Source organism: Mycoplasma enhydrae, assembly GCF_017116825.1.
Taxonomy (GTDB): domain Bacteria; phylum Bacillota_I; class Bacilli_A; order Mycoplasmatales; family Metamycoplasmataceae; genus Metamycoplasma; species Metamycoplasma enhydrae.
Genome location: NZ_JAFIRD010000002.1, coordinates 57,672 through 103,475 on the forward strand (window position 1 = coordinate 57,672; position 45,804 = coordinate 103,475).

The 45,804-nt window shown below is 26.9% G+C and carries 33 protein-coding genes and 3 tRNA genes (1 of these 36 cut by a window edge); 30 read left to right on the forward strand and 6 right to left on the reverse strand.

The features are described 5' to 3' along the window. Both JXZ91_RS01320 and JXZ91_RS01325 read right to left on the reverse strand, forming a co-directional pair. Positions 1–2,278 carry the 5' portion of an SGNH/GDSL hydrolase family protein gene (locus JXZ91_RS01320; RefSeq protein WP_205851221.1) on the reverse strand. 3,218 nt of this gene lie to the left of the window's left edge, so 2,278 of the gene's 5,496 nt are visible here — the first part of the coding sequence; it begins with the start codon at positions 2,276–2,278; the stop codon falls past the left edge of the window. Between the two features lie 10 nt (positions 2,279–2,288). Further along, positions 2,289–3,848, reverse strand: coding sequence for a TrkH family potassium uptake protein (locus tag JXZ91_RS01325; RefSeq protein ID WP_205851222.1), 1,560 nt, complete (start codon positions 3,846–3,848; stop codon positions 2,289–2,291). Positions 3,849–4,022: 174 nt separating this feature from the next. On the opposite strand from JXZ91_RS01325, the gene JXZ91_RS03630 reads away from it, so the two are divergent. From JXZ91_RS03630 to JXZ91_RS01395, 14 genes are all read left to right on the forward strand, one after another. Then, positions 4,023–4,736 (forward strand): potassium channel family protein, encoded by a 714-nt coding sequence (locus JXZ91_RS03630; RefSeq protein ID WP_205851223.1) that lies wholly within the window; start codon positions 4,023–4,025, stop codon positions 4,734–4,736. After that, the gene (locus JXZ91_RS01335; RefSeq protein WP_205851224.1) at positions 4,729–6,054 is read left to right on the forward strand and encodes a C1 family peptidase; all 1,326 of its coding nucleotides are present in this window, start codon (positions 4,729–4,731) and stop codon (positions 6,052–6,054) included. The genes JXZ91_RS03630 and JXZ91_RS01335 overlap by 8 nt, the downstream gene beginning before the upstream one ends. 112 nt (positions 6,055–6,166) lie before the next feature. After that, positions 6,167–6,472 carry a 4'-phosphopantetheinyl transferase superfamily protein gene (locus JXZ91_RS01340; protein ID WP_205851225.1) on the forward strand — a complete coding sequence of 102 codons (306 nt, stop codon included), beginning with the start codon at positions 6,167–6,169 and terminating at the stop codon, positions 6,470–6,472. Positions 6,473–6,485: 13 nt separating this feature from the next. Beyond that, positions 6,486–7,286 carry a lysophospholipid acyltransferase family protein gene (locus JXZ91_RS01345; protein WP_205851226.1) on the forward strand — a complete coding sequence of 267 codons (801 nt, stop codon included), beginning with the start codon at positions 6,486–6,488 and terminating at the stop codon, positions 7,284–7,286. Position 7,287: 1 nt separating this feature from the next. After that, complete coding sequence (locus JXZ91_RS01350; protein WP_205851227.1) at positions 7,288–8,100, forward strand: segregation/condensation protein A; 813 nt, start codon at positions 7,288–7,290, stop codon at positions 8,098–8,100. Further along, positions 8,090–8,713 carry an SMC-Scp complex subunit ScpB gene (scpB, locus tag JXZ91_RS01355; protein WP_205851228.1) on the forward strand — a complete coding sequence of 208 codons (624 nt, stop codon included), beginning with the start codon at positions 8,090–8,092 and terminating at the stop codon, positions 8,711–8,713. Before JXZ91_RS01350 ends, scpB begins: the two co-directional genes overlap by 11 nt. Beyond that, positions 8,706–9,539 carry an RluA family pseudouridine synthase gene (locus JXZ91_RS03480; protein ID WP_205851229.1) on the forward strand — a complete coding sequence of 278 codons (834 nt, stop codon included), beginning with the start codon at positions 8,706–8,708 and terminating at the stop codon, positions 9,537–9,539. The genes scpB and JXZ91_RS03480 overlap by 8 nt, the downstream gene beginning before the upstream one ends. 9 nt (positions 9,540–9,548) lie before the next feature. Then, positions 9,549–9,851, forward strand: coding sequence for a glutamyl-tRNA amidotransferase (locus JXZ91_RS01365; protein WP_205851230.1), 303 nt, complete (start codon positions 9,549–9,551; stop codon positions 9,849–9,851). Beyond that, a complete protein-coding gene (locus tag JXZ91_RS01370; RefSeq protein ID WP_205851231.1) occupies positions 9,841–11,166 on the forward strand; it encodes an amidase family protein in 1,326 nt (441 codons plus the stop codon). Before JXZ91_RS01365 ends, JXZ91_RS01370 begins: the two co-directional genes overlap by 11 nt. Then, positions 11,159–12,574 carry an Asp-tRNA(Asn)/Glu-tRNA(Gln) amidotransferase subunit GatB gene (gene gatB, locus JXZ91_RS01375; RefSeq protein ID WP_241006155.1) on the forward strand — a complete coding sequence of 472 codons (1,416 nt, stop codon included), beginning with the start codon at positions 11,159–11,161 and terminating at the stop codon, positions 12,572–12,574. The genes JXZ91_RS01370 and gatB overlap by 8 nt, the downstream gene beginning before the upstream one ends. Then, on the forward strand, positions 12,564–13,670 hold the full coding sequence (locus tag JXZ91_RS01380) for a YihY/virulence factor BrkB family protein (RefSeq protein WP_205851232.1): 1,107 nt from the start codon (positions 12,564–12,566) through the stop codon (positions 13,668–13,670). The genes gatB and JXZ91_RS01380 overlap by 11 nt, the downstream gene beginning before the upstream one ends. Before the next feature lie 65 nt (positions 13,671–13,735). Further along, positions 13,736–14,743: an ECF transporter S component gene (locus JXZ91_RS01385; protein ID WP_205851233.1), complete on the forward strand. Its 1,008-nt coding sequence runs from the start codon at positions 13,736–13,738 to the stop codon at positions 14,741–14,743. Continuing rightward, positions 14,743–19,632 carry a valine--tRNA ligase gene (locus tag JXZ91_RS03635; RefSeq protein WP_308700626.1) on the forward strand — a complete coding sequence of 1,630 codons (4,890 nt, stop codon included), beginning with the start codon at positions 14,743–14,745 and terminating at the stop codon, positions 19,630–19,632. Before JXZ91_RS01385 ends, JXZ91_RS03635 begins: the two co-directional genes overlap by 1 nt. 87 nt (positions 19,633–19,719) lie before the next feature. After that, positions 19,720–20,871, forward strand: coding sequence for a DUF2179 domain-containing protein (locus JXZ91_RS01395; protein WP_205851234.1), 1,152 nt, complete (start codon positions 19,720–19,722; stop codon positions 20,869–20,871). An 88-nt stretch (positions 20,872–20,959) separates the two neighbouring features. Here the strand turns inward: JXZ91_RS01395 and JXZ91_RS03640 are convergent, their stop codons facing one another. Continuing rightward, the gene (locus JXZ91_RS03640) at positions 20,960–21,844 is read right to left on the reverse strand and encodes a 5'-3' exonuclease (RefSeq protein ID WP_205851235.1); all 885 of its coding nucleotides are present in this window, start codon (positions 21,842–21,844) and stop codon (positions 20,960–20,962) included. After that, complete coding sequence (dnaE, locus tag JXZ91_RS01405) at positions 21,844–24,813, reverse strand: DNA polymerase III subunit alpha (protein WP_205851236.1); 2,970 nt, start codon at positions 24,811–24,813, stop codon at positions 21,844–21,846. The genes JXZ91_RS03640 and dnaE overlap by 1 nt, the downstream gene beginning before the upstream one ends. Before the next feature lie 380 nt (positions 24,814–25,193). On the opposite strand from dnaE, the gene JXZ91_RS03645 reads away from it, so the two are divergent. The 4 genes from JXZ91_RS03645 (at position 25,194) to JXZ91_RS01425 (ending at position 27,502) form a co-directional block, all read left to right on the forward strand. Then, positions 25,194–26,069, forward strand: a complete 876-nt coding sequence (locus tag JXZ91_RS03645) for a DnaD domain protein (protein ID WP_205851237.1) — start codon at positions 25,194–25,196, stop codon at positions 26,067–26,069. A gap of 15 nt (positions 26,070–26,084) precedes the next feature. Next, entirely contained in the window at positions 26,085–27,002 is a 918-nt protein-coding gene (locus JXZ91_RS01415; protein WP_205851238.1) for a primosome protein, read from the forward strand. A gap of 340 nt (positions 27,003–27,342) precedes the next feature. Next, positions 27,343–27,417, forward strand: a tRNA-Cys gene (locus JXZ91_RS01420). A gap of 8 nt (positions 27,418–27,425) precedes the next feature. Continuing rightward, positions 27,426–27,502, forward strand: a tRNA-Arg gene (locus JXZ91_RS01425). Positions 27,503–27,621: 119 nt separating this feature from the next. On the opposite strand, the gene gpmI is transcribed toward JXZ91_RS01425, so the two are convergent. Continuing rightward, a complete protein-coding gene (gene gpmI / locus JXZ91_RS01430; RefSeq protein ID WP_205851239.1) occupies positions 27,622–29,133 on the reverse strand; it encodes a 2,3-bisphosphoglycerate-independent phosphoglycerate mutase in 1,512 nt (503 codons plus the stop codon). 234 nt (positions 29,134–29,367) lie between these two features. On the opposite strand from gpmI, the gene JXZ91_RS03650 reads away from it, so the two are divergent. The 12 genes from JXZ91_RS03650 to JXZ91_RS01490 all read left to right on the forward strand — a co-directional run bounded on the left by JXZ91_RS03650 (position 29,368) and on the right by JXZ91_RS01490 (position 44,705). Next, positions 29,368–32,094, forward strand: a complete 2,727-nt coding sequence (locus JXZ91_RS03650; protein ID WP_205851240.1) for a DUF885 family protein — start codon at positions 29,368–29,370, stop codon at positions 32,092–32,094. Positions 32,095–32,316: 222 nt separating this feature from the next. Then, positions 32,317–34,461, forward strand: a complete 2,145-nt coding sequence (locus JXZ91_RS01440; RefSeq protein WP_205851241.1) for an SGNH/GDSL hydrolase family protein — start codon at positions 32,317–32,319, stop codon at positions 34,459–34,461. Between the two features lie 15 nt (positions 34,462–34,476). Next, the gene (gene pip / locus JXZ91_RS01445) at positions 34,477–35,412 is read left to right on the forward strand and encodes a prolyl aminopeptidase (RefSeq protein WP_205851242.1); all 936 of its coding nucleotides are present in this window, start codon (positions 34,477–34,479) and stop codon (positions 35,410–35,412) included. 80 nt (positions 35,413–35,492) lie between these two features. Beyond that, positions 35,493–35,894 (forward strand): hypothetical protein, encoded by a 402-nt coding sequence (locus tag JXZ91_RS01450; protein WP_205851243.1) that lies wholly within the window; start codon positions 35,493–35,495, stop codon positions 35,892–35,894. 132 nt (positions 35,895–36,026) lie between these two features. Next, positions 36,027–38,183 carry a Tex-like N-terminal domain-containing protein gene (locus JXZ91_RS01455; RefSeq protein WP_205851244.1) on the forward strand — a complete coding sequence of 719 codons (2,157 nt, stop codon included), beginning with the start codon at positions 36,027–36,029 and terminating at the stop codon, positions 38,181–38,183. Positions 38,184–38,328: 145 nt separating this feature from the next. Further along, positions 38,329–39,927: a transcription termination factor NusA gene (gene nusA, locus JXZ91_RS01460; RefSeq protein WP_205851245.1), complete on the forward strand. Its 1,599-nt coding sequence runs from the start codon at positions 38,329–38,331 to the stop codon at positions 39,925–39,927. Continuing rightward, complete coding sequence (locus JXZ91_RS01465) at positions 39,914–40,210, forward strand: YlxR family protein (RefSeq protein ID WP_205851246.1); 297 nt, start codon at positions 39,914–39,916, stop codon at positions 40,208–40,210. Before nusA ends, JXZ91_RS01465 begins: the two co-directional genes overlap by 14 nt. Continuing rightward, on the forward strand, positions 40,171–41,976 hold the full coding sequence (infB, locus tag JXZ91_RS01470; protein ID WP_205851247.1) for a translation initiation factor IF-2: 1,806 nt from the start codon (positions 40,171–40,173) through the stop codon (positions 41,974–41,976). Before JXZ91_RS01465 ends, infB begins: the two co-directional genes overlap by 40 nt. Positions 41,977–41,978: 2 nt before the next feature. Next, positions 41,979–42,305, forward strand: coding sequence for a ribosome-binding factor A (locus tag JXZ91_RS01475; RefSeq protein WP_205851248.1), 327 nt, complete (start codon positions 41,979–41,981; stop codon positions 42,303–42,305). 5 nt (positions 42,306–42,310) lie between these two features. Beyond that, entirely contained in the window at positions 42,311–44,137 is a 1,827-nt protein-coding gene (mnmG, locus tag JXZ91_RS01480; protein WP_205851249.1) for a tRNA uridine-5-carboxymethylaminomethyl(34) synthesis enzyme MnmG, read from the forward strand. Between the two features lies 1 nt (position 44,138). Beyond that, positions 44,139–44,570 (forward strand): 23S rRNA (pseudouridine(1915)-N(3))-methyltransferase RlmH, encoded by a 432-nt coding sequence (locus JXZ91_RS01485; RefSeq protein ID WP_205851250.1) that lies wholly within the window; start codon positions 44,139–44,141, stop codon positions 44,568–44,570. 44 nt (positions 44,571–44,614) lie between these two features. Next, a tRNA-Ser gene (locus tag JXZ91_RS01490) sits at positions 44,615–44,705 on the forward strand. Positions 44,706–44,810: 105 nt separating this feature from the next. Here JXZ91_RS01490 and JXZ91_RS01495 read toward each other — a convergent pair. Beyond that, positions 44,811–45,804: leucine-rich repeat protein (locus tag JXZ91_RS01495; protein ID WP_205851251.1), on the reverse strand; the 994-nt coding region annotated here is incomplete at its 5' end.

The window sequence follows — 45,804 nt, forward strand, 5'->3', positions numbered from 1 at the left end:
AACCTAGATATTCAAAACCTTTTTTATATTTGCCATAATCAATAGAAGCATCATTTGGTTTGAAACTAATTAGTGCAAAGAAAATTTTATTACCTTCATCTAATTGAATTTTGTCAAAAATTAATTTTTGAACTACTTCATTTAGAACATTTCCTATTGCTAATTTTTTATTAAATTTTTTGGTTTCTGAAATAGCTTGTATTATTAAATTAAATATTTCAGTGTTGTATTTAAAATCTTTTAGATTTAAAATTAAATGTTTAATGAAGTATCTAATATCGTCTAATTTAGCATCTTCAATTTGATGATGTGACTTTAAATTATTCATAATGTTATCTAAAAGAATATTAAAGTCACTTTCGTTTCTTGACAATCAAGAAATTAAAGATTGTGCAAAATCCATTGTTTCTTTTTTAGTACTATCAATAATTTCAGCAACAAAATTTTCAATAGTTTCGTGGCTAAAGAATTTTTCAATGTCTTCTAGACCAACTTCAATTACTTTATTTGTTAAATTATTCAAATGAGCTAAAACATCACTATCATCCTTAGCTTTAGTTGATATATTTGCTAAACTTTCTGGTAAAAATGACTTAGCCAAGTTGTTTGAAAGTACCACATTAGCTAAAATTGGAAGATTATGTTTTAAAAACTTCTTATTTTCTTCATTTGATACAAATTCTTTTGTAAATACATCTTTAGCAATGTTGTATGAATTTTGTTTATTTCTTAAGTTCTTAATAAAGATTTTTCTTATTTCTTTAATTTCAATTGTTTCATAAGATTTTTTTGTTAGCAGTTCTGAAGCTTCAATATTTGCTTCTTTTAAAACTACATTTAAATGTTTTGAATCTAATACTTGATTGATTAGTCTAATGAAAACAGCCTTATTTTCGTTGGTTACAACTAAGTTTAATAATGTATTTAATCAGTTGTCTGAATTTTGTTCACTTAGACCTAAAAAACCAATAGTATCTTTAATTAGTTTTTTAATAGTTTCAGGATTACTTGTTTTTTGAACATTGAAAATTGATTTAAATTCAAGCAAGATCTTTCTTGAAAAAGAATTATTGTTTTCAGATTCAATAAGTTCTTTATTTTCATCTTCTTTTTCAAAAGGATACTCTTTTTTATGTGTTTCCACATTTAAGCCACCAAAACCAATAATTTCAGTTTTGATATCACTTGCTTTAGCTTTAAAATCTAGAGCAATTGAGTGCTCAGATTTTGGTTCTTTTTTGTCAGTTTTAAATAATTTGTCATATTCTGGTGCAGAAATTGACATTTTGATAAATATATCTTGAGCTAATTTTTTATAAGCTTTATTTGATGGAAAAACACTCAATAAATCAGAAGAAAAATCTTTTGAATTTTGAGCAATGTAATTTTCATTAATAATGCCATAATAATTAATTTTAGCTTCTTTGGCCACATTTTTAATTGTGTCATTAAGCTTAGAAGTTATGTCATAAAACATTTTAGTATTATCTTTTTGAGATCTAATTAAAGAAAAATGAAGCAATGGTGGAATGTAACCTACTAAGTTAATATTTATTTTTGAATTCAGTTTTCTAATTTCTTTAATAATTTCAAAATAGTTATCTTCTAGTTTTTTTATTCTAACCAATGAAACTTTATTAAACTCATTTAAAGCTTGTTTAAATTCATTTTCATCTTTGTATTGCTTGAATAATAAGTTAAGAATTTCATTCTTTTTAAATACATCATTAAAACCAATTGATAGTGTTAGTAGATTAGATTCCTTAATGGCTTTAATAAGTTTTTTATTATCATAATTTTGAGTATCACCAAACAACTGTTTAATTCTTAGTTGGTTTTTGTCACTTAATTCCTTATTAAATTTTATAAGTGAATCAAAACTTGATTTTTTATTTTTTTGACTTAACAAATACAATCAATCTTCTGATGTTGATTGTTGTAGACCATAATTTTCATAACTTTTTAATTTTGTTTGTTCATCATTTAAAATTGAAATTGCATTTGCTAAATATGAAGCATAAGAAATTCCAATAATTTTATTGCTTTTCAGTTCATTATTAGTTTCTGAATTAAAACTATTATTATTACCAATGGCATAATCATCACCAATGGCTACATATTTAACATCACCTTTAACAACTTCTTGTTTTGTGTTAGAAATAATTCTTCTTTTTTTCTTAGTTTTGACACAAGAAATTGCAATAATTGGAGTACTAAATAAAATTGCTAATGGTGCAACAAGACCAGCAATTTTTTTAATTCCTTTTTTTGTTTTCATAAAAACCTCCTTAACCAATTGAAACATCTTCATAAATGTATTGGTAGTATTCAGGCATAGGTTTAGCGCGCCCGAAAATTTTAATGGTTTGTGGTATGCCAAATTGTCCAATGATCATAATGAATATTAAACTCAATTTACCCACGACATGCAAATTACTTACTGAACTAGTTAGTCCTGTAGTTAGTCCTGTATTTCCAAAAGCTGAACAAGCTTCGAAAATTACAAAAATAAGTGGATAATTTGTGTTGTTAGGCATCTTTGTATCACCTGGAAGGGTAGCATATGAAGCAATTGTTACCACTAAAATTAAAAGTATTGCTATGGCAAAAACGTTAACTGCTTTAATTAAGGTTTCCTTGCCTATTTGTCTTTTGAAAGCATTAATTCTTTTTCGTTGTGACATCATAGTTATAACGCTTAAAAATATTACAGCCACAGTGGTATTACGGATACCTCCTGCTGTTGATACTGGTGAAAAACCAATAAACATTAGAACACTATGAATTAGAATTGTCGATTGTGAAAAATTATAATAATTGACTGTTGAAAATCCGGCTGATCTAGTGGATGACACTTGGAAATATAAAGCAAAAATTTTATCACCTGTATTTCCATAGGCACTTTGATTTCAAAAACTATAATTGGATTTTGCAGAATATTCTAGTGCCAAGCTCAAACTAAAACCTAATAATGTAGTAACTAAATAAGTAATAATTGTAAATTTAGTAAACAATTGGAATCTATGACTTAGTTCATTCTTTTTAGTACTTTGAATTTTTTTTCATATGTCATAAATAACTGGAAAACCAATTCCACCAATTAAAAACACAATTATTGTAATAGTTTGAAATGCATAATCTTTGTAAAATGGTTGCAAACTCTTATTTCCGAATAAATCAAAACCTGCATTATTTATTGTACTAATAGCATGAAAAACTCCAAATTTTAGTGCTTGACCAAAGTTTTTATATGGATTTTTGGCAGGGTCCATAATAACTCTTGGATCAAATTCCATTTTATTAGCCTTAGGACTAAATTCTGAAGCACTAACAAAATTAGGATTCTTAGTAAAATATAAAAGCATTGTAAAAATAAATGAAGCAATTACAGTAATTATAATTAAAAAAGAAATGGCAATTTTAATCATTTTCCTAGTTTCAGTAACAGTAATTGAGCCTCTTTCAGTTTGAGAAACCATACTACTAAATAAGCTAGATTTCATTCCTAATATCGATTGAAATATATATACCTTAAAGGTAAATATTCCAATCCCGCCGACGACTATACTTAAAGCAATTAAAAATTGTCCAAAACCATTAAAAGTTTCTGATATTACTAATGGACTTAAACCTGTATCACTAAATGCAGAAGTTGATATAAAAAGCGCATCAATATACTTAACTGGTTTATCTATTAGCTTGTTTTGACTAGCTTGTCAGAAAAGTAATAATGATATTAGTATGGTAAATAAAACATAAATAATGAAAATATATCTCACAGCACCAACTTTGCGCAAGAACCTTAAAATAACATTATTTTTTTTAGGTTGCCCTGTTTTATTTTTCATGTGTTAAATTATAGAACAAAAATAAAAAAATATTATTTATATAATATTGGCTAAAAAAAGCGCTAATTTTTAACCCAAAAATAGACTAAAAATATTAATTTATATTGTTAATTTTATTAAATAGTATAATTTTGAATGTTAAAAATTTAATCCTAATATCTAAGGAGTAAGGCTATGAGATTATTTAAAAAAACTAGGGAAATTTGCATTATTGGTATTGGCCGTTTTGGTCAATCAATAGTGCAAAAATTGCTATCAGATAAGGAAAATAATATTAGATTGGTCTTAATTGATCAAGAAGAAAAACACTTATTACAATTTAAAGATGAAGTAGACAATATTTATGTAGCAGATTGTGCCGATCGTAAAACATTAGAGTCTATAAATGTGAAGGATTTTGATGTTGTTATAGTAGCTTCATCTGACAATATTGAAATTGTTGCAGCATTGTTAGAAATCGGTGTAAAAACTATTATTGCTCGGGCATCAAACTCTAGACACTCAAGAGTTTTAAGGCAAATCGGTGTTAATTGAATTGTTTCTCCTGAAGAAGAAGCTGGCAAGAAAACAGCAATTTTGGTTTCAGATCCTACTTTAACACGTTTTTCAGAAAGCATTGTTCAAATTCAAGATGAGTTTGTAAGTACAACAATTTATATAACTAACCCTGAAGTTTTTAATAAAAAAATTAGTGAATTAGGATTAAGGAATAAATATGAAGTATCAGTATCACTAATTACTCGAAATTCAAAAGTCTTTTTACCTAGCGGTGATTTTGAGATCTTAGAAGGTGATTTATTAACATTTATAGGTAAATTAAATGACATAATTCGTGTAACAGAATTTTGTACTAAAATGTCTAAAAACAAGGAGAAAAAGAATGAATAATGAAATAACAAAAAACTTATTAAACAAATTTGAAAAAGCATATGAATCAAACATTGCAAATAAAGTAATAGAAAATGCAATTTTTAAAAACGGACTATCAAAAAGTTCATTAAATAATGAAATAATCAAAAAACATAACTTTATTTTTTCACATGAAACTAAAGTAGGAAATATAACTAACCAAAAACAAAGTGGTAGATGTTGAATTTTTGCTGGACTTAATTCAATTAGAACAAAATTAATGCAAGATTTAAATATTGAATCAATTGAATTGTCTCAAAACTATTTACACTTCTATGACAAACTAGAAAAAGCAAATTACTACTTAGAATGAATGATTAAAGAAGGTCTAAAACTTGATAATGAAGATAGATTATTTCGTTCATTTAATGATAATCCTGTTTCAGATGGTGGATATTGAGAATGATTTGTTAATTTAGTTAATAAATATGGAATTGTAACAAAAGATGCCATGAATGAATCATTTAGCTCAGAATCAACAAATGAAATGGTTACACAAATTAACTGAAGATTAAAAGCATATACAGCAAGAATGAAACAAACTTTTGCAAAAACCAATGACTTAGAACAAGTTAATTCTCTAAAAGAACAAGCTCTTCAAGATGTTTTTACAATTCTATGTAAATCATTAGGTAAACCTCCTAAATCATTTAGATTCGAATACATGGATAAAGATAAAAAATATCAATCTTTAGAAGAAATGAGCCCATTAGATTTTTATAAAAAATATGTAGGTTCATATGTTGAAGATAAAATCGATTTAGTATCTGATCCAAGACAAAAATATGATTATAATTCTTTCATTATTTCTCCATTAGTAAACAACATGGTTGGAGGACAACCTTTAACTATGTTAAATGTTGATATTGAAACCATGAAAAAAGTAATGATTGACCAAATTAAAGCTGGTGAACCTGTTTGATTTGGATGTGATGTTTCGACATTTTCTAACTCAGATGGAATCATGGATTCAGATTTATATAATTATGATGTTACATTGAGTCAAACACCTGAATTTTCTAAAGCAGAGCAATTTGAATCTCGTGCTTCTGTAATATCACATGCAATGAACATGGTAGGTGTTAATTTAGATTCAAATGGTAAACCCGTGAATTGAAAGGTTGAAAATAGCTGAGGAAGCGATAGAGGAAATAAAGGATTTTGATCAATGAGTGACCAATGATTTAGCGATTTTAATTATATGGCTATCGTTGATAAAAAGTACCTATCAAAAGAACTTTCAGAAGCAAATTCAAAACCAAAAATAGAAATATCAATTTTTGATCCTTTATCATAGTCTAGGACAATAAATTATTTAATTTAAGTGCAAAAAGTAGCACTTATTTTTTATTTTTCATATCTCAATTATAAATAATTTATAATTAATACATTATTTACTAAGGAGAGGCATGATTTCTGTTGATTTAAGCAAAATTAGGCGCTTTAAAAAAATGTCAAAAAGAGCAATCAATAGAATTCTCCACCCAAAGGAAATTTTTGAATTTGAATTATTAGATAAGCAAAAACAAATGCTTTTTTTAGCAACACGTTGAGCAATAAAAGAATGTTTGTTTAAAATTGATAATTCGCTTTTTGAATATAACAAAATTCAAATTACAAAAACCAAAGCAGGTAAATATATATATGATGATTTTCAATTATCAACTACCAATGAAGATGGCTATGTAGTTGCAGTAGCGCTTAAATTAAGTTAGGGAGAATACTATAATGAAACTAAAAACACGAAAATTTTTAAGAATAATACCACTATTACACAACATTAACTTGCTAAGATCAAAAGCAAGCAGAAACAGAAGAATGCCAGAGTATTATAAATTTGCTGAAAAGCAACACTTTATTCACAAATATGGTTCTAATATTTTAAGACACTTGAATATTGAAGTTCAAGTAGAAGGTTTTGAAAATATTCCTAATGGACCTTGTTTATTAACTCCAAATCATTCTACTTATTTAGATCCCTTAATTATCATGTCTTCTTTATGAAATCATGGAGATGGTTCAAAAACATCTAAATTTGGGACTTTTGTTGCTAGGTCGGAAGCAAAAAGCAAAAAAACAATTTATAGAATTAGTGAATTGATTGATACTTTTTATATTGATTTAGCTAAACCTAAAGAAACAATGGCAGTTTTAAAAGAGTTTGGACAATATGTTAAAAGAAATCAAACTTGTGGAATTGTTTTTCCAGAAGGAACAAGAACCAAAGATGGTAAACTAAACAATTTTAATGCAGGAGTGTTTTTATTAGCACAATCATCCTATATTCCAGTTGTGCCTGTAACAATCAATAATGCAGCTAATGCTTTAGATAACAATAGGGATGGCAAACTGGTTGTAAATGTTAAATTTCATTCAGTTATTAAACCACAACAGTTTCAAACATTAGACAAAAAAGATTTTGCAAAATGAGTGCAAGAAATAGTTGCTAAAGATTATGTTGACCAAATTATTAGATCGAATGAAACAGTCAAAAATGCTTATACAAAAAGAAAACAAAAGGTAAATTAATATGGATGAAATAAAAAAACCTGTAGTTAATGAGATTTCTTTTGAAGAACACGAAGAAACAAAACCTACATTAGATGAAAATCAAGATAAGCACATTTTTAGATTAGCTAATTTTGATGGTCCATTGGATTTATTGGTAACTTTAATTAAAGACAAAAATATTAGCATTTTTGAAGTTGATTTATATGACTTGGCAACACAATATTTGGAAATAATTAAGCATATAGAATCATACGAAATTGACATTGCTTCTGAATATTTAGTTATGGCAGCTACATTGTTGCAACTGAAAGCGCGTATGTTATTACAAGACCCTGAAGTAGAAGAAGAAATTAAGCAAGAAAAAAAGCGTCTATTAGAGCAAATTGCTGAATATGAAAAATTCAAAGAGATTTCAATCTTATTGCGTGAACAAGAAGAAAAAAGACAAAAACTATATTCAAAAGAACCTGAGGAAACTGAAGGTTTCGAAAGAGAATTAGACACTTCCATTCTTGATGGACATTCTAATAGTTCTAAATTGGTAGTTACACTAAGAAAAATGTTTGAAAGAACATATTCTGAATTAGTTAGAAATATTACTATTTCCACAATTGCAGTAAGTCCAGAGGAACAAAAACAAAGAATTATAGAAATGTTTAAACATAAAGATACCTTATCGTTTATTGAAGTGTTTCATGTTCCTACTATAGGTCATTTTGTAATCACTCTATTGGCTGTTTTGGATTTAGCTAGACAACAAATATTAGTAATGGAACAACTCGAAGATGAAGGAACAATCACATTTAAAAAAGGAATAGAATATGAAAAATAAAATAATTGAAGCACTATTATTTGTTCAAGGTAGTGAAGGTGTTAGTTCGGAACAAATAAAAGATGTATTTAAACTAAATACAGTTCAAGAAGGAAGAAAACTTCTAAAGGACTTTAGACAATATTTTAATAATTTGGATCGTGGAATTAAAGTATATGAATTCAATGATGTGTATAAGTTTTTAACTGTTGAAATGGCTAAAGAATACATAACAGAGTTGGTGACTATTGTTCGTAAACAAAGATTATCTAATGCAGCTATTGAAGTAGCTGGAATTGTTGCTTATAAGCAACCTGTAACACGTTCGATTATTTCAAATATTAGAGGTGTAGCTAGTGATGGGATTGTAGCTAGTTTATTAGAAAAAGGAATTATTGAAGAAGTAGGTGTTGCTTCTACACCTGGTAATCCTATTCTTTATGGCATTACTAATAAATTTTATGATTATTTTAGAATTAAAACCTTAGCGGAATTACCACCATTTCCCGAATTCAGTCGCTATTCAGATGTTGAAGAAGAAATGGATGACAAAGAATTTAATTTATTTGATTCACAAAGAAGTGATACAAATAATGATGGTGTTCTAATTGGGGAAGAAGATTTCGATGAATAAATTTAAAGCCAAAAAAGATGATGTTGGCAGAATTTTATTTAAATATGTCCTAAAAGTTTGTGATAATGTACCAAAATCAAGAGTTGAAAAACTATTTCGTGAAAAAGACATTAAAGTTAATAATGTGCGAACAAATGATAAGCAATACAAATTACAACTAGGTGATGAAATAACCATTTATGGTATATCAGAAGTTTCTAAACCCCAGAAGCAAAATTCAGCTTCAATTAATTTTAGACTGATTTATGAAGATAAAAATCTACTCATTATAGATAAAGCTAAAAATATTGCAATGCATTCTGAAGAAAATTGCTTAGATGACCAAGTACATAAGTATTTGAATTTCAAAAAAACTTCTTCATTTGTGCCTTCATCAATTGGTAGATTAGACAAAAAAACCAGTGGAATAGTTGCATATGCCAAAAACTATAAAGCACTTGTAGTATTTGATGAATGTCAGAATAATTTTGAAAGAGTCTATCAATTTGTTTCTGATTTTAATCAAAACAAGCTTGATATTACTGTTAGATTAGAAAAAGATATAAAAAATGAAAAAATGCGTGTAAATCCAGATTTTGGAATTAAAGCAAGAACCATTTTTTATAAAGATGGCAATCGAAATTATGCACAAATTATAACTGGTAAAAAACATCAAATCAGAGCAACTCTTGAGTACTTAAAATGTCCCATATTAGGAGACACTAAATATGGCGGTCAAAAAGCCAAGAGATTATATTTACATTCATATTCAATTAAGTTTTTAGGTTTACCAGAAGAATTTAGCGAATATAATGACCAAATTTTTATATCTCATCCAAAATGATAGGAGTTTCATATGACAGATCAAAAACTGAAAGAATTAGCAAGTAATTTAATGTTAGAACCAACTGAAGAAATATTAATTATGGCTAGAAATTTACTAGCATCAATTGATAAAGAATTAAAAGATTTGGACGAATATAATTTAGATGATATAAAACCTCTTTCTCACATTAATGAAAAACCAGTATCTTTTTTAAATTTGAGAGGTGATGAAGTTAATCATGAAACAAAAATATCACGTGAAGAATTGCTAAATAACGCTTCAACAACAGCAAACAATTTAGTTACTATGAAGAAGGTAATTGATGAAAAATAATAAAATTGAAGTAGTTATTAAAAAACTACAGCAAGATAACAACAATGCTGTTTCGCATATCTTTAAAGAAGCAAAATTAAAAACAAATGGTTTATTAGCGAATACTCTTTTTACAACCAAAGACAATTATGCAGACAAAAATATAGTTTGCAAAGCTTCAAGCAAATTTTTAGAAAATTTTAGACCTAATTATAAATCTACAGTAATTAGGTTATTAGAAGAAGCCGGTTCAACCTGTGTTGCTCGTGTTAACCTTGATGAATTAGCTTTAGGTGGTTCAGGTGAATATTCAGCTTATGGTTTAATCAAGAATCCTTTAAATAATTCTTATCTAGTAGGTGGTTCTTCTTCGGGTTCAGCAGCCACTTTATATGATGATTTAGATTTTGCCATTGGTTCAGATACGGGCGATTCTGTCAGAAAACCAGCTTCAAATATTGGAAAAATAGGCTTTAAACCTTCGTATGGAGCCATAAGTAGATATGGCTTATTTGCTTTTGCTACTTCGCTTGACACAGTTGCTTATTTTGGTCACACCATTCAAGATATTATTAAAATTTCATCTATTTTATATAAACCAGATTTCCAAAAAGATATGACTTCTATTGACTTAAGTTTTAATTTATCAGACATCAAAGAAAATAAACCCAAAAAAGTTGCTTATTTAGATTGTTTTGATAAACTAAATCCTTCTATTGCAAAATCATATAAAAATCTTTTGGATAAATTAAAAAAAGAAGGTGTACAGTTAATTAAAATAGATGAAGATTTAAAAATGTTACATGCTATTGATGTTGTTTACAAGGTTATTGCCTTTTCAGAAGCTTCATCAAATTTAGCTAATTTAACAGGAGTTCATTTTGGTAGTCGAATTGAAGGCAAAAACTGAAGTGATTCATATATAAAATCTAGATCTAATAATTTAGGTAAAATGGTGCAATCTAGATTAATACTTGGCTCATATTTTTTAGAACAAGATAATCAAATAAAATATTTTGTTAAAGCTAAAAAAATGCGCCGTGTGCTAAGTGGTTATTTTAGTAATATTCATAACATGGCTGATGTTTTTATATATCCAGCTTCAAATGATATTGCTCCTAGAATTAATGAAAAACCTAAATACAAATCATATTTAGATTATATTCTAACTTATGCTAATCTTGTTGGCAATCCTTCTTTGACAATGAAATTAGGTGTTGATGAAAAAACCCATATGCCTTTTAATATTGCTATAGACACTAAAATTAATACTGATACTAAACTGTTTAGTCATGCTTTATATTTAGAAAAATTATTAGGAGAAAATAATGAATAAGTGACAACTAGTAATTGGTATTGAAATACATCTAGAACTAAACACAAAAACTAAGATGTTTTCAGCTGCACCAAATTTATATACTAATGAAGCAAATATTAATGTCTCGCACATTGATTTAGCTTATCCTGGTAGTTTACCGCTAGTTAATAAAGAAGCCATTATTAAAGCAATCAAATTAGCTAAAGCCCTAAATATGGAAATTGATCAAAAAATAAGATTTGATCGTAAGAATTATTTTTATCCTGATTTAACCAAAGGCTATCAAATAACACAACAATTTAACCCTATTGGCAAAAACGGAATTATTAATATTAAAGTTGATGATACTTGAAAACAAATAGCAATTGAACGTATTCATTTAGAAGAAGATACTGCTAAATCAATGCATGAAGGCAATTTAACTTATTTAAATTACAATCGTGCAGGAGTACCATTAATTGAAATAGTTTCAAAACCAGTAATGCATTCTGCTAAAGAAGCATCTGCTTATGTTGAAGCCATAAGACAAACAGCACTTGCTTTAAATATTTCGGATGCCAAAATGAATGAAGGTAGCTTAAGAGTTGATTTAAATATTTCTTTAAAACAAGCAGCTGATACTAAACTAGGTACAAAAGTGGAAATAAAAAACTTAAATTCTGTATCGAATGTTGAAAAAGCTATCAATTATGAGTTCCAAGAACAAATTAAGATTCTTGAAAATAATCAAAGTGTTCAACAACAAACAAAAAGATTTGATGAAGCTAGTGAAAAAACAGTTGTTATGCGTTCAAAATCTGATTCTATTGATTATAAATACTTTCCTGATCCAAACATCCCTTATATTGATTTGCCTAAAGAAATTATCGATTCAATTGAAATTGAAGAATTACCTTTTGAAAGGGAAAAAAGATACATCTCATTAGGACTTAATCAAGTGCAAATATCGCAACTAATAAATAATGTTGCATATGCCAATTTTGTTGATAGCATAAGTACCAGTGATTTCAAAAAAAACGTTAATATCTTTTTTTCAGAATTTGTTTCTTTTTTAAATTCAGAACAATTAGATTTAAATCAATTGAATTTAAATCAAGAAGATAAAAACAACTTTTTCCAATGAATATTAGATGGAAAAATAAATAAAAAAGATATAAAGTTAGTTCTTAAAAAACACATTGAAAACCCTAAACAGACTTTAAAATCAATAATAGAAATTAATAATTTATTCATTAAAACTACAAATCTATCATTAGATAGTATAATTCAAGAAATTTTTAATGAAAACCCTAACCTAAAGGATGAATTTAAAAATAATCCCAATAGAGCATCTAAATTTACGACAGGACAAGTTATGAAAAAAACGATGGGAAAAGCAAATATAAATGAATTAAATCAAAAAATGAAGGAGTTATATGAGGCGTAAAAAGAAAGACACCTTACAAACAGGTTGAGGTAGTAGCAATGATGATAATGATCAAAATAAGAAAGAAAATTATCATTCATTATCTTCTAAACAGATAGTTAAAAATAAAAATAAACAAAACATTTTTGAAAAGGTACTTAAATGAATAATTTATGGTATTTTGTTTATTGCGATACCTAATTATTTAAAAGGTTCTAAAACAAAAGGTAAGGAAATTGTTAATTCAGCATATTCAAAAATAAATTCAAATGAGTTTGCTTTTGTTCCTGCTGGTTATGCAATGTATTTGTTTTTATCATTTATACCAACTCTTGGTTTAGTTGTCGGAATAGCTGGTGCTATTAATCCTGAACTAGAAGTTATTATAAAAGTTGTAATTCTAGGACAACTAATACCTGGTATTAAAGAAGTTATACCAACTTTTTCTAGTGTTTGAACAAGTGCCGGAGGAGTAACAGCATTTATTTTGTTAACTCTATCTATTTTATGATTAGGCTCAAAAGGATATGCAAAATTCATTTTTTCATTTGATGCTCTATATGAACATAAATCACCTAATTTAATTTGAAAAACAAGAATAAAAGGTTTTGTAACTAGTGTATTTATTACTTGTGTTTTAACAGTTTTATTACTTTCTACTTCTTCATTTTTAAACTTCATTTTAGATAAAGGCTTTGGTCAACAAGCTATTACAGGAGCTAAAGAGATAGAATTAAGTGACTTACGTTGAGAATTTCAATTAATTTTTTGATTACCTACTGTAATTTTCTTACCATTTATTACTTATGTAGCTTTTCTATTATTTTTTAAATTTGAACCAAACTTCAAATTAAAATTTGCTCATGTAAATCCCGGTTCATTAATTGCTGCTATTCCAACTTCATTTTATATTTTAATTTTTGGATCATTAACATCATTAATTGATTATAAAAAGTTTGGAGTTGTAGCTTCATTTATGTACATAATTTTGTTATTAAGTGTTATGGCATATTTTATATATAGTGGAGTAATTGTTAATTCAAGTTTTTATAAAACTTTCATTAACTTACCAACAATTGAAAAAACAAGCATTTTTAGACGTAACAGAAAAATATAGTTTAAGTTTATTTAATAACAATTTTTATAGTTAAACATATAATATATATGTTATAAAGGAGAAAAATGGACTCGAAAATGCCCGGAGGTCTAACACATTATTTACATTGGCTTAGATCTCAAACTAATATATCATATCGAAAATGAAACCCAAAAAGAATAGCTTTTGTGGGTGTTTTGATTGCTATATCAGTTGTCTTCTTTTTAATCTCAGTTAGAATTTTACCCATCAGTGCGCTGCCAGCATTTAAGTTTAGTTTCATTGGTTTACCAATTAAAATAACTGGGTTTATTTTTGGACCAGTTGTAGGTTTTATAACTGGAATTTTGGCTGATTTTATTTCATTTGCTTTAGTGCCAACTTACTATAACTTTCTTTATACATTGGCAGTTGCTGTTGCTGGTTTTATTCCCGGAATAGCAGCATATTATTTCTTTAATATGAACGAGTTATTTTTCTCTAAGAATTATCGTATTTTTAAATACAAACAAAGAGTTGAATTCTTTAAGATTCAATTTGCCGAAGCTTTAGCAAAAGGCAATTCACAAGATTTACAATACTTTTCTGAAAAAATTGCTTTTTATGAAGTAAAAATAATTGTTTTAGAAACGAAGAAAAAACCTACGGCAATGGTTAACTTTTCATTTATTTCCACTGTTGTTTTATTAGCTATACAAATATTCATTATAATTGCCATATTTTCAAAATTAGATAGTTCAATTTTTGAACATAACCGTTTTATAAAAAACCGTAATTTTTATTTAATATTAACAACTTCTGGATTTATTGGAATGGTTGTTTTTGTTGTTGTATATAGATTATTATTACGTAAAAAATATCAAACCTTTATTGAGGTTATGGCAATAATAAGTTTTTGTGCTGTTTTGGAATTAGTTAATACTGTATTATTAGCCTGAGCAGATACGTCTACGCTTAAAACAGATTTTTGAGTTAACTTTACAGCTCAAACATTAACTAGTCCTATTAAAATATTTTTTAACTTAGCTATTATTTTAGCTACTTATAAAGTTGTATCTTCTTTGGTTAGATCAAAAGAAGGCGACAGGTTCTAATGAAAGACAAAAAAATAACTGCACTTAGACTTATTAATTTAAAGAAAATTATTCGCCAAAATGATGGTGGTTTTTTTCATTATAAGCCCCTAATTCATGAAACAAATTTATCATTAAATAAAAGTTCAATTTTAGGAATCTTAGGTGGAAATCAAAGTGAAACCACCGCCATGCTTTTTAAACTCTTAATTGATAATAAAATAAATCCTTATAGATATCAAGGGTATATTGAATATAAACTTGAAGACCAAGAAGAGTTTAGTTCAATTGCTAATGATATTGAATATCGAAAAAATATATCATATGGCTTTAATGATGAAAGTTTATTTAAAGCAAAAACAAAAGAAACAGTATTTTCATATTTAGAAAAATATATAAGAGGCAATGAAGTTATTGCTTCTTTAACTAATATTTTTAACAACAACTGAACGAATATTTATCAAGATTCTAGATTTCATCTAGGACTTAATTATTTCAAAATAAATTTAAATTTACAGCAAGATATTAGACCATTAATTCAAAATTTAAAAAATAAATTAGATGAAATTTATATCAAAAATATTAGAAGTTTCAAATTAGATGAAAAACTTCAGGCAATTCAAGAAATTAACACTTTAATTAGAAAAATCATTGAAAAAATTCAATATAATGAAAAAGAATTTTTTATTTTTTTAGAAAAGACAATTGAAAATTACAATAGTGGCAAATCTTTATTGCAATATAAAGAATACAAGCAAGCCAAAAAAGTATATTTGGAAGTATTTAGTCGTAAAAACCAAATTAAATCAAGAGCAAACACTAATTCGCTTTTTAACCGTATAAAAAGAGCTTTTCAAAAAGCTAAAATTAAGTTTTCTAAAAAAATAGAAATTAAAAAATATTATTTGAAACTGCAAAAGAACTTCGAGCAAGAAATCAAGTTTACTAGATATGAATTATCTAAACATTTACGAAATGAAGCATTCTTACATCATTTTTTACGTTATTATCTTGCAAAAATCTATTACAAGTTTATTAAAAAATACCACTCACAAATTGTATCCTTAGATAAAACTGCTTTTATAAATTTTGTTCAAGATATGAACAACCTAAAGGATTCAATGATTTTTGAGATTCAAAGCTCAGTTGATTCTAATAAATCAAATGCAAACATAAAAAGAAGAGTAAAAGTACTTGAAAATTCAATGTTTTCTAAAAATTCAAAGATTTATCTAGATCGTTTCAAGTATTTTAAAGAAGATGAAGATAAAAAAATAACCAAAGAAGTTTTATTAAAAGATATTAATTTAAATAATACCACAGATAATTTAATCGATGTATCGCAACTAAAGCAATATGAATATGATTATTTAGAAAAACAAGCTGAGTATCGTTGAAATATTGATACAGAGGGTAAAAAAGTAAAATCTGAAGCTAAAAAATACTTTCATGAATCTTCCCCAATCTTTTGAGAAAACAAAGGTAATTTAAAATATATCAAGCAAAGAATTTTAAGACTCTTAAAAGATATCTTTTATAATGATCCTTCTCAATTTAAGGAATTAAAAGAACTTAATTCTTCATTAATGAAACCTTTTACAAAGGCAGTATATGATTTAGATGAACTAAATAGATTATTGTTTAATTTATTTAACCAATATTTTGAATTCAAAGAATTTATTGAAAATTCAAATAATAAAAAAGCAGACCTGTTTTTTGAATTGGTTTTAAAATCAAGTATTTATAAAATATTAACCAACTCTGATATTTCTTTAGATAAACTTACCATGAATTTATCTTATTTAACAGAAGAAGAAAAGGTAAGATTAGAGTTTCAAAAAATGCTAATAAATAAGCCTAGTTTAGTAATTTTAGGACCTAACATAAATAGACTTAAAAAAGAGCTTCAATTTGACATCATAAATCAACTAAATTCATACATTTTAGATAATCAAGGATTAGCTATTTATTTCCTTGAAGATATTTCAATTGCCAAAAAATTTACAAGTGATATATATATTATTAATGACACCAGAGTTATTGAACAAGGTAAAACCAAAAAAGTTCTAGACAATCCAATTAATCCATTATTAAAATTAATGTTAAATGAAATTAAACCTAATGACAGCATTTATTTGGATTATATTAAAAATTTAAAAAACTTGAGAAATATATCTTGTTATGAAATTGATGATGACCATTTTGTTTGATGCAAGTGAGACGAATTATTTAAATGACTAACAGTCGACCAAATTCAAAATGAACAACTAAAGAAACTATTTAAAGTCGAATCAACTGTAAAAGTTAAAAATAAAGAATCACTTGATCAAAGTAATTTTAATGATATCGGACTTATTGATTATAGTGATATGGCTAAAAATAATAGAAAGGATAGGACAATGGATAAAACTTTCAATCATATTATTGTAGAAGAAGGAAGAAACCAAAAATGAATAGACATGAAAGCATTCATTAATCATGATTTATCCAAAGAACCTTTTACAATTATTTTACCACCACCAAATGTAACTGGCAAATTGCATATAGGACATGCTTTGGACACTTATATTGCTGATACTATTATTAGATACAAAAAACTAAAAGGGTATGACGTTATGTGAGTTCCTGGCAAAGATCATGCAGGAATAGCAACCCAAGCTGTTGTTGAAAAACACTTAGCAACTCAGGGAATGGATAAATATAAATTAGGACGAGACAAGTTCATTAAAGAAATTTGAAAATGAAAACAAGTTTATTCTGAAAATATTAATAAACAATGAGCAAAGCTTGGTCTAGCTTTAGATTATAGTGCTGAAAGATTTACTTTTGATGATGAAGCTAATGAAGCGGTTATGAAAGCATTTATTGATTTATATAATGAAGGATTGATATATCGTGATACTAAACCAATAAGTTGAGATACTAAGCTAAAAACTGCGTTATCTAATATTGAAGTTATACCAACTGAAGTAAAACAAAAAATGTATTATATTAAATATCCAATTAAAGATTCTAGCCAATATTTAATTGTTGCCACCACAAGACCTGAAACAATGTTTTCAGATGTTGCTTTAGCGCTTAATCCCCTGGATCCAAGATTTAGTATTTTAAAAGAATCATTAATAGTACATCCATTAACAAAAAGAGAAATTCCTATTGTTTCAGATGACAAAATAGATTTAAAATTTGGAACAGGAATTATGAAAGTTTCAGCTCATGCTACTGATGATATTGATATTATCAAAAAATATAATCTATTAATTAATGAATGTATTGATGACGAAGGTAAAATGAATTCATTAGCAGGTGCTTTAGAAGGTGTAGACCGTTTTGAAGCAAGAGAGCTAGTTGTTGAGTTGTTAGAAAAAAATGGTTATATTTCTAAAACTGAAAACATTGTTTCTAATGTGGGTTATAGTGAAAGATCTAAAGAACCAATCGAAATACTTGTTAAAAAACAATGATTTGTTAGAATGCAAGGATTATCAGAAGACTTACTAAGACATTTAAGTAGCACAAATGGTATTAAAATTAGACCTAAAAGATTTGAGGATAATCTAGTTAAATGAATGGAAAATATTCATGATTGAACTATAAGTAGACAAATTTGATGAGGGCATAGAATTCCGGCTTGATATAAAGATGACCAAGTTTTAGTTCAAAAAAACAGCCCTGGCGAAGGCTGAGAACAAGAAACTGATGTTTTGGATACTTGATTTAGCTCTGGACTAGCCCCATTTATGTTTTTAGGTTGACCTCAAAATAGTGCTAGAATTAAAAGATATTATCCAACTAATTTATTAGTTACAGCTTATGATATTCTTTTCTTTTGAGTATCAAGAATGTATTTCCAAGGCCTACATTTTATGCATGAAAAACCATTTGAAGAACTACTATTACATGGAATTGTAAGAGATTCAAAAGGTAAAAAAATGTCTAAATCATTAGGTAATGGAATTGATCCGATTGAAGTAATAGGAGAATATGGTTCAGATGTACTAAAAATGGCCTTAGTATTCAATACTAGCCCAGGTCAGGATTTAAATTTTGGTCAAGAAAAAATTAAGGCATCAAGACTATTTTTAAATAAGTTTTGAAATATTGCAAGATTGATATCTCCATTACCAGTAAATCTAGCTGAAAAAATAGATTTTAGTCTTTTAGATGAATATGATAAATGAATCTTAGATGAATTTAATTTCATGACAACCAACATTGATTTAGCAATGAAAAATTATGAATTTAGCATTGTATATAAACATATATATGATTTTATAATCAATAAATTTTCATCTTGATATTTAGAGTTTTTAAAATTCAAGAAAAATGATTACTTTATTCATTATTTATTTAGAGATATTTTAATTGTCTTGCACCCTTATATGCCTTTTTTAACTGATTATTTATTTGAAACTATATATAATGAAGAAATATTAGAAACCGATTTAAATAAATACTCTATTGAAGAAGAATATAAAACCAATACAATTGATAATTTAATAGAATTGATTACGTTGTTAAGAAAATACCGTGAAGAAAAACAAATTTCTAAATCAAATATTCTAGAATATTCAATTAAAGATATAAAACTAAGTGAATCACAACACACAATTGTTTCAAAATTAGCTAATTTTATTTGAAAAGAAAATGAAGATTTTTCAATTAAATCATCTTTTGGTGAAATATTTATTTGTCAAAGAAAAGAAGATAGAGAATCAGAGATTTTGGAGCTTAAAAAATTAATCGCTAATACGATGAAAGAAATTGAATTTAACGAAAAATATATTAATAATCCAGATTTCATAGCTAAAGCTAAACCAGAAATGATTAGTCAAAAACAAGCAAAATTAGAGCAGCATAAAAAGAACTTAGAGTTTTATAAAAAACAATTAGAGCAAAAAAATAAATAATAATTTAAGCAGCCATTTCATTGAATTGGCTTGCTTTTTAAACTTTATTCTATTGCCAGTTAACAATTTATTTATAATTAATACAGTATGAAAAAAAATGACAAAAACAAAATAATGCAAGAACAAAAAGTAATTCGACGGGCTAAAGTAAAACAATCTTTATTACGCTTTGGTTCAATGTATCGAATTAAAAATACAAATATTCAAATACTTCTAACTATTTTAATCGGTTTATTATTTGGAACTACTCAATATTTCTTTATTCAAATAACTGGATTATATGAAATGGGCATAGCAGCAATATGTCAAGCCATAGCTAGATTTACTAATTATTTTTTAGTTGTTGGTAGTGTTGCTAGTGCTAATATTGTTTATAATTTGATATTTTGATTGCTCAATTTATTTGCTAATATACCTCTTTTTGTTTTATCATATAAAAAAATTTCTAAGAAATTTGCAATCTTAACAATCATATTTATGGTGGCAGTTTCAATTTCAGGATTAATAGTAAGTAATATTCCTGGAACTTCACAGTTAATGATCTTTGGTGGTAATAATGCAGATACACTACCAATAGGCAAAGCTATTCACAATTCAGGATTTGTATCAGAACATGGACTTTTAACATGACTAAACATTAAACCAAGTGGATATGCGATATTCTTTTATGCATTAGTTTGAGGCGCTTTGCAAGGCATATTTACTTGATTGTTATTAATAATTGATGGATGTTCTGGTGGATTTGATATGTTAAGTGTATACCTATCACACAAGAAATACAAAGATGTTGGTGGAATACTTATGATGCTACACTTAGTTTCATTTTTAATAGCTAACTTCTTTGGTAGTTATATGCCCTTTGCTTTACAAGAAAAAAATTGAAATTTACAAAATTACTTTTCTCCTTCATTTGTAGCTGGCTTATTTATGGTTCTATTTAACGGTTGATTATTATCAATTCTATTTCCTAAGTTCAAAATGGTTAAAGTAGAAGTTATAAGTTCAAAATTAGAATTGATTTTAGAAAATATAAATAGTCTAACAACACATAAATTTCAAACAAGTATTCATAATTTCATCGGTGGCTATTCCAAAGCGGAACAAAAATCTCTAGTAGTGGTTTGTATGTTCCTTGATGCTGCAATTTTAAATGATATTATCACTAAACACGACCCCAATGCTCTGGTTGTTGTAACAGAGCTTAAAAAAGTAGATGGTTATATATTTGTAACTCATTAAAAAACAGATTAATTTTAAATTAAGTTAAAAAAAGTTAACACATGATGATTGCTGTTAACTTTTTATATCTCAGTTTTTTAGTTCTTTATTAATGTAATTTTTTAATTAGAAAAGCAATTTTTTGTTTTATGCTATTTAATTGATATTTATCTAGTAATTCAATTGCTTCTTCACTAAGGTTTAAATTATAAATAGAAGTTGAATCTAATGATAAATTAGGTATATCAAAATTGGTTACTAATCTTGCTATTTTCTGGTCTCTAAAAGCAAGATCCTTATATTCTTCAAATTTTTGGGCAATATTAGGTTTAAGCTTATCTAGATTGGCATAAATATTCTCTAATGTTTTATATTCATATAATAATTTGGCAGCAGATTTAGGACCTATTCCTTTAATACCAAAGAAATTATCACTACTATCACCGACAATTGCCTTATAATCAACAACCTGTCAAGGTTCAAATTCATATATGTCTGAAAAATTGTATGCATTAAGAATAATAATATTATTTTTATATTTTTTAATTATGCTTGTATTTTTATCTATTAGTTGATTTAAGTCTTGGTCAGCTGAAAAAATCAATTTATAGTTATCTGGATACTGACTACAAACTTTAGCAACTATATCATCAGCTTCAAAACCTTCAATTTCATAATGAAAAATATTAATTAATGCCAATAATTCTTTAATTATCTTAACTTGATCATAAAACTCTTGTGGAGTTTTAGCTCTACCATCTTTATATTGTTCATAGATTTGGTGCCTAAAGGTTTTACCTTTGGCATCAAACGCTACTAAAACATTAGTAGTTCTATGTTCCATTATTAGGGTAAACAAAGTCTTAAAAAAAACTAAAATTGTTCCAGTAGAAAAACCTTCATCATTGCTAAGTGCTACAGAACTATTATTTATTGCAAAAAAAGATCGATAGGCTAAATATGTGCCGTCCACTATTAGTATTCTTTCTTTCATTATTTAAGCACCTTTCAATCTTTTAAATTAATTATGTTGTCATCTCGTTTAACGAATTTAATCTTAACTATCTTATCTTTTAAAATAGATAAATCCATATCTTTCAAATATGAAAAGGCAACTACTTGATAACTAGAGTCTTGAAAATCAAGCTTTTGATAACTTCTATTCCTTTTATCTGTTCCAAAATTATAGTTTATACATTTAACTACCATAATGTATTCATTATTTAATCTAGCATCAATTAATCTTAAACCATCTATTTCATATTTTGAAGTAGGATAATAATTATATGATTGGCCCAGTATATCAATTTCTTGTTGTTGAAGTAATTCTTCATCATCTTCATAAATGTTTTCTGGTTCAAAATTAATAATTTTATTCATAATTTGGCTGGCATTAATTTGAATATTTTGTTTAATAAAAATAGTTGAATCAGACTTAGGATCAATTTCTGAAAGCATTGTTTTTTGACTTAAATTAAAATCTCTAAAAGCGCCAGATTTAATTAAGAGTTCTAATGTGGCTTTTCCAAGTGATTTAATTTGTGATAAACAGAATATACAATGTAAGAAATTCTTATATGTTCCATTGGCTTGTCTATTTTGTTCAATTAATTTTATTATTTCTGGCCCTATACCTTTAATTAAACTTAAAGGTAAAACAATTTTATTATCATGAATTGCTGCATTTGCACAAGATAGATTAATATTAGGACTAATTATGCCAATGTGCATTTTTTTAGCTTCATTTACATATTTAGAAATAGTTGTTTGAGCACCATTTGCAGAACTAATACATGAAGTAAAAAATTCAAGTGGATAGTTAGCTTTCAAATAAGCCATTTTAAATGTAAGCATAGCATAAGCTATAGCATGTGATTTATTAAAGCCATAATCAGCAAATTTAGAAATGTTTTTAAAAATTTCTTTAGCTGTTTTTAAATCATATTTATTTTGAATAGCCTTAGATATAAATTGCTCTTCAATAGCTTCCATTTCACTGGACTTTTTCTTTGAAATAATTCTTCGCAACAGATCTGCTTCTTCGAAACTCATGTTAGCTACTTTTTGAACAATTTCCATGATTTGTTCTTGATATACAATTATTCCATAAGTAGGTGCCACTATTTTGTCATATTCTTTTGAAACTAATGGCACAGGTTCTATTTTTTGCTTACGATCTGAAAATGTTTTTAAATGAGAAATAGGTCCAGGACGGTTAATGGAAATAATTGTTGCAATATCTTCAAAAGAATCAACCTTAATTTTTTTAAGTGCCTTAATCATGATTGGGCTTTCTACTTGAAAAATTCCAGCAGTATTGCCATTAGATAATAATTCAAAAGTTTTTTGGTCATTACAATCAATTTGCTCTCAATTAATTTTTAAACTATATTTATTTTCAATATTGCTTTCAATTTCCTTAATGGTGGTTAGAGTTTTAAGGCCTAAAATATCCATTTTAATTAATCCATAATTTTCCAAAAATTCCATACTAACTTGGGTTTGTTGAATATTATCATCAGTCTTATAAGTGGGAACCGATTTAATTATTTTTTCTGAACTAATAACAATTCCAGCAGCATGTGTTCCACTTTGGCGATAAAAACCAGATATTTTTGATGTTTCTTCTACAATTTTATCTTTGAAAGTAGAATCATCCGGTTTTAGCTGAGCTAATTCTTTTACTAAACTAATATTTTTAATCAATTCTTCTTGAAGTGAAATATCATTTTGAGAAATCAGTTTAGAAATTTTATTAATTTTATTTGGTTCTATTTCATATGCTCTTAGTACATCACGAATTGCTGATTTTTTACCTAATGTTGAAAATGTCACGATGTTAGCAACCTTATCATAACCATACTTATCAACAAGATATTTAATTATCAGATCTCTTTTATCATCTTGGACATCGACATCAATATCTGGCATGTTGATTCGTTTTGGATTTAAAAATCTTTCAAAAATAAGATTATATTTAATGGGATCTATTTCAGTAATACCCAATAAATAACTAACTAATGATCCGGCAGCAGAACCTCTTCCAGGACCTATTGATATATTATTATTTTTAGCTCAACTAATTCAGTCTTGCATAATTAAAAAATAATCTTCAAATTTTAAGTTTGTTATTATTGAATATTCATGTACTAATCTTTTTTGATAAATCTCATTTCATTTTACCGGACCTAAACTTTTGATTTTTTGAGATATAAGTTTTTTTAGATAGTCTTTTGAGCTAAGACCCTCAGGATTTGAGAATTTAGCCAAACTATAATTTTTATATTCAATTGGAAAATATAATGATTTTACAAGCTCATTAGTCTTATTTATTAAACTTATTATTGATATATCATTTGAATCTAAATTAAAATTCAAAGATTCTTCAATAATAATTTTTTGATCTTGAGAGTTCATTTTTTTTAATAATTGTAAAATTGAATAATCTCCATAGTTTAAAGCATTAAATTTATTAAAAATAACGAAATTGAAAGCACTTAATTGGTTTTTGTATTCTCCAAGTTCACTTGAAGATAAACCAATAAAATAATTAGGTTTATTAATATATTTTCCAGTTTGCTTAAAATAACTATTATGCGGGTGTTCAATAAAAATAATATCTGGGTATTCTTGGATACATTTTTGTATATCTAATTGTTCATTTGATAATAACTTATATGAAATAACTTTTAATTCTTCAAAAGCTTTTTGATTTTTAGCAAATAAATTGTAATCAAAAACTAAATTATCTATTTTAGTGCTTATTTCTAGCCCAAAAACAGGTTTTATACCCACTTCTTGGCATTTTTTATTAGCTTCAGCTAAACTAAAAAAGTTATTTTTTTCACTAAAAATAAGGTATTCTGCTTTATCTTCAACAGCTTTTTTTATTGCATTATCTACGGTAATTGTGCTTTCTAAAAAAGAAAAAGTTGTATTTAAATGTAGGTTAAATAATTTCATATTTTAATTATAAATAAATAATAATTTAATATATTAATAACACAAAAAACTCCGCTTTTTTGGTGTGGAATTTTGTTTTCTAAATTAAGCGTTTTTTAGTCAAATATCAGTTTATATCTTAATCTTTGTTGAATATTTTAAAAAATCGTTTTTTTGTTAACAAAACGGCCTGAAAAAACTAAAAATATTGACAATTTTATGTAGAAAACTCGATTTTTTTTATAAAAAATTCTAAATCTAAATTGTAAATGCACTTTTGATTTGTTAACAAAATTGACAAAACTTTTTAATTTTCTAAAAAATATAAAAAATGAGACTTTCTATTGGTTTAGTCTCATACAATTATGTTTAGCAAATTTAAAAAACCAGAGGAGGCTAAGATGAATCAAATTAAATTTTTTGTTGATAGTTTTGAAGATATCACATCTAAAGATTTAGTTAATATTAGAACATTTTATTCTCCTATTATTGGTTTAGATGGTATTAGCCTTTATCACCATTTTTATGATCTATATAATTTAAATAGAACCAAAAAATATGATTTAACAGAAACTTCAGAATTTTTGGTTTTAGATTTAAATAATTTAATAAATGCTCGTCATAAATTAGAAGCAATAGGCTTACTAAAAACTTTTCAAGATTTGGAAGGTAATTTATTAATTAAACTAAATAAACCATTAAATGCTAATGAGATAGCTAAAAATGAATTAGTTTCAGAATTGTTAATTTCTAAATTGGGAGAAAACAAATATTTGAATCTTATTAAAAATAATGCAGCATACTTTCATGATGCTTCACAAATGAATGATGTATCTAAAAAGTTTTTTGATATGTTTGATAAAAATCAAGTTTTTTTTAAAAATCAAAACTGTTTAGATTTTATGATAAATGACGAATCTCACATGATTAATAATCTAAATTCTGCTGAATATATTCATTTTTTAACTAAAAAAGAATTAAGTCCAAGTCAATTGCTAATGTTAAAAAGAATTAGAGCTTTGAAATTTGATGATGTAGCAATCAATTATTTTATTCGTTATTCAGTTAATATAAACAATTCAATAGTATGTAGTTATATTGAAAAAATTGCGCTCGATTTTGCTAAAAAAAGAATTTTTGATTCTTCTTTAATCGATAGCGAACTATCAGAAGCTATGCAATTTAAAAATAAAAATAATATAATAACTAAAACAAGCCAAAAAAGAACTTGGGATTTTTCAGATTACAGTGAAGATGGTTTAAGTTGAGACGATTAGAAGGGAGGTAAAGCTATGGCTGATGATATTAAGCAAATGGAATTTGGTGAATATGAGACTTTAAAAGATAGTGTAGATAAACTAACCGAAGAAGTTTTATCAAAAGATTTTATTAAACAAGAAATTGAGAGACTAAGCTTAAGCGAGGAACAAATTAAAAAAGGAATGATTGTTTTACAAAGGTATCATGACTATCTTGAAAAACATCAAAAAAAACCACAATACGAGCTTATTGTTGATAAGTATGGACTTTTAGCTGAAAAATATGATTCAGATTCTGATTTTGTTAAATTCCAAAAAATAAATAATTTTAAATTAACTAATATTACCCCTCTTGATCATTTAGTAATCAAATACTTTGAAATGGATACTAATCCCAAAGTATTTTCTGCATCCAAAATAATTTTTAAAGATTTTATTGAACATTTAGTGGAAACGGAAGAAAACAACAAAATTAAAAGTATTTTAAATGATTCCATGAAAGAAGGGAGTTTGGTAAATAATTTATGATTCTTTAGTATAGATAATAAAAATGCAGACATGTTTATCAAATATATTGCAATTTACAATGCTATAAAATTTGATAAAACAGTAGCAATAATTAATGCCAATGACCTCCAAAGACATCTAAAAATGTCAAAAGAAGAAAGAAACAATGTATTGTTCAACTTAGCTAAAGTTGATATTTTGAGTATTTATAATGTTTCATTTGGAAAAAAGGAAGAATGATTTTTAGAATTTTTATTAGAAGTATTTGATGCAAGAATAAAAAACCAAAAACCTGTTTTAATTTCTTCTACTAAAGAAATAACCAGTATTAAAAATGAAATATTAATAAAGTATTATTACAATAATAGTAAAATTAATGATATTGAAAGAACTTTTAAAGGTTTTATCAGAAATGAATTCTTAAAAATTGTCATAAATAATTAAAAAAACACCTAATTTAGCAATAAATTGTCAAAACAATAATTTAATGTATTATAATATAGACTATATTCCAAAAATATATTAACATGCTACCCACAAGCATGTTTATTTTTTAAAGACCCAATTTTAAGTTTCTATAAAAGAAAATATTTTAATAATTAAGATAGTATGAGTCCCTTCAATCAGAAAGCCATTTAAATGTTTTTTCTAGTAATTTATCCTAAAAAATCAGCTATAAAATACAAACAATAATTAGCCATAAACAATATTTAGTTTTAATAGTAATTTTGTTGGAAATAAAACAAAATATCGTATAATTTACATGCGATTACAAATATCTGTTGCCACCATAGCCAAACGTTTAAGGCATAGGTCTGCAACACCTTGATTACCGGTTAGAATCCGGTTGGTGGCTCCATTTTATATGCGCCCGTAGCTCAATTGGACAGAGTGTTTGGTTACGGCCCAAAAGGTTGCGGGTTCGACTCCTGCCGGGCGCGCCATATCGTAATAATCGTTAATTAGCCTCTTATTAATTTAAGAGGTTTTTTTGTTGTTTAAAAAAAGGCTGCAAACCCTGCAAGCCTTATTTTTTTTGAAAAGTATTTAGTTAAGATTATTTTTAGACTTTTAATAGACTTTTTCCAGTCATTTCAGTTGGTTTATCTATTTCAAGATATTCTAGTATCGTCGGAGCTACATCGCAAAGCGAGCCATCTAGCAGTTTTATATTTTTATCACTAGAAATAAACATAACTGGATTTGTTGTATGTTTTGTTGCAGGCATACCATTTTTATCTTCTGTTAATTCAGCATTACCATGATCGGCAGTAATAAATCAAGTTATATCATTTCGATTCTTAATTAATTCTAATATTCTGGCAAATTGAGTGTCTAAAAATTCAATTGCTTTAATTGTAGCTTTTAAATTACCAGTGTGACCAACCATGTCAGGATTTGCATAATTCATAATCACAAAATCGGTTTTGTCTATATTATCAATTAATTGATCAGTGATTTCCTTAGCTGACATGCGAGGATAATCCGCAAAAGAATTCGCTTTAATACTATCAACTAGAATTCGGCTTTCATTTTTATATTCTATATCGTTGCCACCATCCATGAAAAACGTTACATGGGCATATTTTTGAGTTTCTGCCAATCTAAGTTGTTTTAAATTATTTATTTCTAAAACTTTACCAATTGGATTTGTTACTTTCATTTCTTCAAAAGCAACTAGTGAATCTATTCCTTCATATTTCATTAAAGAACAGAAATTACTAATTTTAATCTTGTTTTTAGGCTTATATTCAAATAGTTGTGAATCTAATATTAAATGGCTTAACTGCCTTGCTCTATCTGGTCTAAAGTTAAAAAATATAACATTATCATTCTCTTTTAAAAATAACCCATCTTTGGCCTGTGCCGGAACAAAAAATTCATCATAAATATCTAACGCATACTGTTTATTAATGTATTGGTCAATATTTTCAAAAATATTTTGAGACTTACCTAATATGGCCTCAAGTGCTAATTCATTTCTTTCAAATATTTGGTCTCTATCCATTGCAAAAAATCTACCAGATAAACTTGAAATTTTATAGCCAAAATTTTTAGTCATTTGTTTTAATGTTTCTAGTGAACTAAATATAGATTGTGGCCTAACATCTCTTCCATCTCCAAAAATGTGCACTGACACATTTTTTAAACCTTTTTGATTAGCTAATTTAAGTATTTCAAAAAGATGGTTATCATATGAATGAACTCCCCCATCACTTAATAAACCTAATAGATGCAAAGTTCTATTATTTTTAAGACTGTCATCTATCATAAAGTTTAAAGCTTTATTATTTGCAAAATTATTATTAATAATTTCTTGATTGATAAGAGATAGTCCTGTATAAACAATCCTGCCTGCGCCAATATTTAAATGACCAACTTCTGAATTACCTATTTGATTTTTAGGTAGCCCAACAAATTCGCCAGAAGCTTGAAGCACAGAATTTGAATACTCTTTGAATAGCAAATCAAAAGTAGGATGCTTAGCTTGTGCGTAAGCATTTCCTTGTGATTCATTTCTAAGGCCTAGGCCATCTATTATTGTTAGAATTATTTTTTTATGATTTTTTTTCATTTGACTCCTCAATAATTAAATTTAATTTCTACTAATAAATTATAGAGTTATATCAATAATATCCTTATAAATGAGTACAAAATCAATAAAATTACCTTTAGAATCAATAAATGTTATAAAATTTAAATACGTAACATGTTTTTTGAGTGTTACGAAAAATTTTAAATTTTTATAAAAATGTAAAATTACATTAATTTTTAATTAATAAATTAATAAAAAAGGAATTAGTAAATTATGACTCCAAAAACAAAAAAAGCCTTACTTATTTCCGGAATTACATTGGGTGGAGTGGCAGTCGTAGCTGGACTACCACTAATGGCCTGAGGAATACAACAAGGAATATACAATAAAACAAGAGGCTATGTTAAAGATTTTGAAAACAAAGAAGATGAAGTTAAAGATAAATTTAAATCACAATCTGAAGACATAAATAATAAAAGCGACGAATTGAATCAATTAAAAGATCAATACAAAGATGTTGCTAAAGAAAAAGGTGAAACTTCTGCAGAAGCTAAAGCAATTGCTGACAATATAAAAGTAAAAGAAAAAGCTTTAGCAGAAGCAAAAGATAAATATCAATTTGAAGTTGATAAAGAACTTTTCCCATTTCTTAGAAAAATAGCTGAAAAGGGAAACCCTAATGCAAATCCAAAAGTAAAAGACTTAACTGCTAAATATGTACTAGCATCTTATAGAAAATTCCAATTAGATGCTGCTAAAAAACAAACAGAAGCAGATTTTGAATTCCCTTCAAAAGAAGATGTTAAAAAAATTGTTGCTTTTTACGATGAATATATCCAACAATTTAGCGCAATTAACAAAGCTAATTTAGATGTAACATCAACTGCTTGAGTAAGTGGATTAAAATATGAATGAGAAATTGCTAAAACTGTTTACAATTCACATTCTCGTTTAATTGGTGCTTTTTTAGGTTGAGGATTAGCATATTCATATCCTGCTAACGCATTTTATGAAACAATTAATTTAATAAAAGGTGATCAAGCTGAAAAAGTTCACAATAACTTAAAAGAAGGAATTGAATTAGGAGTTGTTTTATCAAAAGTTGTAATTAAAATGAATATTGCTTCAATTTTAGCAAGACAATATGCAACTGAACTAAAAACATTTTTAAACGGAGCAACAACAGAAGAAACAGTATCTTCAATTATTGAAAAATCAACAACAGTAGATGCTAAAACTAAAGCATTTCACAAGTTCTATGTTTCTGAATACTATGCAGCTTCAAAACATGGTGCAGGTGAAGACATCGCTGAACTAAAAGTTTACAAAACAAATGATTCAATTAAAGAAGTTGAAAACACAATAGAAATTTTAGACAGTGGAACAACTAAAAAAGTTTACGGTTTAGGTTTAACTGAAAAAGATTTAAATGCTAAAAATGTTGGTATAGGTCACATGCCAGCTAAAAAAGATGACTTAACATACGGCAAGAAACTTTATGATTCTATTTTAAAAACATCAACAACTTCAAACGATTCAGCTCAAAAAGTTTATAATTCTGGATATAAAACAGCTTCAGTTGCTAAAAAAAATATGCAAGAAATAGCAGATAAAGTTGCTGAATTAATTACAGGCAAAAAAAATGGTTGATGAAATCCTCAAGTAACTTACGACGAGGATGGATTAGGTTCTAAAGAAGCAACCAAAACGAGATTATTAATCCGTAAAGAAACCGGTAAAGCTGATTTAGACAACTTTAACAAATGACTAAACCAAGAAAAATTCTTCTTTGGTCGTGAAGATTCTACTTACTATAGCACAGAGAAAAAAGGTGAATTGGATAGTGATGCAAGCCTTGAAAATGCTAGAAAAATATTAAAAGACAAAGGTTATGAAACTCAATTAAAAGGTAAAAATGATAAACACGGTTCAATTACTAAAGATCAATATTACTACGGTGCACTAGAAGCATTTAAAGGGTACTACCAATTTAGAGATACAACAATTGAAGAAGGATACTCATATTTTGCAAATCAAGTTCCAAAATATGGAATTACCACATATGATAAATCTAGATCTAGTGTTGCAGGTGTAGGTGCTTATAATTCATCAGAACACGTAGGCGATGGTACAACAGGAGCATTTGTATTTAATGCCGATCCATATTACTCATTACCTAAATGATCAGTTACATCATTTGCAAACCATGAAAGTGTAATGGGACACCATAATCAAATATATTATGCAAAAGAATTTTTAAAAACTATAAACGGTGAAACAATCGGTGATATATTTGATTACACTTCATATGTTGAAGGTTGAGCTTTATTTGCTGAATGATTTGGTATTGAAGCAGGTCTATATGGCACACCGGATTTTGAAAACGAAGATTACTATGCACTACCATTAGATTTCAAAAAATCAAAAGGTATTACAAACTTTGTTAAAGCAGAAAAAGCAGAAGACGTAACCAATGAAGAAATTGAACAAATTAAAAAATTACATGGTGGAGTTTACTGAGAACTAATTGCAACTGAACAAGATATGGATGATAAAGAACATACACTAAAAGCAGTTGAATTAGCAAACATGTTACAATACTATGGAGCACTAAATGAAGCTCAATTACGTAATATGAGACGTGCAATTGACCCTGCTTACCATGGTGATTTAGATAAACCACTTGCTGGCTTACCAGCAGGAGCATCAATTTCTGATGTTAGAAAATACATGAAAGCAAATTCAGCACTTGGAATTGGTGACATTACTTCAGAATCAAAACGTTACTTAAACCTACCAGGTCAAGCAACATCATATAACTCTGGTAAAGAACTAATGCTAGAACTATATGATAGAGTTCGTAAACATAAAAAATTATCAAGAAAAGACTTTATTGGCGATAAGAAAAATATACAAGAATTATTCAACGTATTTTTAGAAACAGGTGCTTTACCTCTAGAAACTTTAAAAGAAGTTGTAGAAAAATACTACGAATTATAATAATAAATAGACACAACCCAAAACAGGGTTGTGTTTTTAATGTTTTTTCTTAAAGTAGTTATTTATAAAACTACAATTAATTCAATTTTGTAAAAATTTATACAACTAAATTCAAGAGTTACTATTCTTATATGGTAATTTTCAATTTTTATTCATTCATTACACTAATTATTTCTTGAAAAAATAATGGTTTTAGAATTTATTAAATATAATTTAATACTAATGAAAAATATAATATATAAGTACTTAGCCATTGGCGATTCTATATCACAAGGTTTTAATTCTAAAGTAGGTTGTGGAACAGCGGGTTATAAAAATAGCAAAGAATTTGCCATGGGTAATTCTTATGCTGATTATTTCATGGAATTCTATTTAGATTATGTAATACATAGATACAATGATAATTGACAAGAACATTGAAATAATATTGAAATGGAAAATATTTCAGCTTCAACCCTGCGTATATCAGATCTAAATAGTTTAATGAATAGGACTCTAAATCCTAGTGTTTTAAATGTTGCAGAAATTAATGATGAGTTACAAAAAAGAGCAAATCTTGAACCAACACAAAATTTTTGAACTTCTGATGTTAATCAAACTGAGCAAGAAAGATTTAATTATTTATCTAAAAAGCTTATTGGCAGAATCAAAGGAGCTGATTTTTTAAGTATATCAATAGGTGGTAATGAATTTCAAAGCTCATATCCATTTATTAAATTTAGAGACCTAGTTTTAGAAAAAAACTTATATAGACAAAAAGAAATTAAAGAGGAAATATTAGGTTCTCTGCAAAAAACAACAGCGAAAATTCAAAGTGAATTAGATGCTTTTATAAAAAGCATTAAGCAAATTAATGATAAATTAAAAATTACTTTAGTTACATACACTCCTCCATTTTTACATTATTATTTGCGATATGAAAAATTTCTAAGATCGAAAAACCCAGAAATATATAACGATTTTTTTAAATCTAATTTATCTATTTTTGAATCAATTTTTAAAAATGTAGCCTTAGATAATAAATGTATTTATGTTAAAAGTTTTAATTACAAAAAGTGATTTAAAAATTCACACATTTTGGCTGAAAACGTAATTGATGTTCATCCAACCGAACTAGGTTATCAAGAGATGGCAAAAAAACTTTTTATAGCTTTTTTAGAAAACAGGTGTTTATATAATGAAATAGATAAAAAGTACTTAAATAAAATATCCAAATTTAGAATTAGATACTCTAAAAAGATTTCTGATAGAAATAAAAACTATGTGGATAAAAAATTATTTCACTTTGGCCCTAAACAAAATAAAATAGTTAATATTCTTGCAGTTTGATGTAATCAAAAAAACGATCTTCAAAACCCTTATTTTACACTTCTAAAAAGAAGTGTCCATGAGGGAATAGCAAAAGAAACAATCATAAAAAGAGAACAATATACTTCACTATTTTCTATTCTTTCTGACCAAATGATGTTTATATTAGGTTATTTTGATAAGAAATCTAAAAGATATGACTTTTTTAAAAACAAATTTATAACTAATGACAACATTCTTAAATTTTTGGTTTCAGCATTAGAATCGGAATCAATTCTAAAATTCTTATCATTGGCTGAAAGCGAGAGTTTAAAGAATCCTAAAATTGCAATAACTAAATATATAGAAAATGTATTAAATAATAATCGCCAAGCCATATATGATATTTTCTTTGAAATAATTAATGATAAAGAGTATTTTTACAATCTTCTTCAAGAATTTTTTGATTCAACTATTAGTGATTGAAAAAATGGTTATTTTTGGCTAACAATTTCTAAACCATTAAGACATTTATTAAATATATGTTTTAAAGATACTAGATTAATTAATTCTTTTAAAGCTTTATTTGAAAGATTTTTAACTTCTATAAAAGAAAATAACAATACTTCTAATTTTTTTAAAACATTTTTAGAAAAAGAATTTGAAACTTTGTCAAATATAATTGAAATAAGTTTATATAACATATATTTGTTTTACAAAGATGACAAGCAAGCAGCAGTAAACATTATTATTGAATTGCTAAATATTAAGGCATCAAACTTAAAGTATAAGAACTGAAAATCACTAGAAAAAACAGTTGCAAGAATTATGAAAAATATCACTAAAAAGAAATTTACTAAATTCTTAGCAAAAATTCTAATTAAAACAATTATCAATTTAAAAACTAAAATCAATTTAAGATCTTCATTTAAGAAAACAGTTTTTATAAGAACTGCTAAAAGTTTTGTTAGACAAATACTAAAACATCCATTCAATAAAAATGCTTATATTTTAATCATTATTTTAAGCCAACTACTAAAAATAAAAATAAAATCTGCATTAAAAATTTTTCACAAATAAATTAAGGAGTTATACATGTATGAATTAATTGAACCATATAAAAAAGGATATCTTAAAGTTAGCGATATTCACACCATATATTATGAAGAAGTAGGAAATCCCCAAGGACAACCAATTTTGTTTGTTCATGGAGGACCCGGCGGAGGAATTTCAGAATCTAACCGTCAATATTTTGATCCAAAACATTATCGTATTATTCTTTTTGATCAAAGAGGTTGTGGTAAATCAACTCCTTCTGCTGAAATTAAAGAAAATACTACTATGAATTTAGTTAATGACATGGAAGCTTTAAGAAAAGAACTAAAAATAGATAACTGAATTTTATTTGGTGGTTCATGAGGATCGTGTTTAAGTTTAATATATGCGATAAACTATCCTCAATATGTAAAAGGGCTAATATTAAGAGGTGTTTTTTTAGGCAGGTATGAAGATGACCAATATTTATATCAATCAGGTGCTTCACAATACTTTCCAGAAGCCTATGAAGAATTTTCTTCTTTTATACCTCAAAACCTTAGAAATGATTTAATTAAGGCATATGGTCAATATTTGAATAGTTCAGATTTAAATGTAGCTTACAAAGCTGCTTATCATTGAGCTAAATGAGAATTAGGCTTAATAACAATGAAGCCACTAGAAGATATTGAAATAATTTTAGAAAATAATAAAGCCAATTTAGAATTAGCTCGTCTTGAAAATTATTATTTTTTAAATCATTTGTTTTTAGATAATGACAATTATATTTTGGATAATGTTACCAAAATTGAAAACATACCTACAATTATTATTCATGGCAGATATGATATGGATTGTAGACCAGAGGGTGCATATTTATTGCATAAAAACCTAAAAAAATCCAAAATAAATTTTGTTATAGCTGGTCATTCTTCAAAAGAAATAGAAATAGCCAATGCTTTAGTTGAGGCCACTGAAGAGTTCAAAAAACTTTAAATATTCTAGAATTTAGTCATATTTCAATATAAATATTGTTTTTCATATTATAATTTGTATTAATCAAAAAAGGAGTTAAAATGAATGATTACAAACTTGCTAAGACTACTATGAATTTAAATATTGCTATCACTGTAATGTCAGTAGTATTTATTCCTTTATTAGTTTTATGATCTATTGGTAGTCTTACAGCAGCAAGATACGGTGTCTTTACATATGGAATTGGTTTTATAGCGTTTTTCGGCATTTATGCTTTTGCTATAGTAGTAGTAGGTATTATAGCCTTAGTTTATAACATTATTGGAACAGTAAAAGCTTTTCAAGCAAATGAAACAACAATAGGAATTTTATTTTTATTAGGTATATTACTATTTGGAATTCTTGCCTTAATTGCGTCAATTATGTGATACAAGAAAACTAAATCAGATGATGGAATGACAAACTTTAATTCATACAAACCAGAACCTACACCACAAATTTAATTTAAATATAATTTAAATGGAATTTTAAATCGCTAACTTCTCATATATTTGAGAAGTTTTAATTTATCTTTTTTATTGCTATTAATTATGAATTTTAAGTATCATTATTAAATACTAAGACACGGAGAAAAAATGGATATATCAATAAAAAATGTAGCCAAAAGGCTTAATATAAATCAGCAACAAGTTAAAAACACTTTAGACCTGCTAAAAGAAGGGGCAACAATCCCCTTTATTTCACGTTATCGAAAAGAAGTTACAGGTGGTCTTGATGAAGAACAAGTATCTAAAATTAATGAATACTATGCATATGATGTTGAATTACAAAAACGAAAAGAATATGTAATTGAAATTCTTAAAGAAAAGAAACTTCTTGATGATGAAATAAAGCTCAAAATTGAAAATGCTATCACTAAGCAAGAAGTTGAAAATATTTACGAACCTTTTAAGGTTGGCAAAAAAACCAAGGCTTCTGAAGCTATTGCTTTAGGTTTAGGCCCTTTAGCGGAATTAATACTTACTAACAAAGATGAAAGTTTTAATGTATTTAATGAAGCAAAAAAATATATTAATGATGACACTTTAAAAACTGTAGGTGAAGTTTTAGTGCAAACAAAATACATTATCGCTCAAATAGTTTCGCAAGATATTACAGCAAGAGATTATATTAAAGACCAATTATATAATTACGGAACCATCGTAACAAAGAAAAAAAATACTGTTGATGAAAAAGAAATTTTTAAACAATACTATGATTATTCAGAAAAAGTAAAAACTATACCTAATCATCGTGTTTTAGCAATTTCTCGAGGTGAAGATAAAAAAATATTATCTTATACCATTGAATATAACATTAAGCCTTTGATATATTATTTAAATAACAAGTTTTTTGTTAATAAAAGAACAGCTAAAATCACAAACGAAGCCATTGAGGATTCATTAGATCGTTTAATTATCCCTTCAATAATTAGAGAAATTAAAACAGATTTATTTGAACGTGCTGAAAAAGAAGCAATCGAATTATTTTCAAACAATTTAGAATCATTATTATTGGCTCCAGCTACTAAAGATAAAAATATTATGTCGATAGACCCAGGCTATCTAAATGGTTGCAAGATTGTAATTTTAGATAAAAACGGAAATTACCAAGAAGGGTTTGTAATTTATCCTCACATCGGCAATAAAGATAAATTTATTCAAGCAGTTAAAACAACACATGATATGTTGAATAAATATCCTATTGATTTAATTGTCATTGGTAATGGAACAGCAAGTCGTGAGACTGAAGAATGAGTTGACAAGTTACTAAAAGTCAGAAGAGAAAAAGGCCTAAGTTTAGATACTAAATATGCAATTGTTAGTGAAGTAGGTGCTTCAGTATATTCAGCTTCAAAAATAGCACAGGAAGAATTTCCAAACTTAGAATTAGAATACCGTTCAGCTATCAATATAGGTAGAAAATTCCAAGACCCACTTAATGAATTGGTTAAAATTGATCCAAAATCTTTAGGTGTAGGACAATATCAACATGACGTTAACCAAAAAGAATTAGCTAAAAAACTAACATACAAAGTAGATAAAGTCGTAAACCTAGTAGGTGTTGATTTAAACACAGCAACTAAATTTATTTTGGAATATGTTTCTGGTTTGTCTAAAACAATTGCTCAAAATATAGTAGAACATAGAACAGAAAATGGGTTATTTAAATCAAGAAAAGAACTAAAAAAAGTTAAGGGTCTCGGGCCAAAAGCCTACGAACAATCTGTTGGTTTTTTAAGAATATATGATTCAAGCGAATTTTATGATCAAACAAATATCCACCCCGAATCTTATGATTTAGCAGATCAAATAGTTAACCTATTAAATATCAATCTAAAAAATATTGACAAAGACATTTTAATTTCAGCAGACCGCAAGGAAATTGCTAAACAATTAAATGCAAGCAACTATGATGTAGATCTAATAATTGATTCATTAATAGCACCTGGAAAAGATATAAGAGAAGACAAAGCTGGCTTCATAGTTAATGATAAGATCTTAAAATTTGAAGATATAAATGTAGGTCAAGAAATAATTGGTCAAGTTCAAAATATTACTAATTTTGGTGTATTTGCTTATATAGGTTTAAAAGAAAACGTTTTAATCCATATTAGCAATATGAAACAAAAAGATAATCAATTTATTAAGCATCCAAGTGAATTAGTATCTGTAGGAGATAATTTAAATATCAAAATTATTGACATTGATGCCAAGAATAATAAAATTCAAGGTAAAATTATTTGAAAATAAGATAACTATCTGTCAAATATTTATTTTAAATAAATAAACCTAAAATGTATTACAATTAATACATACTATTTTTAATTAAGATTAAAAAGGGTTGGCAATAGCCGATCCTTTTTGTGTCAATATATATAAAAAAAAGGAGTAAGAAATGAGCACCAAAGACACTATGAGTACACTAAAAGCAAACCAAATATTTGAAGCAATTTACAACGTTTCACAAATTAAAAAAATTGATGAAGACATTGTTATTGATTTATTTAAATCAGCAGTTGAACAAGTCATTGTTAGTCAATTCGATCCAGATGCAGATTTAGAATTTGATATTGATAAGAACCAAAAGAAATTTAGAGTTATAAATCATTCTAAAGTTGTAGTTTTAGATCCTGTTACTGATGATGAAATTGATAACTTTTGTCCATATATTGAAATAGCTCTAAAAGAAGCTAAGACTCTAAACTCTAAAGTTAAAGAGGGTGATTTAATTTCAGCTGAAATTGATTTTGAAAGATTTCAAAAGAAAGATTATCAAAAGATTCTAAATATTTTTAATCAACAAATTAGAGAACTAGAAAAGAAAATTACTTATGACAAATATCAATCTTTAATTGGAACTGTTGTTAAAGCTAGAATATCTAATATTTCTAAAGCTGGAACATTAATGGAATTAACTGATGGCACTCCAGCATATATGGCACCTTCAACTACAAACTTAAGATTACTAGCCAACCTAAAACCTGGTGATGTTTTAGACGTATATATTGAAGATGTTAAACCAGATTCTAAAAGTGCTCAAGTATTGGTATCATCAGTTGAATCTAAACTTATTGATAAATTATTTAAACAAGAAATTCCTGAAGTGGAACAAGGTTTTATAGAAATAGTTAAAGTTGTTCGTATTCCTGGAGAAAGAGCTAAAGTAGCAATTAGAAAAACAGAATTAGCACCTTTTGCTTTAGAAGAATTAGGCACTGTTATTGGTAAAAATTCACAAAGAATTGACACTATTTCAAATCAATTAAACGGTGAAAAAATAGATGTTGTATTATTTGATGAAAATCATAAAAAGTTTGTGATGAATGCTATAAGTCCTTCTAGAATAATTGATATTATTGAAAAAGAAGACTCACAAGAACAATTCCCTAGTTATGTAGTTGTAGTACCTAACTTTCATCACACACTAGCAATTGGTAAAAGAGGGCAAAACGTTAGATTAGCTTCAGAATTAACTAGATCTAGACTAGATATAATAAGCCAAGATCAAGCAGATAAGATGGGAATTCAATATACTTTTGAAAACTCTAATATTACTGAAGAAGAAGCTAAACTAAAATATGAAGGCAAAAGAATGAATTTATCTTCAACCACTCGTAGAAGATCTAGACAATCGAATAATGATTATCAAAATAATGTATTCAATATTGCGGAATTTGATGCTGATTTAGCTGAATTGAGACAAAAAGCTCAACAAACAGACGACATTTTAGAAAGACAACTATATGAATCGAATATCGATGATGAACTAGAAAAAGCATTATCAGAAATTCATCAAGATTTTATGAATGATGGCAATGATGATTATGATGTATATTCAGAAGACATTAAAAATAAAGTAAATAATAAATTCAATTCAGAAGAAGATTATGAAAGAATTACTTCAACTAAATTAAAAGACTTTAAGAAAGATGACGATTTAAGTGCTGGACTAGAAGATTTAGATCTAAGTGATTTAGATAATGAAGATTGATAAAAAATATTCACGTAAATCAATTGTAGATAACAAAATTTATCCAGTACAAGAATTAATAAGATTTGCCAAAATAGAAAATTCGATTTATTTTGACCCAGATATTAAACTAGGTGGTCGAGGAACATATTGTCTAAATTCTAATGAGCAAATTGAAATATTATTCAAAAAACGACTTTTAAATAAGGCTTTTAAGCAAAACATAAACAATGAGGTTTATGATAAATTAAGAAAAGAGGTGAGTATATGGCAAAATCAAAAAACTCAAAACGAACATCAAATGTAAGTAGCATTAAACAAAAACTAAACACAGTGGAAACAAAAATTCAAGACGGTGTTTTTATTTTTAGTGGGCCATTAACAATTTCAGAATTCAGTTTAAAAACCAAAAAATCTTCTTCTGAAATATTGACATATTTCTTTAAAAAAGGAATTATGAAAACAATTAATTCGATTTTAAATGAAGAAGAAATTGCTGAATTATGTTTGAACTATGGATTAGACTTTAACAAAGAAGAAACAGTTGATGCTGAAAATCTTTTAGATAAATTAGAAATTATTGATGATCCAAATGATTTAGAAAAAAGACCTCCAATAGTAACAATCATGGGTCACGTTGACCATGGAAAAACCACATTGATGGACCAAATAAGAAAAAGTAATATTTTGGCTTCTGAATTTGGTGGCATTACTCAACATACTGGTGCATATCAAGTGGAATATAATAATCAAAAGATCACTTTTTTAGACACACCAGGTCATGAGGCATTTACTGAGATGCGTTCAAGGGGTGCTAAAGTTACAGATATTGTTGTTATAGTTGTTGCAGCTGATGATGGTGTAAAACTTCAGACAGTTGAAGCTATAGATCATGCTAAAGCAGCAGGTGTACCAATTATTATTTTTGTTAATAAAATGGACAAACCTGATATTGATGTTGAAAAAATTAAATCTCAAATGAGTGAACATGACATAGTTTGTGAAGAATGGGGCGGACAAAACCAATTTATTTATGGTTCAGCTGCAAAAAACGATAATGTAGATAAATTATTAGAGGCTATATTTTTACAAGCAGATTTATTAGATTTAAAAGCTAATTTAAATCGTGATGCATTTGGAACTATAATCGAATCAAAAATTGATAAAGGCCGTGGTGCTGTGTCTACTATTATTGTTGAAAATGGAACACTAATGCCAAGAGATTTTATTATAGCTGGTGGTCAATATGGAAATATTAGAAGTCTTTTATCAATCGAAGGTAAACCACTTCAAAAAGCACTTCCTGGAACTCCATGTGTAATAACGGGTCTAAATAAAAACCCTCTTTCAGGTGATAGATTTATAGTTATTAGTGATGAAAAATTTGCTAAAAAGCTTGCTGATGAAAAACTATATATCGAAAAACAAAAAGAGTTAAATGAAAAGAATTCTTTTGTTGTCAAAGATGGTAAAAAAACACTAAATATAATAATTAAAACTGATGTTCAAGGTACAGCTGAAGCCATTAAACAAACCATTTCTAAGATTAATAATGAAGAAGTATCAATTAATGTTATTAGAGCTACTGCTGGTGAATTAACAAGAGCTGATTTATTATTAGCTGATACTTCAAATGCAAGAATTTATTTATTTAATATTTCAATGCCAAGTGATATTAAAAAAATGGCTGAATCAAAAGGAATAAAGGTTTTATCACACAATGTTATTTATAAAATTGTGGAAGAATTAGAATCAATTATTAAGAATTTAAAAGAACCTGTTTATGAAGAAAAACAAATAGGTCTTGCAACAATATTACAAATATTTTTCTATTCAAAAGTAGGAAATATAGCTGGTTGTAGAATGCTAGAAGGTCAAGCAAAAGAATTTTGTAAAGTTGAAGTTATAAGAAAAGGTAAAAGTATTTTTAAAGGAAACATTAGTTCTTTAAAAAGAGAAAAAAATGATGTTAAAATAGTTGAAAAAGGCTTCGATTTCGGCACACACGTTAAAGATTTTGATAAAATAGAAGTAGATGATGAATTAAAATTTTATGAGGATGTACTAGTTTAAATATGAACAGAATAAATCACGAAAGAAAAACACAATTATTACTAGAATTAGTTGGTAATAGCTTCTATGAATTAAAGGATTTTGATGTGACAAACATTGCTATAAATGATGTGATTTTATCAACAGATGGATCACATGCTAAAGTATTTATTACTTTATTCAAAGATAAAGAAAGATACTTTGAAAAAATAACAGCAATGACACCGTATATTCGCTCAGTGGTTGCTAAAAGCTGAAAATATAAAAAATTACCAGAGTTGGTTTTCATGATTGACACAGTAGAGCCAGCTGCTGCTAAAATTGAAAAAATTTTAAAAGAAATTAAATAATTTTTATGATTATTACTAAGTATGATGCCATTGTAATAGGTGGAGGTCATGCTGGAATTGAAGCTGCTTTTGCTTTAGCAAAAAGAAAATTTAATGTAGCCTTAATAACTTTAAATATTAACAAATTAGCTATGTTGCCTTGCAACCCTTCTATTGGTGGATCAGCCAAGGGTATAATTACCCGTGAAATTGATGCACTAGGGGGTGTACAAGGCATTTTTGCTGATCAAGCAATGATCCAAATTAAAATGCTTAATACTTCAAAAGGTCCTGCAGTTTGGTCTTTACGCGCTCAAATTGATAAAGATAAGTATTCCAAAATAATTTTAGATGCAATTAAAAAACAAAAAAATATAACCTTAATTGAGGATGAGGTTATAGATTTAGTTGTTGAAGACAATAACTGTTTAGGGGCTAAGACCTTAAAAAATGGTGATATATATTCGCATTCAACTATTATGACTACAGGCGTATATATGAACTCAAGAATTTTAAGAGGTTCAGATATACAAAACGATGGTCCTGATGGCGAAAAGAATAGTAGTGTACTGTCTAAGAATTTAGCCAAATATGGTTTTGAAATTCAAAGACTAAAAACTGGAACACCATGTCGAATTTATACAGATAGTATTGATTTTTCTAAAGTAGAACAAGAACAATTAGATAAAAGTGAACTACATTTTTCTAAGCATTCAAATATTACTCTTGATAAACAAACTTCTTGTTTTTTAACAAGAACAACCTCTAAAACTAAAGAAATTGTTTTAAATAATCTAAATAAAAGCTCATTATACTCAGGCATTATTACAGGAGTTGGTCCAAGATATTGTCCAAGTATTGAAGATAAAATAGTTAGATTTCAAGAAAAAGAAACACACCATGTATTTTTTGAACCTGAAACTTCAAAAGGTGACATTATGTATATAAACGGTCTATCAACTTCAATGCCAGTTGATGTTCAAGATCAAATGATTAAGTCAATTCCAGGACTTGAAAATGCTAGAGTTCAAAAATATGGTTATGCAATTGAATATGATGCAATTAATCCCATTCAGCTTTATAAATCTTTAGAATCTAAAGTTTTAAGTAATTTCTATTCAGCAGGTCAACCAAATGGAACCAGTGGCTATGAAGAAGCAGCAGCTCAAGGACTAATAGCTGGAATAAATGCTGCTAATAAAATGGAAGGTATGAGTTCTATTGAAATTAAAAGATCAGATGCTTATATAGGGGTTTTGATAGATGATATTGTAACTAAAGGAACATTTGAACCATACCGTATGTTAACAAGTCGCGCAGAGTATAGATTATTATTGCGTAACGATAATGTTGACCAAAGGCTAATTCAATATTCCTACGACAACAAAATGGTGTCTAAAAATGAATATGAAGAAGTAATTAATAAATATAAATATATACAAAAAACCATTGAAGAACTTAGATTGAAATACATTTCATCCAAAAGTGAATTAGGAATTAAATATAATGTTACTAATGGTATTTCGTATTTAAAATTATTAGCTAATCCAGAAGTGGAACCGAGTGACATTTTAGGACAGAATTATCCTTTTATTGATGAATTAACCATTCAAGTAAGATTATTTGGTTATCTAAAAAAGCAAGAGTCAGCAGCTGAAAAAATGATAAGACTAGAAAAACTAAAACTACCAAAAGATATTGATTATTCAAAAATAAAAAACCTTGCCACCGAAGCTAGACAAAAGTTAGATAAAATTAGACCCACAACAATTGGACAAGCTACAAGAATTAGTGGTATCAATCCTTCTGATATTCAAATGCTAATGTTTTATTTAAATCACAGAAAGAAATAAAATGAAAATAAATATAATTGCAGTAGGGACATTATCAATTGAACTTAAGAAAATTTATGAGCAATATACTAAAAAAATATATTTTTTAGCAAACTTAAATTTAGTTGAAATTAAAGAAGTAGTTCATAACAATATTGAACTTAAAAAAGCCAAAGAAACAGAATTAATCCTATCTAAAATTCCCAAAAATTCAAAGGTGTTTTATTTATCATTACAAGGTAATCAAATGAACAGTGAAGAATTTTCAGATCTATTTGTTGAAGATAATATTACATTTATTATAGGTGGTTCTAATGGACTACAAGAAGATAAATTTCTAAATAAAATTAGTTTTTCTAAAATGACATTTCCACATCAACTTTTTAGAATAATGCTAGTTGAGCAAATTTATCGAGGACTATCAATCAAGAAAAATATTAAATATCATAAATAATACACAAATGGATAATGAAACATAGTGTGTATAATTTTGATTATGGGCAATTACCCAAGCGGCTGAAGGGGACAGTCTCGAAAACTGTTAGGAGTGTTAAAACTTGCAAGGGTTCAAATCCCTTATTGCCCGCCATATCTAAAATTAGCAAAAATTGAGCACAACCGCTCAATTTTTTTAAAATCATAATTTATTTTGTTAATTTAAAAGTCAAAATCACTGACAAATTATTTTAATAAATTAACTTTTAGTTCAAGGTTTTCCGTCTTTAATTTTGTCAAAAATTTCCTTTGTAATTTCTTGTGGCAATGTAGCTCCGTTGAATTCTAATTTTGTTGCACTAAAAGCAAAATTAGCAATGTGAACTACATTGGGTACATTTATAGTTTCTAATGAAGGAGTATTAGAAAATGCATAAAATCCAATTTTATTAACTTTTGGCATATTAACACTTTTAAGATTTTTGGTTTCTAAAAATGCCATTTTGCCAATTTCAACTACATTAGGCATATTTATACCATCTATATTAGATCCTTTAAAAGCTTCAGCTGAAATAAAAGTTATTTCATTAGGAAGAATTATATTTCCAAATGCACGTTTTCCATCAATTAGTATATTTTGAAAAATTGCCAATCTATCAGGTCTTGAAACAATTAAATTCATTAAAAATTCAGTCTTGTCGAATGTACTAAGTCCAATTCGTTCTACTTTTGGCATATTAACAGTGATAAGATCAATATCACCAGAAAAAGCTCTGTCGCCAATTTCAACTACATTAGGCATGTCCACACTTTTAAGAGTTTTAATATTGGCAAAAGCATCATTTCCTATTTTTATTGCGTTTGCCAACTTTAAATGAGCAATTTTTGTATTGTTTTCTTCAGAATTGTCCTTAATAAAAGTGCTAAATCTACTTTTAAGAACTCAGTTAATTGAATCAACTTTTGGAATAGCCTTTAGTAATACAAATTCAATGTTGTTAATAACATAATTTTCATCCATTCCTTTTATTTCACTATAACTAAATTTTTTATCATTACTATTTAATTCAAAAAACCTTCTAGCAATAATATAACCATCATTCATTAAAGATTCTAGGTTAGAGTCATTAATTTTGTAATATTTATCTGCAACTTTAAAACCGCTTAATTCTTTGATAATTTTATGAACAATTTTACCTTTTTTAGCTTCAATTTCAAATCTTGCTGTTGTTTCGTTTACTTTAGTAATTTTT